Source organism: Pseudocitrobacter sp. 2023LY-00077 (genome assembly GCF_055796175.1).
The window spans coordinates 245261-302931 of the sequence record NZ_JBSPEI010000004.1; the positions used below are offsets into that span (position 1 = coordinate 245261).

A 57671-nucleotide genomic window follows, 5' to 3' on the forward strand; every position below is an offset into this window, starting at 1 on the left:
AGCGTGCCGTCGCGCAGTTTGACCACCCGCTTGTTGGCGTCGCCAGGCTGAAGACTTTCCGCGCCGTCCATCCAGTACGCGTGCTCTTTTTCCATCTGTGGCAGATAGGTTTTCAGCGCATCGCTGTCATGTTTTGCCAGTAACTCAACCATCAGCGAGAAAAATGGCGGTTGCGAACGGCTTAAGTAGTAGCTGCGGTTGCCATTAGGGATATGCCCCCAGGTGTCGATTTCATAAGCGAAGTTCGCCACCATATCCGCCACTTTATCCCAGTGCCCGCTCTCCGCCAGGCCAAGCATGGTGAAGTAGCTATCCCAGTAATAAACCTCACGAAAGCGTCCGCCGGGCACGACATACGGTTTCGGTAGCGGCAGCAGGGAGCTCCACTTTTCCGCCGTTTCGCTGGTGCGGGTCAGCACCGGCCACAGGCCATCAATATGCTGGCGCAGCGTTTGCCCTTTGGGCGGCACATAGGTTTCGCCCGCCTGCGGTAGCGCAAAGTTCATCTCTACAAAGTGGCGCAGGTCAAAGCTGGTCTGACTCTTCTGCATGCGGTAATCCGCGAGGATCATCAACGGGTCGCTTTTAGGCACCGCGTCGGCGAAGGTTTTTTGATCGGGAAAGAGTGTCGCGCTTTGCACATCATTAAACAGCGGCCCAAGCAGAATATCAGGGGAGGCCGGGTACTCCTCCTGCGCCTGTGCGGCAAAGGCCAGCAGCAGGGCGCTTAACGTCAGGGTGTGGCGCGCAACAGGATGCGCAGCAATGTTCTTCATCGGTTTTCTCCATTTCGGCAAACAGCAGGAGTGCTGCAATCAACCTGATGAAAACCTTAGTTGAAATTCCTCTTCACCGTGGCGATTTGCGTGATTAATTGCTGTTTTTTCAGCGCGGATCGCATTGCGTCAGGTTAAAAAAAGAAAGCGGGTTATTCATTGGAATATCTTTTCGCTGTCTTGCTGGTCATTATTTTTACTGATGATTATTTGCACAGTTATCGCTCATGCATGTTCTGAAAGGGTGCAGTTAATTCTTATAAATAATAAGGGTGATAAGTTAATTTGTTTTAAAACAGTAGGTTAATTATTTGGCATGCCGGTTGCTATATGAATTCCATCTTGTATACCAACAGGAATTCCAACATGGCAGTGATGACCGGAAAAACACTTGGCGAATGGCAACAGGCCATTGCGCGTAATAGTGACAACGTATTTGCCTTATTAAATGACCATCTTCAGTCTCTGACTGCGCAGGATAATGCGTGGATCGTGCTTGCCAGCGAAACGCAGCTTCGCGAGCAAATAGACGCTCTGTTACCGCAATACCAACAGCAGCCAGAACGTTATCCGCTGTTTGGTATTCCCTTTGCGATTAAAGACAACGTTGATGCCGCTGGCTGGCCAACGACCGCAGCCTGCCCGGCGATTGCCCAGATCGCAGAACGCGATGCCACTGCGGTGGCGAAACTGAAAGCGGCGGGCGCGATCCTTATCGGTAAAACTAACCTGGACCAGTTTGCGACCGGGCTGGTGGGCACGCGATCTCCATACGGTGCCGTCGCGAATGCGTTTAATCCGGCTTATGTGAGCGGCGGTTCCAGCTCTGGCTCTGCGTCGGTGGTAGCGCGCGGGCTGGTGCCGTTTTCATTAGGCACCGACACTGCCGGTTCAGGCCGCGTGCCCGCCGGGTTCAACAATATTGTCGGGCTGAAGCCGACCAAAGGCTGGCTCTCAGCGACCGGTGTTTTCCCGGCCTGCCGTCTGAACGACACGCTTTCGGTGTTTGCCCTCACGGTGGATGACGCCTGGCAGGTTGCCACGCTCGCCGGAGGGTTCGACTCCGGGGATGCCTATTCCAGAATCAACCCGGCCGCTGCGCCTGCGACTTTTTCGCAAAACCCGGTACTCGCCATTCCGGATGCGCTGGTTTTCTTTGACGATAGTGCGGCAGAGCAGGCCTGGCAGGCGGCGCTCGGTGCGCTGCGCGAAAGCGGCGTGACCTTAAAGCCCATCGATTTCTCGGCGTTCTATCAACTGGCGGAACAGCTTTACCAGGGCCCGTGGGTGGCCGAGCGCACCGTGGCGGTGGGTGACACGCTGAATCACCCGGAGCAGATGGACCCTACGGTGCATACCATCATCGCCGCAGGCCTGAACTACAGCGCCGTTGAGGCTTTTAAAGCCGAATATCTGCGGGCAGAGCTGGCACGCAAGATTCAGACCGCCCTCGCCGAGGTTGATGCGCTGGTGGTGCCGACGTCACCGACCATACACACCCTGGCTGATATGGCGCGCGAGCCCATTCGCTTTAATTCGCAGTTTGGCACCTACACCAATTTCACCAACCTTGCCGATCTCAGCGCCCTTGCGCTGCCTGCCCCGTTCCGTGCGGATGGCTTACCTGCTGGCATTACGCTGCTCGCCCCGGCCTGGCATGACCGCGCGCTGGCCGATTTTGGCCGCCGCTGGCAGCAACAGCTGGCCCTGCCGCTCGGTGCGACCGGGCATGCCTTCCCGGCCATCTCTCCAACGTTGCCGCCTTCCGCGCATCACGTTCGCGTCGCCGTGGTCGGCGCACATCTGCGCGGCATGCCGCTCAACTTCCAGCTGATTCAGCGCGATGCGGTGTTTGTTGAAGCGACAGAAACCGCTCCCTGCTATCGGCTTTTTGCACTGGCGAACACGCAGCCGCCGAAACCAGGTATTGCGCGTGACGCCGATGGCGCAGCCATCCAGGTGGAACTGTGGGATATCCCGCTGGCGCGCTTTGGCGAGTTTGTCGCTGAAATTCCCGCCCCGCTGGGGATTGGCTCGCTGGAACTGGCTGACGGGCGCTGGGTGAAAGGCTTTATCTGCGAACCGGCGGCGTTGAATGACGCCACCGATATCACTGAATTCAAAGGCTGGCGCCACTGGGTTGGCCGCAAGGAGACGCATCATGTTTAATACTGTCCTGATCGCCAACCGAGGGGAAATTGCCTGCCGTGCGATTCGCACGTTAAAGCGCCTTGGCATCACCAGCGTCGCGGTCTATTCCGACGCGGATAAAAACGCGGAACACGTTAAACAGGCGGATATCGCGCTGGCGCTGGGCGGAGAGAAAGCCAGCGACTGCTATCTGCGCATCGACAAAATCATTGCCGCCGCGCAGGAAAGCGGGGCGCAGGCCATCTGGCCGGGCTACGGTTTTCTCTCTGAAAGCCTGGCGTTTGCCGATGCCTGCGAGCAGGCGGGTATCGCGTTTGTCGGCCCCACGGCGCAGCAGATTGGCGAGTTCGGGTTAAAGCACCGGGCGCGCGAACTGGCGGCGCAGGCGGGCGTGCCGATGACGCCGGGAACCGGGCTGCTGGACACCGTTGAAGAGGCGCTAAACGCGGCGCAGAACATTGGCTATCCGGTGATGCTTAAAAGTACGGCGGGTGGCGGCGGTATCGGCCTGACACGCTGCGCCGACCAGGAGGCGCTGGTGCAGGCGTGGGAGAGCGTGCGTCGTCTCGGCGAACAGTTCTTTAGCGATGCCGGCGTCTTTATCGAACGCTGTATCGATCGTGCCCGTCACATCGAAGTGCAGATCTTTGGTGATGGCAACGGCAATGTTGTTGCCCTGGGCGAGCGCGACTGCTCTCTTCAGCGGCGCAATCAGAAGGTCGTTGAAGAGACGCCCGCGCCGAATCTGCCGCAAGCCACGCGCGAAGCACTACTGAATGCCGCCGTTGAGCTGGGCAAGCTGGTGAATTACCGCAGCGCAGGTACGGTGGAATTTATCTATGACCCCGAACAGGACGCGTTCTACTTCCTCGAAGTGAACACCCGTTTGCAGGTGGAGCATCCGGTAACCGAGTGCGTCACCGGGCTTGATTTGGTGGAGTGTATGCTGCGCGTCGCCGCAGGCGAAAGCATCGACTGGGCGCGTCTGGCGCAAGCCCCGCAGGGTGCGGCGATGGAAGTGCGCATCTATGCGGAAAATCCGCTGAAGACCTTCCAGCCGAGCCCCGGCGTGCTAACGGAAGTCACTTTCCCGGATGGTGTGCGCATTGACAGCGGCGTGACGACAGGCAGCGAAGTCTCTGCATTTTACGACCCGATGATCGCCAAGCTGATCGTGCATGCGGATACCCGCGAGGCGGCGCTGGAGAAACTGGCGCTGGCGCTGAATGCCACGCGGTTGCACGGTATTACCACCAATCTCGATTATCTGCGCCAGATAACCTCAAGCGTGGCGTTCACGGAAGGCCGCGTCTGGACGCGCTGGCTCGATAGCGTGGAAGCAGAATCTCCGGTAATTGAAGTGCTGCAACCGGGCACCTGGAGCAGCATTCAGGATTATCCGGGGCGCCTTGGTTACTGGGATATCGGCGTACCGCCGTCCGGGCCGATGGATGATTACGCCTTTCGGCTGGCGAACCGCATTGTCGGCAATCACCATACCGCCGCCGGGCTGGAATTTACGCTTCAGGGGCCAGTGCTGCGCTTTCACACGGATGCGGTCATTGCCCTCACCGGGGCTGATTGTCAGGCGCTGCTGGATGAAACCCGCGTGCCGCTCTGGCAGCCGGTCACGGTTAAGCGTGGGCAAACCCTCAGCCTTGGGCGCGCCAAAGCGGGGTGTCGCGCTTATCTCGCCGTACGTAACGGTTTTGATGTGCCGGAGTATCTCGGAAGCCGTTCCACCTTTGCGCTGGGGCAGTTTGGCGGCCATGCCGGACGTACGCTGAAAGTGGCCGATCTGCTGCCCGTTTCGCGCCCGGAACTGAATGCCTGCACCACGCCTGCACCGGTGAGCGAACCGCAGGCGCTGGCGGCGTCGCTGGTGCCAGAGTATGGCGATAGCTGGCGTATCGGCGTGCTGTATGGCCCGCACGGCGCGCCGGATTTCTTCAGCCAAAAATCGATTGATGACTTTTTCGCCAGCGAATGGCAGGTGCATTACAACTCAAATCGTCTGGGCGTGCGACTGGTTGGCCCAAAACCTGAGTGGACTCGCCCGGACGGCGGCGAAGCCGGATTGCACCCCTCCAACGTGCATGACTGCGAATACGCCATTGGCGCGATTAATTTTACCGGCGACTTCCCGGTGATCCTCACGCGCGATGGGCCAAGCCTGGGGGGATTTGTCTGCCCGGTCACCATTGCCAAAGCGGAGCTGTGGAAAGTGGGGCAGGTGAAGCCCGGCGACACGATTCGCTTCTACCCAATAAGCGTGGCCGATGCCGTCGCACGGGAAAAGGCGATGGATCGCACGATCGATACGCTCCAGTCCAGCCATCTGGCGACATTTGCCGTGCCATCGCTGGCCGCGCGTGATGGCGTCTCGGCGGCGGCGCTGGTGTCGTTACCGGCCAGCGCGACAACGCCTGCCATCGTCTATCGCCAGGCGGGGGATAATTACATCCTGATTGAATACGGTGACAACGTTCTCGATCTGGCACTGCGCCTGCGTGTGCATCTGCTGATGGCGCGGCTGAACGATTTATCGCATCCGGGCATTAAAGAACTTTCGCCGGGCGTGCGCTCGTTACAGGTGCGCTACGACAGCCGGGAAATCAGCCAGCAGGCGCTGGTGGCGATTCTGCTGGAGCAGGAGTCGCACATGGGCGATGTCAGCGATATGAAAGTCCCGTCGCGCATCGTCTGGCTGCCGATGGCTTTTGAAGATACCGCCACGCTGGACGCCGTCAGCCGCTATCAGGATACGGTTCGCGCCCGCGCGCCGTGGCTGCCAAATAACGTTGATTTCATTCAACGCATCAATGGGCTGGCGAGCCGCGAGGCGGTGCGTGACACGATTTTCGATGCCAGCTATCTGATCCTCGGGCTGGGCGATGTTTACCTCGGCGCACCCTGCGCTGTACCGATTGACCCGCGCCACCGCCTGCTGAGTTCGAAATACAACCCGGCGCGTACCTTTACCGCCGAAGGCACGGTCGGCATTGGCGGCATGTATATGTGTATCTACGGCATGGACTCCCCCGGCGGTTATCAACTGGTGGGGCGCACGCTGCCTATCTGGAACAAATTCCTCAAAAACCGTCAGTTCGAAGCGGGCGAGCCCTGGCTGCTGCGCTTCTTTGACCAGGTGCGCTTCTATCCGGTCAGTGAAAGCGAACTCAATCAACTGCGTGATGATTTCCGCGAAGGCCGCGCCGCCGTGCGCATCGAAGAGAGCGAGTTCGATTTTGCTGAGCATCTGCACTTCCTTGAGGCCAACGCCGAGGAGATCCGAGACTTCCGTGAGAAGCAGGCGCTGGCCTTCGAAAGCGAAGTGGCGCGCTGGCAGCAGGATGAACAAGCCGTCGACGCGGAATGCCCACGCCAGCCCGTCATCGAGGAAGCCGACGATGATGCGTTTGCCGTGACCGGCGATATGAACGGCAATATCTGGAAGGTACTGGTGAAACCGGGCGATGAGGTGACCGAAGGGCAGCCGCTGATCATCGTCGAAGCGATGAAAATGGAACTGGCGATCCACGCACCTCAGGCGGGAACCGTGAAACGCATCGGCTGTCAGCCGGGCCACCCGGTGAGCCCCGGCGATGCGCTGCTGTGGCTGGCGTAAGGAGGCGTAATGGAAAGTAGCAAGCGTAGCCCCGGCCTTGGCGAGCGAATTTATCACGCGCTGAAAAACGACATCTTCGATTTTCGCCTGATGCCCGGTGAGCATTTCAGCGAAAGCGAGATTTCAGAGCGAATGGCCGCCAGCCGTACCCCGGTGCGCCAGGCCCTGTTTCGTCTCGAACAGGAGGGCTACGTGCAGGTGTACAGCCGGAGCGGCTGGCAGGTGAAGCCGTTTGATTTCGCGTGGTTCGAAGCGCTGTACGACTTTCGCATCGTACTGGAGTGTGAAGCAGTTAAGCGCCTGTGCGACATGCCGCTCGCGATGTGCCAGGACCACCTCGCGCCGCTGGTGGAATTCTGGATAGACGCGCCGCGCATGGCACCCGGGAAAACCCTTTCTCGCCATGACGAGGCTTTCCACACCACGCTGGTTCGTGCCAGCGGCAACGAAGAAATGGTGCGCGTGCATATCGAGCTGACGGAAAAGATTCGCATTATTCGCCATCTCGACTTCACCCGCGAGGACCGCGTGGATGCCACCTATCAGGAGCACGCGCGCATTTTGCAGGCGGTGCTGCGTCAGCAAAGGGAAGAAGCGCAGCGCCTGCTGACGGAACACATTTCACAGAGTAAAGCCGAGGTCAGGAAAATTACCCTGCATCGGCCCCAGCAGGCCAGGTTGTAAGACGTTCCCGCTCCGCATGTGCGGAGACATTAATCAATATTATTTAGGGGTTTAGTGATGAAACGACGTTCTTTACTGAAAGCTTTTGCCCTCTCCGCGACTTTTTTGAGCATGGGCTTCTCGTTACAGGCATACGCAGCAGACACCATTAAAGTCGGCATCATGCACTCGCTCTCCGGCACGATGGCGATTTCAGAAACGCCGCTGAAGGATATGGCGCTGATGACCATTGATGAAATCAACGCCAAAGGCGGCGTACTGGGTAAAAAGCTGGAACCGGTAGTGGTTGACCCGGCATCGAACTGGCCGCTGTTCGCGGAGAAAGCGCGCCAGCTGCTGAGCCAGGATAAAGCCGCCGTGGTGTTTGGCTGCTGGACGTCAGTGTCGCGCAAATCGGTGCTGCCGGTATTTGAAGAACTGAACGGCCTGCTGTTCTATCCGGTGCAGTACGAAGGCGAAGAGATGTCGCCAAATGTGTTCTACACCGGGGCGGCGCCGAATCAGCAGGCAATCCCGGCAGTCGAGTACATGATGAGCGAAGACGGTGGCGGGGCGAAGCGCTTCTTCCTGCTGGGCACTGACTACGTTTATCCGCGCACCACCAATAAAATTCTGCGCGCTTTCCTGCATTCAAAAGGCATTCAGGATAAAGACATTGAAGAGGTGTATACGCCGTTTGGTTACAGCGACTATCAAACCATTGTCTCCAGTATCAAAAAATTCTCCGCAGGCGGTAAAACGGCGGTGATCTCCACCATCAACGGCGACTCCAACGTCCCGTTCTACAAAGAGCTGGCGAATCAGGGCATTAAATCCACCGATGTGCCGGTGGTGGCGTTCTCCGTCGGCGAAGAGGAACTGCGCGGCATCGACACCAAACCGCTGGTGGGCCACCTGGCCGCGTGGAACTACTTTGAATCGGTCAGCAACCCGGTGAACACCAAATTCGTGGCGGATTATCGCGCCTATGCCAAAGCGCATAAGTTGCCGAACGCCGATACCGTGGTGACCAACGACCCGATGGAGGCGACCTATGTCGGCATTCATATGTGGGCGCAGGCGGTGGAAAAAGCGGGCACCACGGATGTCGATAAAGTGCGTGAAGCGATGGCGAATCAATCGTTTGCTGCGCCGAGCGGTTTCACCCTCACCATGGATGCCACTAACCACCACCTGCATAAACCGGTGATGATTGGCGAAATCGAGGATAACGGGCAGTTCAACGTGGTGTGGCAGACCGAACAACCGGTGCGCGCGCAGCCGTGGAGCCCGTACATTCCGGGCAATGACAAAAAATCGGAAAGTCCGGTGAAGACGGGCGGTAAATAATCGCAGCGGCGGGGGCGGATGACGCCTCTGCCAACGGTTGGCTGGCCCGGCGTTGTCGGGCCACAAAAGAAGACACCGACACGATGAAAATTTTAAGCTCTCTTTTTATTAGCTGCCTGTTGATGGCAACCTCGGCGCTGGCCGGTCCCGCCGAAGATTACGGCAAGGCGAACCGCAGCCAGCAGGCGCAGTTGCTGCAACAGTGGGCGCAAACGCCGGACGCTTCCCGTCTGACGCTGTTACAGGCGTTGAGCCGTGAAACGGTGGTGATGGACACCCAGGGTCAGCTTTTTTCACAGCGACAGGGCAAACTCACGCCGCTGGAGGGCGACGCTGTGCCCGCAGGCGCGACGAAAAAAGTGTTTATGAATAACCGTCTGCGTGGGCTGGTCGCCAGTGCGCTGTCGGCGCATCAACTGGTGAGCCCGGATGACGCCGTACGGTTGCAGGCGGCGCAGGCGTTGCAGACCAGCGCGCAGGCAGATCAGTTACCGTTCCTCAGCCAGCGTCTGGCCGCTGAGAAAAATGACGCCGTACATCAGGCTCTGGGTATCGCGGTCGCCGGGTTGCAGTTAACCGATAGCCGTCCGGCCCAGCGCCTGCAGGCGGTGAAATTACTGGGCGAGGCCAGCGACCCGCAGGTACAGGCGAGTCTGAACCGTCTCACGCAGCCAGAAAACGAACCGGATGCGGCAGTGCGCGACGCGGCGGCCGATAGCCTGAAACAGATCCAGCAGCGCCTGAAATGGGGTGAGTGGCTGGGGCTGGCGTTTAGCGGCTTATCGCTGGGCTCGATTCTGCTGCTGGCGGCGCTGGGCCTTGCCATTACTTACGGCCTGCTGGGCGTCATCAATATGGCGCACGGAGAAATGCTGATGCTGGGCGCATACGCGACCTGGCTGGTACAGGACGTCTTTGCCCGTTACGCGCCGGACTGGCTGGCGCTTTATCCTCTGGCGGCGCTGCCGGTGGCTTTCGCCATCACTGCCGTGATGGGGATGCTGCTGGAACGCGCCATTATTCGCCATTTGTATGGGCGACCGCTGGAAACGCTGCTGGCGACGTGGGGGATCAGCCTGATGCTGATTCAACTGGTGCGCGTGATATTTGGTACGCAAAACCTGGAGGTGGCGAACCCGGCGTGGTTATCGGGCGGCTGGAACGCGCTGCCGAATCTGGTGCTGCCGTACAACCGGATTGCGGTGATCGTTTTCGTGGCGGGCGTGCTGGCGCTGACCTGGCTGCTGCTCAATAAAACCCGTCTCGGAATGAACGTGCGGGCGGTCACACAGAATCGCCGGATGGCGGACTGCTGCGGCGTGCCGACCGGGCGCGTGGATATGCTGGCGTTTGGGCTGGGTTCCGGCATCGCCGGGCTGGGCGGCGTGGCGTTATCCCAGTTGGGCAACGTGGGGCCGGAGCTGGGGCAGGGGTACATCATCGACTCCTTCCTGGTGGTAGTGACCGGCGGCGTCGGGCAACTGGCGGGAACCGTGGTGGCCGCGCTGGGTCTGGGTGTGCTGAATAAGTTTCTCGAACCGCAGCTTGGTGCGGTGCTGGGGAAAATCGCCATCCTGGTGATGATTGTGCTGTTTATCCAGAAACGGCCGCAGGGGCTGTTTGCCTTCAAAGGGAGGGTGATTGACTGATGAGCCAGCCACTGACACTGACTTTAGCCCGCCGCGCGCCGCGTGTGTCGGGCGCACTCGGCGCGTTGATTTTCATCGTGCTGCTGATTCTGCCCTTTCTGGCGCTGTTGCCTGCGGCGCATCCGCTGGCGGTTTCAACCTACACGCTTACCCTGATGGGCAAAATCCTGTGCTATGCGATTGTCGCCGTGGCTCTGGATCTGGTGTGGGGCTACGCCGGTCTGCTTTCGCTCGGCCACGGGTTGTTCTTCGCCCTGGGCGGCTACGCGATGGGCATGTACCTGATGCGCCAGGCCTCCGGCGACGATTTACCGGCGTTTATGTCATTTCTCTCGTGGACGGAACTGCCATGGTTCTGGGCCGGTACCCAGCACTTTGCCTGGGCGCTGTGCCTGATCGTTCTGGTTCCTGGCCTGCTGGCGCTGCTGTTTGGCTACTTCGCTTTCCGCTCGCGCATCAAAGATGTCTACTTCTCGATCATGACCCAGGCGCTGACCTACGCCGGTATGTTGCTGTTTTTCCGTAACGAAACCGGTTTTGGCGGCAACAACGGCTTTACGGGATTCACCACGATTTTAGGCTTTCCGGTGTCGGCGACGGGCACGCGCATCGCGCTGTTTATCGCCACCGTGTTGCTGCTGGTGGCGGCGCTGGCGATCGGCGTGGCGATCACCCGCAGCAAGTTTGGCCGGGTGCTGACTGGCGTGCGCGATGCGGAGAATCGCCTGATGTTTTGCGGTTACGATCCGCGCGGATTCAAGCTGTTCGTCTGGACGCTGTCAGCGGTGCTGTGTGGGCTGGCGGGGGCGCTGTATGTGCCGCAGGTGGGCATTATCAACCCCAGCGAAATGTCGCCCACTAACTCTATCGAAGCGGCGATTTGGGTGGCGCTCGGCGGCCGCGGATCGCTGATTGGCCCGGTGCTGGGCGCGGGCATTGTGAACGGTGCGAAAAGCTGGTTTACCGTCGCGTTCCCTGACTACTGGCTCTTTTTCCTTGGCCTGATGTTTATTCTGGTGACACTGTTTTTACCGCGCGGCGTGATTGGCCTGCTCAAACGGAGGAAGCATGACTGATTCCCTTTTTACCCAGCCGCTGCCACAGGATCGCTATCGCGAAAAAACCGACCCGGTGCTGCAACTGGAAAAGATCAACGTCACCTTTGACGGCTTTCGTGCATTAACCGATCTCTCGTTGTCCATCGGCGTGGGGGAACTGCGCTGCGTGATTGGCCCTAACGGTGCGGGCAAAACCACGCTAATGGATGTGATTACCGGGAAAACCCAGCCAGATAATGGACGGATTTTTTACGATCAGACTATCGACCTGCGCACCTTATCGCCCGTTGAGATTGCCCGGGCGGGGATTGGCCGCAAGTTTCAGAAACCCACCGTTTTTGAAGCGCTGACGGTGCTGGAAAACCTCGAAATCGCGCAGAAAAATGATAAATCGGTGTGGCATAGCCTGCGCGCTAAACTCAGCGGCGAGCAGCGGGATCGCATCCACGAGGTGCTGCATCTGCTGCGTCTTCTCGACTCCAGCCAGCGCGCCGCGGGGTTGTTATCCCACGGGCAAAAACAGTTTCTGGAAATTGGCATGCTGCTGGTGCAGGAGCCACATCTGTTACTGCTGGATGAACCCGCCGCCGGGCTGACGGATGCGGAAACGGAATACATTGCCGAACTGTTTCGGACGCTGGCAGGAAAGCACTCATTGATGGTGGTTGAGCACGATATGGGATTTGTCGAAAGTATCGCCGACCACGTGACGGTGCTTCATCAGGGACAGGTACTGGCGGAGGGCTCGCTGCGCGACGTACAGGCCAACGAGCAGGTTATTGACGTTTATCTGGGGCGCTAATATGTTGCAGGTTCAGGATCTTAATCAATATTACGGCGGCAGCCACATTCTGCGTGGCTTGTCGTTCGACACCACGCCGGGAGAAATCACCTGTCTGTTAGGGCGCAACGGCGTGGGCAAAACTACACTGCTGAAATGTCTGATGGGCGTTATTCCGGCGAAATCTGGCGAAATCCGCTGGAAAGGGAAGGTGATTAACGGGATGAGGCCGCATCAGCGCGTGCAGCAGGGGATTGCGTATGTGCCGCAGGGGCGCGAAATATTCCCGCGTCTGACGGTGGAAGAAAACTTGTTGATGGGGCTGGCGCGTTTCTCCGGGCGTGACGCAAACGCGGTGCCGCAAGAGATCTATGAACTCTTCCCGGTGCTGCGTGAAATGAAACAGCGACGCGGCGGCGATCTCTCCGGCGGGCAACAGCAGCAACTGGCGATTGGTCGCGCGCTCGCCTGTCGGCCTGAACTGCTGATTCTTGATGAACCCACGGAAGGTATTCAGCCGTCGGTAATCAAAGAGATTGGCGCAGTGATCAGAAGTCTCGCCAGTCGCGGTGACATGGCGATTCTGCTGGTGGAGCAGTTTTATGACTTTGCCGCCGAGCTTGCGGATAACTATCTGGTGATGTCGCGCGGAGCGATTATCCAGCGCGGGCGCGGTGATGAAATGGAGGCGCAGGGCGTGCGCGGGCTGGTGGCGATTTAGCGCGCCTGTTCCTCTTTCAGTCGTCGCCAGAAGGTGGTGCGGCTGACCCCCAGATAACGCGCGGCGGCGCTGCGATCGCCGCCACACTGTGCCAGCGCATCGAGGGCTGACGGCGCAAATGTGAGCGTATTTTCCGCGTCATACAGTTCTGGCAGAAGTGCAGGGAGGTCCCGCTCATCGCCGATCATGTCGCTACTGAGCAGCAGCGCCAGCCGCTCGCAGAGGTTGCGAAGTTCGCGAATGTTGCCCGGCCAGGCGTAGCGCAACAACGGCGGCAGGCAGAGTGCGATGCGTCGATGGAGGGCGTCGCTCAGCGGCGAATCCAGCGCCGCCAGCGATTGCGTCAGGTAGCGTCGCGCCAGCAGGGCGATATCATCGCCACGCTCGCGCAGGGCGGGAACGCGCAGACGCAGAGCGCTGAGGCGGAAAAAGAGATCGGCGCGAAAACGCCCCTCGGCGACGGCTTGCTGCAGGTCGCAATGCGTCGCGCTGATGACACGAAACTCAACGTTCAGCGGCTGCTGACCCCCAACACGTGTCACGCGCTTTTCCTCCAGCACGCGCAGCAGGCGCGTTTGCAGATGCAGCGGCATTTCGCCGATTTCATCAAGGAACAGCGTGCCACCGTTGGCGGTTTCCAGCAAGCCGCTGCGTCCGCCGCGCCGCGAGCCGGTGAATGCGCCTTCTTCATAACCAAACAACTCGGCTTCCAGCAACGACTCCGCAATCGCCCCGCAGTTGATCGCCACAAAGGGCGGCGAGCCACGGCCCGCGCGCGGGCGATGGCGGGCAAAATACTCCTGATGCAGTGCCTGCGCCGCCAGCTCTTTCCCGGTGCCGGTTTCGCCTTCAATTAACACCGCCGCCGGGGATCGCGCATAGAGCAGAATCGTTCGGCGAACCTGTTCCATTATCGCCGATTCCCCCACCAGATCGCCCAGGCCGTAGCGGGTTCGCAGCGTATCGCGTTGGGCGCTGCTGCGGACTGTGCCGGAAAAACGGGTCATATCCAGTGCATCGCTGAACGCCTGGCGCACCGTGGCGGCTGAATAGAGAAAAACTGCCGCCAGCCCGGCCTCTTCGGCGAGTTCGGTCACTAACCCCGCGCCGACCACCACGCGGATCCCGGAGGCTTTTAATTCGGTTATCTGGCTACGGGCATCCTCTTCGGTGACGTAGCTGCGCTGTTCAAGCGGCAACTGGAAGCTTTTCTGAAACTCCTGCAGGGCAGGCAGCGGCGCTTTGTAGGTAATGACGCCGATCCGGTCGGCTACGCGGCGTGCTTTGCCCAGCGCCTGTAACAGATCAAACCCGCCCGGACGGATCAGGATAACCGGCACCGAGAGGCGACTCTTCAGATACGCTCCGTTTGAACCGGCGGCAATAATCGCGTCGCAATGTTCAGTGGCCAGTTTCTGGCGGATGTACTGCACCGCTTTCTCAAAACCGAGCTGAATCGGCGTAATGGTCGCCAGATGGTCGAACTCAAGGCTGATATCGCGGAACAGATCAAACAGGCGCGTCACTGAGACGGTCCAGATAACCGGTTTCGCAGCTGGCGTGATGTTATCGGTCATGACAACGCACTCAAATGAGGGAGACCTGATCTGTTGTAGTTGTGTTTCATGGATGTTTCAAAAACAGAGGGTGAAACAATCTCTGAAACGTTAGCTGAAGCGCTTTACCCTCATGTTTGAGCGATATGGTGAGAAAGAATATATTCAACATCATGATTTTATTATCAATATTTTACTGTTTTCATTTTTGTGAACTGACGCGGCCGTTCTGGCACATCGCTTGCTCTTTTGTTGTTACGAAAAATAACATTCAAACAACAAAGAGGTGTGCATGAGCACTCAATCACCGGGTCAGGCGTTCCGTCAGGCGCTGAGCAAAGAATCCCCGCTACAAATTGCAGGCACCATCAACGCTAACCACGCACTGCTGGCGCAGCGGGCCGGGTTTCAGGCGATTTATCTCTCCGGCGGCGGCGTGGCGGCGGGATCGCTTGGCCTGCCCGATTTAGGCATCACCGGGCTGGACGATGTGCTGACCGATATCCGGCGTATTACGGATGTTTGCTCGCTGCCGCTGCTGGTGGACGTCGACAGCGGGTTTGGCGCCTCGGCGTTTAATGTGGCGCGCACGGTGAAATCGGTGAGTAAAGCCGGTGCGGCAGGACTGCACATTGAAGATCAGGTTGGGGCGAAACGCTGCGGCCATCGCCCGAATAAAGAGATTGTCTCAACCGAAGAGATGGTCGATCGCATTAAAGCCGCCGTGGATGCCCGTACCGACCCGGACTTTGTGATTATGGCGCGCACTGACGCGCTGGCGGTGGAGGGGCTGGAGGCGGCCATAGAACGCGCCCGCGCGTATATCGAAGCCGGGGCCGACATGCTGTTCCCGGAAGCCATCACTGAGCTTTCGATGTATCGCCAGTTTGCCGATGCGGTGCAGGTGCCGATCCTTGCCAACATCACCGAATTCGGTGCGACGCCGCTGTTCACCACCGACGAACTGCGCAGCGCGCACGTGGCGATGGCGCTTTATCCGCTGTCGGCGTTTCGCGCCATGAACCGCGCCGCGGAACAGGTCTACAACGTACTGCGTCAGGAAGGCACGCAGAAGAGCGTTATCGACATCATGCAGACCCGCAGCGAACTCTACGAAAGCATCAACTACTACCAGTTTGAAGAGAAACTCGACGCCCTGTTTGCCAGCAAACGCGGCAAGTAATCGGTTTTACCCTACACATCCATAATAAGACGAGGCCAGTATGAGCGAAGCGACCATTTTGCAAAACACGACTGCCACAAAACCGAAAAAATCCGTGGCGCTCTCCGGTGTGCCTGCCGGGAATACCGCACTCTGTTCCGTGGGCAAGAGCGGCAACGATCTGCACTATCGCGGCTATGACATTCTCGACCTCGCGAAGCACTGCGAGTTTGAAGAGGTGGCGTATCTGCTGATTCACGGCAAACTGCCCAATCGCGATGAGTTGCACGCGTATAAGACGCGGCTGAAAGCGCTGCGCGGCTTGCCCGCCAACGTGCGCATCGTGCTGGAATCGCTGCCGGCGGCGTCGCACCCCATGGATGTGCTGCGCACCGGCGTCTCTGCGCTGGGCTGTACATTGCCAGAGAAAGAGGAACACTCGGTTTCCGGGGCGCGCGATATCGCGGACAAGCTGCTGGCGTCTCTCGGCTCCATTCTTCTCTACTGGTATCACTACAGCCACAACGGCGAGCGTATTCAGCCGGAAACCGATGACGACTCCATCGGCGGCCATTTTTTGCACCTGCTGCACGGCCATAAACCGCCGCAAAGCCAGGTGAAGGCGATGCACGCGTCGCTGATTCTCTACGCCGAACATGAGTTTAATGCCTCAACGTTCGCCTCGCGGGTGATTGCCGGAACCGGTTCGGATATCTATTCCGCCATTATCGGCGGGATTGGCGCGCTGCGCGGGCCGAAGCATGGCGGGGCCAATGAAGTCTCGCTCGATATTCAGCAACGCTATGAAACGCCGGATGAAGCCGAGCAGGATATTCGCCGCCGTATCGACAACAAAGAAGTGGTTATCGGCTTTGGCCACCCGGTGTATACGATTTCCGACCCGCGCCATCAGGTGATCAAAACCATCGCCCATCAGCTTTCCCGTGAAGCGGGTTCCATGAAGATGTATGACATCGCCGACCGCCTCGAAACGGTGATGTGGGAAACCAAGAAGATGTTCCCCAACCTCGACTGGTTCTCGGCGGTCTCCTACAACATGATGGGCGTCCCCACCGCAATGTTCACGCCGCTGTTTGTGATGGCGCGCGTGACGGGCTGGTCGGCCCATGTCATTGAACAGCGCCAGGACAATAAAATCATCCGCCCGTCCGCCAACTATACCGGGCCGGAAGATAAACCTTTTGTCGCGCTGGAAAATCGCCAGTAATTTATCTGCTTACCTCTGACAATAACGAAAACAGGAACACAAACATGTCTCAGCTGATTACCAATCTTCGTGCGGAATTCGATCAGGAAATCGTCGATATCGTGGATTACGTGATGAATTACCAGATTGATTCCACCGTGGCGTGGAACACTGCGCATTATTGCCTGCTCGATACGTTGGGCTGCGGGCTGGAAGCGCTGGAATATCCGGCGTGTAAAAAACTGATGGGGCCGATTGTGCCGGGAACGGTCGTGCCCAACGGCGCAAAAGTGCCGGGTACGCAGTTCCAGCTCGACCCGGTGCAGGCGGCATTCAATATTGGCGCGATGATCCGCTGGCTGGATTTCAACGATACCTGGCTGGCGGCAGAGTGGGGGCATCCGTCCGACAACCTTGGCGGTATTCTGGCGGTGGCCGACTGGCTGTCGCGCAATGCGGTGGCGGCGGGTAAAGCGCCGCTCACCATGCAGGCCGTGTTGGCAGGCATGATTAAAGCACATGAAATTCAGGGCTGCATCGCGCTGGAAAACGCCTTCAATAAAGTCGGGTTAGACCATGTGCTACTGGTGAAAGTGGCCTCGACGGCGGTGGTGGCTGAAATGCTCGGCCTGAGTCGCGACGAAATTCTCAATGCCGTTTCTTTGGCGTGGGTTGACGGGCAGTCGCTGCGAACCTATCGCCATGCCCCCAATACCGGCACACGTAAATCCTGGGCTGCGGGTGACGCCACATCGCGCGCGGTGCGGCTGGCACTGATGGCGCAGACCGGTGAAATGGGCTATCCCTCAGCGTTAACCGCCAAAACCTGGGGCTTCTACGATGTCTCTTTCAGGGGCGAGGCGTTCCGCTTCCAGCGCCCGTATGGCAGCTATGTGATGGAGAACGTGCTGTTTAAAATCTCCTTCCCGGCGGAATTCCACTCGCAGACGGCGGTTGAAGCCGCGATGACGTTACATCAAAAAATGGTCACTGCGGGGAAAACGGCGGCGGATATTGAGCGCGTGAGTATCCGCACGCATGAAGCCTGTATTCGCATTATCGACAAAAAAGGGCCGCTCACCAACCCGGCCGACCGCGATCACTGCATTCAGTATATGGTCGCCATCCCGCTGCTATTTGGCCGCCTGACGGCAGCAGACTATGAAGAGAATATCGCCTGCGACCCGCGCATTGATATTCTGCGCGCCAAAACTCATTGCCATGAAGACCCGGCATTTACCCGCGATTATCACGACCCGCAAAAACGCTCAATTGCCAATGCCTTAACCGTCGAATTTTCGGACGGTAGCCGCTTTGAGGAAGTGGTGGTGGAGTACCCGATTGGTCATGCCCGTCGCCGCGAAGAAGGGATCCCGCTGCTGATTGAGAAATTTAAAACCAACCTGGCGCGCCAGTTCCCGGCGCGTCAGCAGCACCGCATTCTTGAGGCCTCGCTGGACAGACAGCGCCTGGAGCAGATGCCGGTAAACGCGTTCCTTGATCTGTTCGTCATCTGATCCGTTCAGAAGGAGACTTCTATGTCTTATGAGACGTTTTATCAGCGGTCGATTAACGACCCGGAGGCATTCTGGGCCGAGCAGGCCCGGCGTATCGACTGGCAGACGCCGTTTACGCGCACGCTCAACTATGACAATCCGCCGTTTGCCCGCTGGTTTTGCGGCGGCACGACCAACTTATGCCATAACGCGATCGATCGCTGGCTACCTTCGCAGCCGGAAGCGCTGGCGCTGATTGCCGTGTCGGCGGAAACCGGCGAGGAGCGAACATTTACCTTTCGCGAACTGCACGCCGAGGTGAATCGCACGGCGGCGATGCTGCAAACGCTTGGCGTCTCGCGCGGCGACCGGGTGCTGGTGTATATGCCGATGATCGCCGAAGCGCATATTACGCTGCTGGCCTGCGCCCGCATTGGCGCGATCCACTCGGTGGTGTTTGGCGGTTTCGCCTCGCACAGCCTGGCGGCGCGGATTGATGATGCGCGCCCGGTGCTGATTGTCTCTGCGGATGGCGGATCGCGCGCAGGGAAAGTGATCCCCTACAAAAAGCTGCTTGATGATGCGATTTCTCTTTCCGAACATCCGCCGCAACGGGTGCTGCTGGTTGACCGTGGGCTGGCGCCGATGCAGCGCGTGGCTGAACGTGATGCCGATTACGCGACGCTGCGTGAGCAGCATCTTGATGCCCAGGTGCCGGTTGTCTGGCTGGAGGCGAGTGAAACCTCCTGCATTCTTTATACCTCTGGCACGACGGGTAAACCGAAAGGCGTTCAGCGCGATGTCGGCGGTTATGCCGTGGCGCTGGCGACGACGAAGGCGACGATTTTTGGCGGTAAAGCGGGCGGTGTGTTCTTCTGCACTTCCGATATCGGCTGGGTGGTGGGACATTCGTATATCGTCTATGCGCCGCTGCTGGCAGGCATGGCGACGGTGGTTTTTGAAGGTACGCCAACCTGGCCGGATTGCAGCGTCTGGTGGAAGATCGTTGAAAAATATCAGGTTAGCCGGATGTTCTCCGCGCCGACCGCCATTCGCGTGCTGAAGAAATTCCCCACTGCGCAAATACGCAATCATGATATTTCATCGCTGGAAGTACTGTATCTCGCCGGAGAACCGCTGGATGAACCGACCGCCAGTTGGGTGACAGAAACGCTGGGCATCCCGGTCATCGATAACTACTGGCAGACTGAATCCGGCTGGCCGATTATGGCTATCGCCCGCGCGTTGAGCGATCGCCCGACACGCCTCGGCAGCCCTGGCGTGCCGATGTTTGGCTATCACGTCAAACTGCTCAATGAACATACCGGTCAGGAATGCGGGGCGAATGAAAAGGGCATGGTGGTGATTGAAGGGCCGCTACCGCCGGGCTGCATTCAGACCATCTGGGGCAATGATGAGCGTTTCGTCAATACCTACTGGTCTCTGTTCGACCGCCCGGTCTACGCGACCTTTGACTGGGGCATTCGGGATGACGACGGCTATTACTTTATCCTTGGGCGCACGGACGACGTGATCAACATCGCCGGGCATCGACTAGGCACGCGCGAGATTGAAGAGAGCATCTCCGGCTACGGTAACGTCGCGGAAGTGGCGGTGGTCGGCGTGAAGGATGCGGTGAAAGGGCAGGTAGCCGTGGCGTTTGTTATCCCCAAACAGGGCGACAGCCTGCTGCTGCGTGATGTGGCGCAGGAAGAAGAGCAGGCTATCCAGCACCGGGTGGATGACCAGATTGGTCACTTCGGGCGACCGGTGCGGATTTACTTTGTCTCACAACTGCCGAAAACGCGTTCCGGCAAAATGCTCAGGCGCGCGATGCAGGCGATTTGTGAGGGGAGAGATCCGGGGGATTTAACGACGATTGAGGACCCGAATGCGCTGGTGGAGATCAGGCGGGCGCTGGGGGAGTAGAACCGCTTGCTGACACTCTGTGCTTTGTTCATGCCGGATGCGGCGTAAACGCCTTATCCGGCCTACAAAATCGTGCAAATTCAATATATTGCATAAATTATGTAGGCCTGATAAGCGTAGCGCATCAGGCAATGCGCTCATTAGACCAACAGGTCTGACAAAGCACCTTATACGTTAAACAAGAAGTTCATCACATCGCCATCTTTCACGATGTAATCTTTCCCTTCTGCACGCATTTTACCGGCTTCTTTCGCGCCTTGTTCACCCTTGTAGGTGATGAAGTCTTCAAACGCGATAGTCTGGGCGCGGATGAAGCCTTTTTCGAAGTCGGTGTGGATTTTACCGGCGGCCTGCGGTGCGGTCGCGCCGACAGGGATGGTCCATGCGCGTACTTCTTTCACGCCCGCGGTGAAGTAGGTTTGCAGATTCAGCAGAGAATAACCCGCGCGGATCACGCGGTTCAGTCCCGGTTCTTCGAGGCCCAGTTCCTGCATGAATTCGTCACGCTCTTCGTCGTCGAGTTCAGCGATATCAGATTCAACGGCAGCGCACACCGGAACCACTACAGAACCTTCGGCAGCGGCGATTTCGCGCACTTTGTCCAGGTATGGGTTGTTCTCGAAACCGTCTTCATTGACGTTAGCGATATACATGGTTGGCTTCAGGGTCAGGAAGCTCAGGTAGCGGATGGCGGCCTTGTCTTCTTCAGAGAGATCCAGTGCGCGCAGCATACCGGCGTTTTCCAGCTGCGGCAGGCATTTTTCCAGTGCAGCCAGTTCCGCTTTCGCGTCTTTATCACCGCCTTTGGCTTTCTTCTGCACGCGGTGGATAGCGCGTTCGCAGGTATCAAGGTCAGAGAGCGCCAGTTCGGTGTTGATGACGTCGATATCTTCTGCCGGATCAACTTTGCCAGAAACGTGGATGATATTGTCGTTTTCGAAGCAGCGAACGACGTGGCCAATGGCTTCGGTTTCGCGGATGTTGGTCAGGAACTGGTTACCCAGACCTTCACCTTTGGACGCGCCTTTTACCAGGCCTGCGATGTCCACGAATTCCATGGTTGTTGGCAGGATGCGCTGCGGTTTAACGATTTCAGCCAGCTGGTCCAGACGCGGGTCGGGCATGGGTACAACACCGGTGTTCGGCTCAATGGTACAGAACGGGAAGTTCGCCGCTTCAATACCTGCTTTCGTGAGCGCATTGAACAGGGTGGATTTGCCCACGTTAGGCAAACCAACGATACCGCATTTAAATCCCATGTTTAAATCACCTTAATCTTTTGATAATCAACCTGTTAGCGATAACAGGTATCAGAAAAGTAAATAACTCTGCCTATTATACACGGCATGCGGCAAAAATGCCGCAGTTCAACGGTTATTGCGCCTTAAAGGCGTGCAAACGGTTGGTGGCTTTGGTTAAGCCATCCTTCAGCCAGATCTCCGTACAGCGCACCGCTTCGTCTACCGCATCGTCGATCAGCTTCTGTTCAGATGCCTGCGGTTTGCCGAGAACAAAACCGACAACTTTGTTTTTATCGCCCGGATGACCGATTCCGATGCGTAAGCGATGAAAATTGGGGTTATTGCCCAGTTTGCTGATGATGTCTTTCAGCCCGTTATGGCCGCCATGACCACCGCCAAGCTTAAACTTTGCGACACCTGGTGGTAAGTCGAGCTCATCGTGCGCCACCAGAATTTCATCCGGATTAATACGATAGAACGTCGCCAGCGCGGCAACCGCTTTACCACTCAGGTTCATGAAAGTGGTTGGCACCAACAGGCGCACATCCTCACCCGCCAGATTAATGCGCGAGGTGTAGCCAAAAAATTTACTTTCTTCTTTCAGCGGCGCACGGGCGCGCTCCGCCAGCAAATCGACATACCAGGCACCCGCGTTATGGCGCGTCGCAGCATACTCTGCGCCGGGGTTAGCCAGGCCGACAATCAGTTTAATCGTCACGTTATTATTCCTGAACAGGTCGTATTTCTGGCGCGTAGTTTACGTGGTGATCGCGCGCTTGACAAAAATAAGCGCCCAAAGGGGCAAAAACCGAATAGTTCATTCGGGTGACCATTCGGACTTGATGTAATTCAGTAACTTAAATGTAAAGTTTTGTTGCGTTAATGTTCGTAATTGCGATCGCCATCGCACTAATTGCCAAAAGTGGTGTCTATACTTTACACACAAGGAGAAGGGATATTTCCCTTAAGCCCAAAAGCTCGGAGGTGACATATGAAACGTAAAAACGCTTCGTTACTCGGTAATGTGCTCATGGGTCTGGGCCTGGTCGTAATGGTGGTCGGTGTCGGCTATTCTATTTTAAACCAGTTGCCACAGTTCAATTTGCCACAGTTTTTCGCGCACGGTGCGGTGTTAAGCATCTTTATCGGCGCAATCCTCTGGCTTGCCGGGGCGCGTGTCGGCGGACACGAACAGGTCTGCGACAGATACTGGTGGGTACGCCACTATGATAAACGTTGTCGCCGCGACAAACGCACCAGTCACTGATATCTGATGAAAAAAATGGCTCCCGAAGGAGCCATTTTGCTATTTGATATCGGCCAGCGCCGCTTCTTTATTCGGGAAGAAGGTCAGGCGACCAGGAATTGGTTTGATTCCGGCGCGTGCCATCGTACGCAGCGGCTGGAATTCCATGTTCGACACCCGCAGTTCGCATCCTTCCGGTAGCTTACGCACAAAGCGCTGGAACGCATCCAGCCCGCCTGCATCCAGCACCGGCACCGCATCCCACTTCAGCACGATGATACGCTTGCCCTCGATACGTGACTCAAGGTCAGTGAACAAATTTTCGGCAGCGGCAAAGAACAGCGGGCCAATCACGCGCAGCACCAGCACGTCATCCGGTACATTAACATTGACCGGCGACAGGCGCGTCATCTGCGCGATACGGCGCATAAACAGCAGCGATGCGAGCACAATCCCCACGCTGATAGCGATAACCATGTCGAACAGCACCGTCAGCGACATACAGATGAGCATCACGATGATGTCATCTTTCGGCGCGCGGCGAAGCAGGTTAACCACTTTATGCGCTTCACTCATGTTCCATGCCACCATCAGCAGCAGGGCGGCCATCGCCGAAAGCGGCAGCCAGGAGAGCAGCGGCGCGAGGATTAGCAGCGCCAGAATAACCAGGATCGCGTGGATCACCGCAGAAACCGGTGAGGTCGCCCCGGCACGCACGTTGGCGGCGGAACGGGCGATGGCAGCGGTCGCGGTGATGCCGCCAAAGAACGGCGCGGCAATATTCCCCAGCCCCTGACCAATCAGCTCACTGTTGGCTTTGTGTTTGGTGCCGGTCATGCCGTCCAGCACCACGGCGCAGAGCAGCGACTCAATCGCCCCCAGCATTGCCATCGAGAACGCGGCGGGTAGCAGGGCGCGCACCGATGCCCAGCTCAGCGTGAAGTCGGAACCTGGCATATCCCACGGTAACACCAGTTGTGGCAGCAGCTGCGGGATACCGTTGCCCTGAGAGCCATCCGCCAGCACGTAGTGGAACTGGGAACCAATGGTGGCGACGTGACCGCCCAGCATATTGACGATAAACATCACCACGCAGCCTGCAATCAGCGCGGGCAGGTGGCCCGGCAGGCGAATACCGAGGCGAGGCCAGAAAATAAGCGTGCCGAGGGTGACGATACCAATCGCAGCATCGCCCATATTGATGGTCGGCAGCGCCATCACCAGCGCCCCGACTTTTTGCAGATAATGTTCCGGCACGTGCGTCAGTTGCAGGCCAAGGAAGTCTTTAATCTGCATCGTCCCGATGGTGATACCAATACCGGAGGTAAAGCCCAGCGTGACGGAGAGGGGAATGTATTCAATTAAGCGGCCAAAACGCGCAAGGCCAAAAAGAATCAAAAATACCCCGGACATCAACGTGGCGACCAGCAACCCGGCAAGGCCAAACTGTTGTGATACAGGGTAAAGAATGACGACAAAGGCGGCCGTCGGCCCGGAGACGCTAAAGCGTGAGCCTCCGGTCAGGGCAATAACAATCCCCGCAACGGCAGACGTATACAGACCATACTGCGGAGCGACGCCGCTGCCGATCGCCAGCGCCATCGCCAGCGGGATAGCAATAATACCGACAGTGATCCCGGCGATAACATCTCGAGTAAAGCGGGATACGGTGTACTTCTCTTTCCAGCACGCATCGATGAGAGCGCGGAAAGGCATCACCTGTGAGGAGAAGATTTTATTCACAATAATGTTTCATCCGTGAGCGCATCATCTGTCATGTGAATGGCAGGTGAAGGAGGCATAGGTCATACAAATAGTTACTATAGACAAAAAAACCCGCCGCAGCGGGTTTTTTAACCAGGTCCGATTAATGCTCGAACATGGCAGAAATGGATTCTTCGTTGCTGATACGACGAATCGCTTCGGCCAACATCCCGGACAGCGTCAGTGTACGAACGTTAGGCAGCGCTTTGATTTCATCCGACAGCGGGATGGTATCGCAGACGACGACTTCGTCGATAACTGAGTTGCGCAGGTTGTTTACCGCATTGCCAGAGAAGATCGGGTGGGTTGCGTAAGCGAATACGCGTTTTGCACCACGTTCTTTCAGGGCTTCAGCTGCTTTGCACAGAGTGCCGCCGGTATCGATCATGTCGTCAACCAGAACGCAGTCACGGCCAGCAACGTCACCGATGATGTGCATCACCTGAGAAACGTTCGCACGCGGGCGACGTTTGTCGATGATAGCCATGTCGGTATCGTTAAGCAGTTTTGCGATGGCACGAGCACGAACAACGCCGCCGATATCCGGGGAAACCACAATCGGGTTGTCCAGATTCAGTTGCAGCATATCTTCGAGCAGGATTGGGCTACCGAATACGTTATCTACCGGTACGTCGAAGAAGCCCTGAATCTGTTCAGCATGCAGGTCAACGGTCAGTACGCGGTCAACGCCGACGCTGGACAGGAAGTCAGCGACAACTTTTGCCGTGATTGGTACACGCGCGGAACGCACGCGGCGGTCCTGACGGGCATAGCCAAAGTAAGGGATAACGGCTGTGATACGGCCTGCGGAAGCACGACGCAGAGCATCAACCATAACAACCAATTCCATCAGGTTGTCGTTGGTGGGAGCACAAGTGGACTGGATGATGAAAATATCACCACCGCGTACATTTTCGTTAATTTGTACGCTGACTTCACCATCGCTAAAACGACCGACAGCGGCGTCGCCAAGAGAAGTGTACAGGCGGTTGGCAATACGTTGTGCTAGTTCCGGGGTGGCGTTACCAGCAAAAAGCTTCATATCAGGCACGAGAAGAACCTCAGGCATGCGTCCATTGGTGGAAAGAATCAGCCAAAAACTGTGCGGGCCAGGCTATATTCTTCCCAGGCGGTGTATTAAAGAGCGCGATGCAACGTCTGGAACAGGGTGACGTTGTCACCGAAACTCAGCTTGCCCGGCTAAAGCATGGATTGATGGAGTGGAGAAAGGTTGACACCCTTAGCCACAAAGCCATTAAACCATTCCGGGGCTTGCTCCAGCACCTGACGAGCAGCGAGTTCTGTGTCAAATTCAGCAAAAACACAGGCCCCTGTTCCAGTCAGGCGCGACGGCGCGTATTCTAACAGCCAGGAAAGCACCTCATCAACCTCGCGAAAACGTTTTCTTGCGATAACCTCGCAATCATTGCCAAATTCACATTTTAATAACGTGTCTATTGACCTTTTTGGCGTATTCCGGGGCAATTCTGGATCGTTAAAAATCATCGGCGTGGGAATGCTAACGCCAGGATGAACAACCAGGTACCATTTTTCAGCTACATCAATCGGCGTGAGCTGCTCGCCAACACCTTCGGCAAAGGCGGCGTGGCCGCGAACGAAGACCGGCACATCGGCGCCCAGCGTTAAGCCAATCGCGGCCAGCTCATCTTCCGATAAACCACACTGCCAGAGATGATTCAACGCCACCAGCACCGTGGCGGCGTTAGAAGAACCACCGCCGAGACCACCGCCCATCGGCAGCCGCTTTTCGATACTGATATCGGCACCGCTGCCTTCTGCCAGACGGTGCGTTTGCGCCGCGGTTTTCATCAGCAGACGCGCAGCACGTACGATCAAATTCTCTTCGTCCGGCACGCCCTTAAGCGGCGTTAGCAGGCGTAGTTGCCCATCCTGACGCGGTTCGATGGTTAAGGTATCGCCGTAGTCGAGAAACTGAAACAACGTCTGCAACTCATGATAACCGTCGGCACGTTGCCCGGTGATATATAAGAACAGGTTCAGCTTTGCGGGAGAGGGCCAACGGGTCATCATTTCACGATCCAGTTATCCATTTTCAGCTTGATACGCTGGGAACCTTCGGTCAGTTCCATATTCGCAGGTAGCGCCGGTTTCTGGTCGTTATAGCCGCCGTACACCACTTTCCAGGTTTTGCCGTTTTGCGTGTAATTCACTTCGCGCAGACGGTATTGATCGTCGAGTTTGTAATCGGTCGCGTCGCCTGGCAGGCCTAAAATCCACTGACGCAGGCTGTTAAGCGGAATCGGCATACCGGTGAGCTTGCCAATCATCTCTTCGCCGTCCACGTCGGTGTAGGTTTTACCCTGATTATCGACTAACTGCGCCGAGCCTGGCTGCGCGGTGAGCGACAGTTCGGTACTGCCCAGCGGGTTAGTCAGCAGCAGTCGGTAATGATCCTGACCGGTCTGCTGCCAGAAGAAGCGTGCATAAACTTTTTGTTCATCAGAGAGATATGCGAATGCGCCGCGGGTTTGATACTGGTTCAGCTTGCGGATTTCCTGCTGATGCTCACGCCACTGTGGCGAGTCCGGGCTTTTCCCCGGCCCTTGCGGTGGCGTGGTCACACAGGCGGTTAGAACGAGGCTTGCCAGCGGCAGCAGACGAATCAGGCGAAAGTCAGACAGGGTCATGATAATGACAATCCTTGCGATAGGTAGCAGTTATAACCCTTAATGCTAGCGTCGCGGCGAAGCAGCGTCTACGCTCAAGTTGTCTTAAATCATTAAATTATCTTGGCTATCCGTTTGTACACAAGGTGAGCGACGGCACTACCCCAAAAGGGGAGCGTCTCTTTTATTGATCTCGCGCATCCTGTATGATGCGCTCAGACTAACCTTATCAACGCTGGTACTACTCCCGCAACATGACCCTTTTAGCTCTTGGCATCAACCACAAAACAGCCCCGGTAGCGCTGCGAGAACGCGTTTCGTTTTCGCCGGATACGCTTGACCAGGCGCTGCAGAGCCTGCTGGCTCAGCCAATGGTGCAGGGGGGCGTGGTGTTGTCGACCTGTAACCGCACCGAGCTATACCTGAGTGTGGAAGAACAGGACAACCTTCACGACGCCATCGTGCGCTGGTTATGCGACTACCATCAGTTGAACGAAACCGAGCTGCGTGAAAGCCTGTACTGGCATCAGGATAACGATGCTGTCAGCCACCTTATGCGCGTGGCCAGCGGCCTCGATTCGCTGGTGCTGGGCGAGCCGCAAATTCTCGGACAGGTTAAGAAAGCCTTCGCGGATTCCGCGCAGGGGCATCTGCATGCCAGCGAACTGGAGCGCATGTTCCAGAAATCGTTCTCGGTCGCCAAACGTGTGCGCACCGAAACCGATATCGGCGCCAGCGCGGTGTCTGTGGCGTTTGCGGCCTGTACGCTGGCGCGACAAATTTTCGAATCACTTTCCACCGTTACCGTGCTGCTGGTCGGCGCAGGCGAAACCATTGAACTGGTGGCGCGTCATCTGCGTGAGCATCACGTCAAGAAAATGCTGATTGCCAACCGTACCCGCGAACGTGCGCAGGTGCTGGCGCAGGAAGTGGGTGCGGAAGTGATTGCCTTAAGCGATGTGGATGAGCGCTTAAAAGAAGCGGATATCATCATCAGTTCTACCGCCAGCCCGCTGCCGATTATCGGTAAAGGGATGGTCGAACGCGCGTTAAAAGCCCGCCGTAATCAGCCGATGCTGCTGGTGGATATCGCCGTACCGCGTGACGTCGAGCCCGAAGTGGGCAAACTGGCGAACGCCTATCTGTACAGCGTGGATGATTTGCAAAACATCATTCAGCACAACCTTGCCCAGCGCAAAGCCGCTGCGGTGCAGGCTGAAACCATTGTTGAGCAGGAAACCAGCGAATTCATGGCCTGGCTGCGCGCGCAAAGCGCCAGCGATGTCATTCGCGAATACCGTTCACAGGCCGAAATGGCGCGTGAAGAGCTCACCGCAAAAGCGCTTGCCGCGCTGGAGCAGGGCGGCGACGCCCAGGCAATTTTGCAGGACCTGTCGCGTAAGCTGACCAACCGCCTGATCCACGCCCCAACCAAATCTCTTCAGCAGGCCGCCCGTGACGGGGATGACGAACGCCTGCATATTCTGCGCAACAGCCTCGGGCTGGAGTAGCACAACTCTTTCTATTACAAGGTGCATTTACGCCAATGAAGCCTTCTATTGTTGCCAAACTGGAAGCTCTGTATGAGCGCCATGAAGAAGTTCAGGCGCTGCTGGGCGATGCGGAGACCATCGCCGATCAGGAGCGATTCCGGGCGCTGTCGCGCGAGTACGCGCAGCTGAGCGACGTTTCACGCTGTTACACTGACTGGCGTCAGGTTCAGGACGATATCGAAACTGCCCAGATGATGCTGGACGACCCGGAAATGCGCGAAATGGCGCAGGAAGAATTACAGGACGCCAAAGCGCGGGAAGAAGAGCTGGAACAACAGCTTCAGGTTCTGTTGTTGCCGCGCGACCCGGATGACGAGCGTAACGCCTATGTTGAAGTACGCGCCGGTACTGGCGGCGACGAAGCTGCGCTGTTTGCGGGTGATCTCTTCCGGATGTACAGCCGCTATGCAGAAGCGCGCCGCTGGCGTGTGGAAATCATGAGCGCCAACGAAGGCGAGCATGGCGGGTTCAAAGAAGTGATCGCCAAAATCAGCGGTGAAGGCGTGTATGGCCGTCTGAAATTTGAATCCGGCGGGCACCGCGTGCAGCGCGTTCCGGCAACGGAATCGCAGGGGCGTATCCATACTTCGGCGTGTACCGTTGCGGTGATGCCGGAGCTACCGGAAGCCGAGCTGCCCGATATCAACCCGTCAGAGTTGCGTATCGATACTTTCCGTTCCTCAGGCGCGGGCGGTCAGCACGTTAACACCACCGACTCGGCAATCCGTATTACCCACTTGCCAACCGGTATTGTGGTGGAGTGTCAGGACGAACGTTCGCAGCACAAAAACAAAGCCAAAGCGCTGTCCGTGCTGGGTTCGCGTATTCGTGCCGCTGAAATGGCCAAACGCCAGCAGGTGGAAGCGTCCACGCGTCGCAACCTGCTGGGTACGGGCGATCGTAGCGACCGTAACCGTACCTATAACTTCCCCCAGGGGCGCGTGACCGATCACCGCATCAACCTGACGCTCTACCGTCTGGATGAAGTGATGGAAGGTAAGCTGGATATGCTGATCGAACCTATCGTTCAGGAATATCAGGCCGACCAGCTCGCGGCACTGTCTGACCAGGAATGATGACTTACCAACAGTGGCTGAAACAGGCAATTGAACGGCTGCGGGAGAGCGAAAGCCCGCGCCGTGATGCCGAGATCCTGCTCGGGCACGTCATCGGCAAAACGCGAACGTTTATCATGGCGTTTGACGAAACGGTATTAACGCCCGCCGAACTGGCGCCCCTTGATACGCTGCTGACGCGCCGCGAGCGCGGTGAACCGATAGCGCATCTAGTGGGCATGCGCGAATTCTGGTCGCTGCCGCTGACGGTGTCTCCCGTCACCCTGATCCCTCGCCCGGACACCGAATGTCTGGTCGAACAGGCATTAGCACGCTTGTCCGCACAACCCTGCGAGATCCTCGATTTAGGCACCGGTACCGGCGCGATAGCCCTGGCCATCGCCAGCGAAAGACCGGATTGCCGCGTGACGGCTGTCGATTTTATCGCGGATGCCGTCGCGCTGGCGCAGCAGAACGCGCAAACGCTGGGCATAGACAACGTTACCCTTTTGCAAAGTGATTGGTTCAGCGCGCTGGCCGGACGGAAGTTCGCGATGATCGTCAGTAATCCTCCTTATATTGATGAACAGGATCCGCATCTCTCTCTGGGTGACGTCCGCTTCGAGCCAAAAACGGCGCTGGTTGCTGCCGATGAAGGGCTTGCCGATCTCGCGCATATTATCCGTGAAGGCCGACAGGCGTTGTTGCCGGGCGGCGTCATGCTGCTGGAACACGGCTGGACGCAGGGGGACGCGGTTCGTCAGCTGTTTACCGGCGCGGGCTATGTTCAGGCGCAAACCTGCAAAGATTACGGCGGCAACGATCGTCTGACGCTCGCTATCTGGCCGGGAGCTGCACAATGAGCCTGTTTAGCGTCATTCTGCCGGTACACGTTGCCAGTGCTATTTTTTCGGTCTCCCTTTTTGCGCTACGCTACTGGTGGACGTGGAATAATGATTCACGTCTGAAATTGCGTTGGGTGCGTGTATTACCGCACACTATAGATAGCGTGCTGCTGCTTAGCGGTATCACGCTGATGGTAATCGCTCATGTTTATCCATTCACCCCACAAGGTACGTGGCTGACGGAGAAACTGTTTGGCGTTATCATCTACATCGTTTTGGGTTTTGTTGCGCTCGGACGTCGCTGTCCGCGCAGTCAGCAGCGAGGCTTTATTGCCTTTCTACTGGGGCTGGTGGTGTTGTGCATCATCGTTAAACTCGCCATCACTAAAGTTCCGTTGTTGGGGTAAGGTATGAAGTCATTGGCTGATTTTGAATTTAATAAAGCGCCGCTGTGCGAAGGCATGGTCCTGGTGTCAGAGTTAATCCGTGATGATTTCCCGACACAGCGCGTAAATGAACAACTGGAGTGCCTGCTGGCGCTGGCGCAGGAGGAGATCAGCCCCTCCTGGACGCTGACCCGGCAGATGGAACGCCTGATTGAACTCTTCTACCACGAATGGCATTTCAGCGATTCAAAAGGCGTTTACCGTCTTTCGGACGCGCTATGGCTGGATCAGGTACTGAAAAATCGCCAGGGCAGCGCCGTGTCGCTTGGCGCGATTATGCTTTGGCTCGCCGAACGTCTTTCGATTCCCGTGGTGCCGGTGATTTTCCCGACGCAGTTGCTGTTGCGTGCGGATGTCGACAACGAAGAGTTGTGGCTTATCAATCCGTTTAATGGCGATACGCTGGATGAACACACGCTGGAAGTGTGGCTGAAAGGCAATATCAGCCCGATGGCGGAGCTGTTTAATGAAGATCTCGACGAAGCGGATAACGCAGAAGTGATCCGCAAACTGCTCGATACCCTGAAATCGGCATTAATGGAAGAACAGCAGATGGAACTGGCGCTGCGTACCAGTGAAGCGCTGTTACAGTTTAACCCGGAAGATCCGTATGAAATTCGCGATCGCGGGCTTATCTATGCTCAGCTTGAATGCGAGCATATTGCATTGAATGACCTGAGTTATTTTGTCGAACAGTGCCCGGAAGATCCGATTAGCGAGATGATTCGCGCGCAGATAAACACTATCGCGCAGAAACAAATTACCCTTCACTAAAATCCAGGGATTCCGGTTATACTCGCGGGCAATTATGTGACGTCATTATTGGCAGGACTGCCTGGACGCATCCCGAGATAACTGGAGTATTTACCCTAATAAGGCGATCTTATGAAACAGAAAGTGGTCAGTATTGGTGATATCAACGTAGCAAACGACCTGCCGTTCGTGCTGTTTGGCGGCATGAACGTGCTGGAATCGCGCGACCTGGCAATGCGCATCTGTGAACACTACGTTACCGTTACCCAGAAACTGGGTATCCCTTACGTCTTCAAAGCGTCGTTTGATAAAGCTAACCGTTCCTCCATTCACTCTTACCGTGGCCCGGGCCTGGAAGAGGGGATGAAAATCTTCCAGGAACTGAAACAGACCTTCGGCGTAAAAATCATTACCGACGTGCACGAAGCCAGCCAGGCGCAGCCGGTTGCCGACGTGGTGGATGTGATTCAGCTGCCTGCATTCCTCGCTCGCCAGACCGATCTGGTGGAAGCGATGGCGAAAACGGGTGCGGTCATCAACGTCAAAAAACCGCAGTTCGTAAGCCCTGGCCAGATGGGCAACATCGTCGATAAGTTCATCGAAGGCGGTAACGACAAAGTGATCCTCTGCGATCGCGGCGCGAACTTCGGTTACGACAACCTGGTCGTCGATATGCTGGGCTTTGGCGTGATGAAAAAAGCGTCCAATAACTCTCCGGTTATTTTCGACGTTACCCATGCGCTGCAGTGCCGCGACCCGTTTGGCGCAGCCTCTGGCGGTCGCCGTGCGCAGGTTGCTGAACTGGCGCGCGCCGGTATGGCGGTCGGTATCGCCGGTCTGTTTATCGAAGCGCATCCGGATCCGGACCACGCTCGCTGCGACGGCCCGTCCGCGCTGCCGCTGGATAAACTGGAACCTTTCCTGAAGCAGATGAAAGCGATCGACGACCTGGTGAAAGGGTTCGACGAGCTGGATACCAGCAAGTAATCACGCTGAACTGCCTTTTTATCGAAGCCTTACCGTTGTGCGGTAAGGCTTTTTTGTTTCTGGAGAGTCCAAAATAGGCCGCAGGCTCTTACCCCTGCGGCCTGTTTCGGGCGCATGTTGTCATCACGACAGCCAGACGCCCGCCTTCACGTTACTTCCTGTTACGCCACCAGCCGACAATCGCTGCGGTGATAATACCCGCAAGGATTGGGGCTGCCAGGTCGTGCCAGAACATCACGCTAAACTGCACGAGCGTCATATAGCCGCCTATTGTCATGACAACGTTTCGCGGCTATTCTTGAATTGCTTAGGTTCAAGGTAGCCCCCGTTATGTTGTCAGGTTTATGCCTTACAACGTGCGGGGGTTTTCTCTTTCCAGCAACCAACGCCGCCGGGGATCAAGCCCCCGCAACATTGCGCCTCACCGGAAGATTCCGGCTTGGTGCGGATTCTACGTTTTCGGCCTTATTCATTTCATTCACAGAATGCGGGTGATGCGGGATGCTTTCCCGTCTTTCATCGTTTATTGCATTCGCTTCATCCTTTTTTCATACGTGCTCGCAATTTTCATTGTACTCAGACGGTTATACCTATGCTTATCGGGTGCCGAATTCCAGGCACAAAAAAGGCCGCAGGCTGTTACCCCTGCGGCCTGTTTCGGGCGCATGTTGTCATCACGACAGCCTGACGCCCGCCTTCACGTTACTTCCTGTTACACCACCAGCCGACAATCGCTGCGGTGATAATACCCGCAAGAATTGGCGCTGCCAGGTCGTGCCAGAGCATCACGCTAAACTGCACAAGCGTCATATAGCCGCCTATTGTCATGACAACGTTTCGCGGCTATTCTTGAATTGTTGTGGTTCAAGAATGGCCCCCGTAATGTTGTCAGGTTTACGCCTTACAACGTGCGGGGGTTTTCTCTTTCCAGCAACCAACGCCGCCGGGGATCAAGCCCCCGCAACATTGCGCCTCACCGGAAGACTCCGGCTTGGTGCGGATTCTACGTCGTCTGCTTTGTGCACTTCACTGGCGAAATATGTACGCTGCGTGACATCTTCCGACCTTTCGTTATCTATTGCAGCCGTTTCGGTCGCATTCTCGCTGATGCTCACAATTACGGCTGCCGACACGATTATCAGGCGAATATGGTCATCAGATAGGCGGCAAACAGCGCCAGATGCGCGGCTCCGTTCAGCACATTGGTGCGTCCGGTGGAGAACGAGATCTGGCACAGTACTAATGACGCAACCATCACAATCATTTCCGGCGCGCCGAGACCAAACATCAGCTCATTACCGGTCATCCAGGCAATCAGCGTCACGACCGGAACGGTCAGTGAAATGGTGGCCAGCACGGAACCAAAGAACAGGTTCATCGCTCGCTGCACCTGATTATTCAGTACAGCTTTCAGTGCTCCCAGGCCTTCAGGCGACAGAATTAACAGCGCCACCAGGAAACCGGTGAATGCGACAGGTGCATTCAGGGTGGTGAGCAGCGTCTCCAGCGGGTTAGCGTTCATCTTGGTGACGGCAATGACGGCAATCAGATGCACAATCAGCCAGGCGGCGTGCCAGGCGTTGCTGTGGGCGGACGGTTTACCGTGATGCGGGTCATCGTCGTCGCCATCGTCTTCATGTTCGTAAACAAACAGGCTCTGGTGCGTTTTGGTCTGAATCAGCAGGAATACGCCGTACATTGCGGCAGAAATCAGCGCCACCAGCAGAGATTGACCGATAGTGAAGTTCGCTTCAGGCAGCGCCATCGGGAATACCAGTACGATAATCGCCAGCGGGAAGAGGGCAATCAGATACTGTTTGATGCCGAACAGATTGACGTACTGCGTCGCAAATTTGCGCCCGCCCAGCAAGAGTGAGAAGCCCACCAGGCCGCCGGTCACAATCATAATGATGGAGTAGAGCGTGTCGCGCATCAGCGTTGGGGCTGCATCGCCCGTCGCCATCAGTGCGGAAATCAGGCTCACTTCCAGAATAACCACGGAAAGACTTAAGATAAGCGAACCGTAGGGTTCGCCGAGGCGGTGCGCCAGCACGTCGGCGTGGCGAACAACGCTGAATGCGCTGCTGAGAATACCGATAAGCGCGAGGATATTAATCCCGACAACGACTGGCAATGATTGACTACTTCCCCAGAAGAACAATATTGCCAGCGCAATAACCGGGAAAATGAGAGAAGTCTCCTTATGGCGGGTTTTTACCGCCTCTTGTACATGCGTCATGTCCATCTCCGTTAGTGCAGGTGTTTATAATTATATACTTAGAATATTTCTAATCGTCACAGCGTAAGTCTATAAATTAACAGATCGTGTCTTATATATAACGCTTTTTTACTAAAATTTACCCTGATTGATAACTTTTGTTTAGAGTTGTTGAAAATGATGGTTATGTAAATTAAGTCTTTAATTAACAATGCCATATGTTGTTATGGTGAGTAATAATCTGAATTCAATTTCATCTGCGGCGCAGTGAGTCATACTTATCCTGAAGCCACTAACAGGAGGACTTATGCCCTATAACAGCAAATCTGATTTACCCGATAGCGTGCAACATGTTTTGCCAGCTCACGCACAGGAGATCTACAAAGAAGCGTTTAACAGCGCGTGGCAACAATACAAAGATAAATCAGACCGTCGGGACGATGCCACCCGCGAGGAGACCGCGCATCGCGTGGCCTGGGCCGCAGTGAAGCATGAGTATGAAAAAGGGGACGATGACAAATGGCATAAAAAGAAATAGGCCAATAGCACGATTATCCTATAGCCCTTTGTCACGGTTTAATACTCTTGCCGTCAGATGCGCAATTGCATATTGTTTAATAAAGCTGGATAATATTTAAGCAATAAAAACTCAGGGAAAGGCAAATGCAAATGAGAATTTGCCTGGTTCGCTATTAGCCAAAACCAGAGGTCTGAATAATACGCACGGACGTGATGTAGTGGCGGAGGTTGAGAGTGATTACACGTGATTTCTTAATGAAGGCGGATTGTACAACAGCGTTTGGCGCTATTGAGGAATCGCTGCTCTGGTCTCCAGAGCAACGCGCGGCATCCCTGGCCGCTACGCTGGCGTGTCGGCCAGATGACGGGCCGGTGTGGATTTTCGGCTACGGCTCCCTGATGTGGAATCCGGCGCTGGAATTTACCGACTCCTGCACCGGTACGCTTGTCGGCTGGCACCGGGCATTTTGTTTGCGCCTGACCGCCGGTCGCGGGACGGCCTGCCAGCCAGGCCGCATGCTGGCGCTGAAAGAGGGTGGGCGCACCACCGGCATCGCTTACCAGTTGCCACGGGCGACGGTTGAAGATGAGCTTTCGCTGCTGTGGAAACGCGAGATGATCACCGGCTGCTATTTGCCCACCTGGTGCAAGCTGGAACTTGACGACGGGCGCACGGTTAACGCGCTGGTCTTTATTATGGATCCGCGCCACCCGCAGTACGAAGCAGACACCAGCGTACAGGTGATAGCCCCGTTAATTGCGGCAGCGAGCGGCCCGCTGGGCACCAATGCGCAGTATCTTTTCTCGCTGGATGAAGAGTTACAGAAACTCGGGATGCCTGATGAAGGGCTGAATGAATTGATTAAATACGTTCGCGGTTTGCTGGGGATCCACCCACAACCGGGGCTGGCATAAAAAACGCCCGGAAGTTTTCGGCTTCCGGGCGCTTAATCAGGCTGCAACATAGCTGATTGAGTGTTCAAGCGACTGGCTGTGGCTGTCAATCAACACATTCCAGGTACCGCTGTAAGGCACCGTAAGATAGGCGCTCTCTCTGTTTTGTACGCTCAGAATATCGCTGTTGCTGCTTTTGGCGCTCATTAAATGAATATGGCAGCGCTCTGAGCAACGTACCACGACCGTATCCCCACCAAATAACGTCAAACTTGCCTTAACCATCGCCATCTCAACCCCGAATCTTTCTGTGAATGCACTCCCTGCGACGGATATCCTGCATGTGATGTTGTTCACAAATCACTCATTGATAACACCAAATAGGGAGGGGGAAGATGATGATTTCGATCAACAAATCTGAGAACGATTCAACAAAAGTGAGAATTCTCCTGAAACCATTCAGCCTGGCGCGTGATTGACCAGATAACGCGCGCCAGCCGGGAATAATCTGCGGCAATCGCCGGTAATTTCAGTAAAGTCGACTAAATGAACCCTTAAAACGTCAACACCTTGTCAGCGGCCAGCGTCCATTGGGCCAGTTCGACCAGCGTACCAATTTCCACCCCATCAATCAGCGGCAGCGCGGTAATGCCCCGGCCATCGGTGCAGGTTTTACACAGTTTTACGGGGACGTTTTGCGCGGTGAGGATCTCCAGCATCTGCTGAATATTGTAGCCTTCCGCGGGTTTTTGCCCACGTAACCCGGCGGTGACCGCATCAGACATTAAAAACAGTTTCAGGTCGAGGTCACCCTGCTGTTCGCGCAGGGCAATGGCAAGGCGCAGGCTGTTGAACAGGGATTCACTGCCGTAGGCGGCACCGTTAGCGACGATCACAATATGTTGCATCTCTACTCCTTCAAAAAGGCACGTTTATTGCTTTGGTTAATAAAAGAGACGTTACCGGGAGGGAGCATGATCAATCGTGCTGACACGACACCCGGCGCAATCGAGTGGTTTCGTTATGCGCGCCAGGTTCAGAAAGGTAAGCTTCAACAGCTGGCGCAGCAGGGCCAACTGGTAAGCCAGTTGAGCCATCTGGTACACATGTTACAGTGCGAACGCGGCGCTTCCAACATCTGGTTATGCTCGGGTGGACGTTTATATGAACCTGAACGCCGGGCGAGTGCGGCATTGGTGGATGAGCGGGTGCGCGAATTCTTGCAACTGCTTGACCCGCAGGCGGTACCTGCCGCATCCGGGCTGTGCCAGCGCATCGCCAGCGCCGTCTGGTCTCTGGAGCAGTTGCCCGATTTGCGCCATGCCATTAATACCCAACGTGTGGATGCCGGGACCGCTACTGCTCGTTATAGTCGGGTGATACGTCATCTGCTGAGTATTATTCCCCAACTTAATGACACCATCGACAACCCTGCGCTGGTCGGGCGACTCGTGGCACTTTACAGCTTTATGCAAGGCAAAGAGCTGGTGGGGCAGGAACGTGCGCTGGGGGCGCTGGGCTTTACGCTCGGGCAGTTTAGCGACGATCTTCGCCAGCAGTTGGTAGACAGAATTGATGGTCAGCAGCCCTGCTTTGAAGGGTTTTTAAGCCTGGCAAGCCAGACATTGAGAACGTTGTTCAATGAACACGGGCAGGCGGGAATCGCGATTGAACAGTTACGTCGCATTGCCTGCACGCGCCAACCTGCCCCGGACGGCGGCGAGGCGGCGCTGCGCTGGTTTAGCCTACAAACTCAGCGTCTGGAGCAACTGCGCAGCCTCGAGGAATCGCTGATAAGCGATCTGATTGCAGAGGTCGTGGAACTGCTGCGCGACGATGATGCGCAGACGCAACACACAGCGCCGTTCGACGATCCTGCCAGCGATAACCTGCTGTTCCCCCTGGACCGGCAACTGCTACCGTTGGTACGCCAGCAGGCGCGAGAGCTGGAACAGCTCACCGGGCAACTGGCGTCGTTAAAAGAGATGCTTGAAGAGCGCAAAGTGATCGATAAAGCGAAAAGCGTGTTGATGGCGCATCAGCAAATGAATGAAGAGCAGGCATGGCACTGTCTGCGCAAAATGGCGATGGATAAAAATCAGCGCATGGTGGAAGTGGCACGCGCGCTGTTAACGGTCAGTGCACTCTGGCAGCGCGATCTTTCTGCCTGATTGCACTCTTCGCGAGCAGAGCGTGCCTGCTGAAAGTGCATTGAAGGCAGTCGCTCAGTCACGTCAGGCCGATTTCACGGTCATTTACGACCTGGCATCTGAATTGCATTATCACCTGTAAATCATCGGTAGCGGGCCAACGGCGGCCTCAAACCATCAGGATAACGGCGTCCCGCAGTGCGTAAGCACTGCCGGGCGCTTTTTTTTTACATGTGGGAGCAGCTATGGGCGATGCATTTTCACTCTCTCGACGGCGTTTATTGCAGGCCGGGGCGGCATTGGGGGGCGCGATGTTGCTGCCGGGTTTGATGCATTCGGCGTGGGCGGCGGGCTCGGACAAACCTGAACAGGAGACGGTAAGAGTGGGATTTATCCCGCTAACCGATTGCGCTCCGCTGGCAATTGCCTCGCTGAAAGGCTTTGACAAAAAGTACGGTATTACGCTGGTTCCCAGCAAAGAAGCGAGCTGGGCGGCAGTACGCGACAAACTGGTCAATGGCGAGCTGGATGCGGCGCATGTGCTTTATGGGCTGCTTTACGGGCTGGAACTGGGAATCGCCAGTAAGCCGCAGGCGATGGCAAACCTGATGACCCTCAACCGCAACGGGCAGGCCATTACGCTTTCTGCTGAGTTGCAGGAGAAAGGGGGGACTGATCTTCCTGCGCTGAAAAAGCTGATCGGTCAGAGCGCGCCGGGCGCTTATACCTTCGCCCACACCTTCCCGACCGGCACCCACGCCATGTGGCTCTATTACTGGCTGGCGAGCGGCGGTATTCATCCCTTTGACGATGTGCGCACCGTAGTGGTCCCGCCGCCGCAGATGGTGATGAACATGCGTATTGGCAACATGGTGGGCTTTTGTGTCGGCGAGCCGTGGAATGCGCGGGCGATTAATGACCGTATCGGCTTCACGGCGGCCACCACGCAGGATATCTGGCCGGAGCACCCGGAGAAAGTGCTCGGCACGCGTCGCGAGTGGGTGGAGCAAAACCCCAATACCAGTCGCGCGTTGGTCGCGGCGCTCATTGACGCCGCCCGCTGGATTGAAGCGTCAGCGGAAAACAAACGTGAAACCGCGCAGATCCTCTCGCGTCGCGGCTGGCTGAACACCAAGGAACAGTACCTCACAGGCCGCATGCTGGGTGAATACGATAACGGCATCGGTCGTCGCTGGCAGGATGCGCATCCGATGCGTTTTTACGCCGAGGGCGAAGTGACCTTCCCGTGGATCTCAGACGGGATGTGGTTCTTAACCCAATTTCGCCGCTGGGGACTCCTCAAAACGGAGCCCGATTATCGGGCCATCGCGCAACGCATTAATCGCACGGATATCTGGAAAGACGCGGCACAGGCGGTCGGCGGCATTACGCCGCCTTCCAGCCTGTTACGCAGCAGCACACTGATGGACGGAACGGTGTGGAACGGAAGCGACCCGGAAGGGTATGCCCGCAGCTTTGCCATTCAACGTAGAGGAGCCTGAGATGAAACAGACGCAAAATGTCAAACCGGCTGCCGCACCGGCTGTTCCGGGTGAAGTGATTACGCTGCCGCCGGTACAGGTGCGCCGACGCGCACCTGCTGCGGGGCGCGTGCTGCGCAATATCGCCGAACGTACCATTCCTGCGGTGTTGGGGCTGGGGTTGTTGGTGCTGGCCTGGCAACTTGCCGCCATTAACAGCAAAGGTTTCCCGACGCCGCTCAGCACGCTGGATTCCGCGCTGACGCTGTTTGCTGACCCGTTCTATAACAATGGACCAAACGATGTGGGCGTGGGCTGGAATGTGCTGGCCTCTCTTCAGCGCGTGGCGGTGGGATTTGGCCTCGCGGCGCTGGTGGGTATTCCTCTTGGCTTCCTGATTGGGCGCTTTGTCTTTTTCTCCCGCATGTTTTCGCCACTGATTGCGCTGCTGCGCCCGGTAAGTCCGCTTGCCTGGCTGCCGATTGGCCTCCTTCTGTTCCAGAAAGCGGAGCCTGCGTCCAGCTGGACCATTTTTATCTGTTCGATCTGGCCGATGGTTATTAATACCGCGGAAGGCGTGCGTCGTATTCCGCAGGACTACCTCAACGTCGCGCGCGTGTTACAGCTCTCAGAATGGACGGTAATGCGCAAGATCCTGTTCCCGGCGGTGCTGCCAGCGGTACTAACCGGCGTGCGTCTCTCCATCGGTATTGCCTGGCTGGTGATCGTCGCCGCCGAAATGCTCACCGGTGGGCTGGGGATCGGTTTCTGGATCTGGAATGAGTGGAACAACCTCAACGTCGAAAACATTCTCATTGCCATCGTCATTATTGGCGTGGTTGGGCTGGTGCTGGAGCAGGGGTTGATGCTCATCGCCCGCCGTTTCAGCTGGCAGGATAAATAAGGAGCGCATGATGAAACCCTTAATTCAGGTTCAGGCCGTCAGCCAACGATTCCATACCGCCAGCGGTGAGTTTCTGGCGCTGCAAAACGTGTCATTCGATATCCACGAAGGTGAAACGGTAAGCCTTATCGGTCACTCCGGCTGCGGTAAATCGACGCTGCTTAATCTGATTGCCGGAATAACGCTCCCGACAGAAGGCGGCCTGATTTGCGACAACCGTGAAATTGCGGGCCCGGGCCCGGAGCGCGCCGTCGTTTTCCAGAACCACTCACTGCTGCCGTGGTTAACCTGCTTCGACAACGTGGCGCTGGCGGTGGATCACGTGTTTCACAAAAGCATGAGCAAAGCCGAACGCCGCGACTGGATCGTACACAACCTTGAGCGGGTGCAGATGGGCCATGCGCTGCATAAACGTCCGGGAGAAATCTCGGGCGGGATGAAGCAGCGCGTCGGCATTGCCCGTGCGCTGGCGATGAAGCCGAAAGTGCTGTTGATGGATGAGCCGTTTGGCGCACTGGACGCGCTGACCCGCGCACATCTCCAGGACTCGGTAATGCAGATTCAGCAGGCGCTGAATACCACTATTGTGCTGATTACCCACGACGTCGATGAAGCGGTGCTGCTTTCTGACCGGGTGTTGATGATGACGAATGGCCCGGCGGCAACGGTCGGGGAGATTCTTGACGTCAATCTTCCGCGCCCACGCAACCGCGTACAGCTGGCCGATGACTCTCGTTACCACCATTTGCGCCAGCAAATTCTCCATTTCCTTTACGAAAAACAGCCCAAAGCGGCGTAAGGGGACGCGCGATGCGAAAACTGGTGATGATTGGCAACGGCATGGCGGCAACCCGGCTGGCTGAGCGGTTGGTGAAGGTCGCGCCCGGGGTGTTTGCCATCACCATAATCGGTGATGAACCCTGTCAGGCCTATAACCGCATCCAGCTTTCACCCGTGCTGAGCGGCGAAAAAGCCTTCAGCCAGACGCTGCTGCAATCGCCTGCCTGGTATGCGGAGCACGATGTTCACGTGCGGCAGGGCGAGACGGCGCTGCAGGTCTGCACACAAACGCGGCGTGTTGTTACCACTCATGGTGAGTTGCCGTGGGATGAGCTGGTTTTCACCTGTGGTTCGCTGCCGTTTATGCCGCCGTTTCCGGGCATTGCTTTGCCGCATGTCCACACTTTTCGCACGCTGGCGGATGTGCAGGCCATGCTGGCGACACCCGGTGATACCGTGGTCATCGGCGGCGGTGTGCTGGGCGTGGAAGCGGCGGCGGCACTGGCGTTGAGAGGTGACAACGTCACGTTAGTGCATCGTGGTGACAAATTAATGGAACAGCAGCTCGACAGTCAGGCGAGTCAGTTACTGGTGCAAAACCTGCAAGCGCGAAGGATCCGTTGCGAGCTCAACGCGAACGTGCGCGCGATTCGCGAGCAGTTTGTTGAACTTAATGATGGCCGTTGTCTGCCCGCTGTGCGCGTCGTTATTGCAGCCGGTGTGCGCCCGAATATTGCCCTGGCAGCACGAAGCGGGCTCCATTGCCAGCGTGGGATTGTGGTCAATCGCCAACTGGCAACGGCGGTGCCGGGCGTGAGCGCTATCGGTGAATGTTGCGAAATCGACGGGCAAACCTGGGGGCTGGTTGCGCCTTGTTTGCAGCAGGCCGAGGTGCTCAGTGCGCGTCTGGCGGGCACTGAGCATGCGGATTTTCACTGGCAGGATAACGGCACTCGCCTGAAAGTGACCGGTATCGATCTCTTTAGCGCCGGCCCGGTAGAGCCAGCTGAAAATGACGATGTCTGGTCTTCATTCGACCCACAAAGCGGCCATTATCGCCGCCTGCTGCTGCGCGATGGCAGGCTTCGCGGCGTATTGCTGATGGGCGATTGCACCGCTGCCGCCACGTTAACCGATCTTATCCAATCTCCCCAACCCGCACAGCCGGGCTGGATCTTCGACCAATTCACAGCGCAGCCAACGGCTGAAGGAAGACAAATAATGATCAAACCAACGCTTGCGGTAGTAGGGCACGGCATGGTCGGCCACCATTTTCTACAACAATGTGTGCAGCAAAATCTTCATCAGCGCTATCAGATTGTGGTTTTCGGCGCTGAGCGTTATGCCGCCTATGACCGCGTACATCTCTCGGAATACTTCTCCGGGCGCGATGCGGCTTCATTGTCGCTGGTGGAAGACGATTTTTTCACCGTAAACGGTATTGAATTACGCCTTTCGCAGGCGGTGACGGCCATCGACCCGCAAACACACCTGATTAGCGATGCGCAGGGGCATGAGCTGCACTGGGACAAACTGGTGCTGGCGACCGGCTCCTGGCCATTTGTTCCGCCGATCCCCGGCAATGATTTGCCGGGCTGCTTTGTCTATCGCACGCTGGACGACCTGGACGCGATTGCTGCGCACGCAAAAACAGCGACGCGGGGAGTGGTGATTGGCGGCGGGTTGCTGGGGCTGGAGGCCGCCAATGCGCTGCGTCAGTTAGGGCTGGAAACGCACGTGGTCGAGTTCGCGCCTAATCTGATGGCGGTACAGCTCGATAACGGCGGCGCGGCGATGCTGCGCGAGAAAATCAGCGAACTCGGCGTGGGCGTCCACACCAGTAAGACGACGACCGCGATTGAACACACAGCGGAGGGCCTGACCCTGCGTTTTGCCGACGGCGAAACGCTGCTGACCGACATGGTGGTTTTTTCGGCGGGCATTCGCCCACAGGATACGCTGGCCCGCAGCGCGAACCTGAGCGTGGGAGAGCGCGGGGGCATTATCGTGGATAACCACTGCCGCACCTCGGACGCTGATATGTTTGCCATTGGTGAATGCGCGCTGTGGGAGAACAAAATCTTCGGCCTGGTCGCGCCCGGTTACCAGATGGCGCGCACCGTGGCGGCGGCGCTTGCCGGTACAGAACTGCCGTTTACTGGCGCGGATATGAGTACCAAACTGAAGCTGTTAGGCGTGGATGTGGCCTCATTTGGCGACGCTCAGGGGCGCACAACGGGTTGCCAAAGCTATCAATGGGTAGATGGCCCAGCGCAGGTGTACAAGAAAATCGTGGTGAGCGCCGATGGTAAAACGCTGCTTGGCGGTGTGCTGGTGGGCGACGCCAGCGATTACCCTACGCTGCTGCAAATGATGCTTAATGCGATTGCCCTCCCGGCGCAACCCGCATCGCTGATTTTACCGGCGCAGGAAGGCAGTGCGCCGAAAGCGTTGGGTGTAGCGGCATTACCGGATAGCGCGCAAATATGCTCCTGTCATAACGTCAGTAAAGGTGATATCTGCCATGCGGTCGTGGCGGGCGCAACGGAGATGGGGGCCATCAAAAGCTGCACTAAAGCGGCAACGGGCTGCGGCGGATGCAGCACACTGGTGAAACAGGTGATGGAATTTCAGCTTGCACAGCAGGGTGTTGAGGTTAAAAAAGATGTTTGTGAGCACTTTGCGTATTCACGACAGGAGATTTATCACCTGGTACGGGTTAACCGTATCCATACCTTTGAGCAACTGATTACCCGCTACGGTCATGGCGACGGTTGTGAAATCTGTAAACCGCTGGTGGCCTCTGTTCTCGCCTCTTGCTGGAATGACTATTTGCTGAAACCGGCACACTTACCGTTGCAGGATACCAACGATCGTTACTTCGCAAATATCCAGAAAGACGGCACCTATTCCATTGTGCCGCGTATGGCGGCGGGCGAAGTCACGCCGGATGGCCTTATCGCTATCGGAGAGGTGGCTAAACGTTATCAGCTGTACAGCAAAATTACCGGCGGCCAGCGCATTGACCTTTTCGGCGCACGGCTTGAACAGTTGCCCGCCATCTGGCGCGAACTGATTGATGCCGGATTCGAAACCGGTCACGCCTACGGGAAATCCTTACGCACGGTGAAATCATGTGTGGGCTCGACCTGGTGTCGCTACGGCGTGCAGGACTCAACTGCGCTCGCCGTGACGCTGGAGCATCGCTATAAGGGGCTTCGCGCGCCACATAAGATCAAAATGGCGGTGTCGGGATGCACCCGGGAATGCGCGGAAGCACAGGGTAAAGATGTGGGCGTGATTGCTACCGAAAAAGGCTGGAATCTCTATTTGTGCGGCAATGGCGGCATGAAACCCCGTCATGCCGATCTCTTCGCCAGCGACCTCGATGACGCCACGCTGCTGCGCACCATCGACCGTTTTCTGATGTTCTATATTCGCACCGCCGACCGTTTGCAACGTACCAGCACCTGGATGGATAACCTGGAAGGCGGAATTGACTATCTGCGCGAGGTCATTCTTAACGATAGCCTCGGTATTGCCGACGATCTGGAACGGGAAATGGCGCGCGTCATCGACAGTTATCAGTGTGAATGGCGTACCACGCTGAACGACCCGCAGCGGCTGGCGTTGTTCCGCTCATACGTTAACAGCGAGATGCCGGATGAGGTCGTGCAGCGCCATGATGTGCGTGGGCAGTTACAGCCGGTGGAGATGCCGGTTATGCCGGCGCTTAATGTCAGCACAAAACCGTGGCAGGCGATTTGCGCTCTGACCGCAATCCCGGCTCAGGCCGGGATTGGCGCGCGCCTTGGCGAGATGCAAATTGCGTTGTTCCGCTTTGGCGAAAACGTCTATGCCCTTGATAATCTTGAGCCGGGTAGCCAGGCTAACGTCCTGTCACGCGGCCTGCTGGGTGATGCGGCGGGCGAACCCATTGTTATTTCGCCGCTCTACAAACGGCGTATTTGTCTGCGTGATGGCCGACAGTGCGATAGCGGCGAAGCCGTGGTGCGCGCCTGGCCGGTGAAAGTGGAGAACGGCACCGTGTGGGTCAGTAATCAGCCGTTACTGCTGCGTGCGGAGGCCTCATGACTGAAACCCGAACCACATGTCCCTACTGCGGTGTAGGCTGCGGGGTGATTGCTAGTGAAGAGGATGGTGCGGTCAGCGTGCGCGGCGATGACGCGCATCCAGCCAATTTTGGTCGCCTGTGTGTGAAGGGGGCGGCGCTTGGTGAAACGACGGATCTTGCGGGAAGGTTGTTGCACCCGGAGGTGGCAGGGCAGCGCGTCAGTTGGCAGCACGCGATCGACGTGGCGGGGGGGCGCCTGCGGGCGATTATTGATGAACACGGGCCACAGGCGGTGGCGTTTTATGCCTCCGGACAACTGCTGACGGAGGATTATTACGCGGCGAACAAGCTGATGAAGGGATTTATCGGCGCGGCCAATATCGATACCAACTCCCGCCTGTGTATGTCTTCGGCGGTAACGGGCTACAAACGTGCTTTCGGCGCGGATGTGGTGCCGTGTAGCTATGACGATGTTGAAAACAGTGACCTGGTGGTACTGGTCGGTTCAAATGCTGCGTGGTCGCATCCGGTGCTGTATCAGCGTCTGGCGAAAGCAAAGCTGGGGAATCCGCAGATGCGGGTGGTGGTTATCGACCCACGACGTACCGCGACCTGTGATATCGCGGACAGGCATCTGGCGATTGCGCCCGGTAGCGACGCCGGGCTGTTTGTGGGTTTGCTGCGCGAAATTGCGCAGCGGGGGGCATTCGCCCGACACTATGCGGATGCGCAGGCGGCAAGAGATTCCGCCGAACCCTGGACCGTGGCGCGGGTTGCGGCATTTTGCGGCCTGACGGAGCAGGAAGTTAACGATTTTTATACGGCGTTTATCACCGCACCGCGCGCCGTTACGCTCTACACGATGGGTATTAATCAGTCCGCCAGCGGCAGCGATAAATGCAATGCAATTATCAATGTTCACCTGGCCTGCGGGAAATTCGCTCGCCCCGGATGTGGGCCGTTTTCGCTGACCGGGCAGCCGAATGCGATGGGCGGTCGGGAGGTTGGCGGCCTGGCGACGATGCTGGCGGCGCACATGAACTTTGAGCCCGACGATCTGGCGCGTGTTGCCCGCTTCTGGGGAACGGAGCGGCTGGCGCAAACGCCGGGGTTGATGGCGGTCGATCTGTATGCCGCGATTGGGCGCGGTGACGTCAAGGCCGTGTGGATTATGGGGACTAACCCGGCCGTTTCGTTACCCGATAGCCATGCGGTCTGTCAGGCGCTGGCGGCGTGTCCGCTGGTCATCGTTTCTGAGGTGGCCGCCGATACCGACACCTCGCGTTATGCGCATATTCGTTTTCCGGCCCTGAGCTGGGGCGAGAAAAACGGCACGGTGACCAATTCAGAACGACGCATTTCGCGCCAGCGCGCGTTTCTTCCTGCTCCCGGCGAGGCAAAAGCCGACTGGTGGATTATCGCCCAAATGGCGCGCGCGCTGGGCTATGGCGATGCGTTCCGTTGGCAGCATTCCCACGCGGTATTTTGTGAGCACGCCACACTTTCAGGATTCGAAAACCATGGCAAGCGCGCGTTTGATATTAGCGGTCTGGCAAACCTTACCCGCGCCGAGTGGGACGCACTGGCCCCCGTGTGCTGGCCTGTGCGTGCCTCCGGTGATGCGCTGGATCTCCAGCAGGGCTGGCGGGCGGATAAGCGGCTGCGAATGGTGCCCGTGGAACCGCAAACGACCCGGGCGCGCGTCGGGCCGCTTTATCCTCTGTTGCTCAATAGCGGTCGTATTCGCGACCAGTGGCACACCATGACCCGCACAGGCACCGTGCCGCGTTTGATGCAGCATATCGCGCAGCCGACGGTCGATGTTTCTGTGCAGGATGCGGAACATTTTCAGCTTCGCGAAGGCGGTTTCGCCCGAATCACTTCGCGACAGGGGGTCATGGTAGCCAAAGTGTCGATTCAGGCAGGACAGCGGCCGGGCGCGCTGTTTGTGCCAATGCACTGGAATGCCTGCTTCGCGCGTCAGGGAAAAGTGAATGCGCTGGTTGAAGCGGTGACCGATCCGCACTCCGGGCAACCAGAAAGCAAACAGGTTGCGGTACGCATTGCGCCCTGGCAACCGGTGTGGCAAGGGGAATTGATTTCCCGTGAGCCGGTTCCGTTACCGAATCACGTGCAGTGGTGGCGTAAGGCGATCGACGGCTTACATCACCTGACGCTATGCGGCGATAAGGTTATCTATGATGAGCTGCTGCTGTTTTGCCAGCAGCGCAACTGGCAGGTGCAGATCGCGCGGGCAGGAGCACTTTGTCATTTTCTGGCATGGCATGAAGGCAGATTGATGCTCGGGCTGTGGAGCGCTGAAACTTTGCCTGTTATCGAACTGGCGCTGATTACGGCGGCATTTGACAGCGCGCCACAAACGCCAGCCGATCGGCATGCGTTATTAAATGGCCGCGTCAATGGGCAACCCGCGCAGGGGCGAATTGTCTGTAGCTGCTTTAGCGTGGGGGAGACGCGAATTCGACAAGCCATCGCCGGGGGATGTACCTCTGTCGATGCATTAGGGCAAAAGCTGAAGTGTGGGACAAACTGTGGATCGTGTGTGCCGGAGTTGAGAGGGTTTATTTGTGATGGGAGCGGACACCCTCACCCCGGCCCTCTCCCTGAGGGAGAGGGAGAAAACGATGCAGATCCTAAACATAAGTGCGATCGGTCCCCTCTCCCTCAGGGAGAGGGTTAGGGTGAGGGTATAGAACCAGAATTTTCCCGAAATCCCCCTTAAAGCTGAAATGGTTAAGCAAACGCGATAAACTAAAAAAATGCTTTTAGTCTCACGTTTTCGTTCTCCATTCTGGTTGTTATTGCTACTGGCGAGTGCCAGCGGCGCTGCGCGTTCATCTTTTATCCAGCAGGCCGAAAACCCTTTCGATAATAATCGGGATAACCTTCCCGACCTCGGCATGACGAAAGAGAATAACGAGGGCGAAAAACACCTTGCCGAAATGGTGAAAGCCTTTGGTGAAGCCAGTATGGTTGATAACGGGCTGGATACCGGCGAGCAGGCGCGAATGTTTGCGCTGTCTAAAATCCGTGACCAGGTGAGCGGTGAGGTGAATCAGACGCTGGAAAACTGGCTGTCGCCGTGGGGCAATACCAGCGTCGCGCTCCAGGTGGATGATGACGGCGGGTTTACCGGTAGCCACGGCAGCTGGTTCGTGCCGTTGCAGGATCAATGGGATTACCTCACCTGGAGCCAGCTTGGGGTGGCGCAGCAGGATGAAGGATTGATCGGCAATGTGGGCCTGGGTCAGCGCTGGGTCGCCGGGAAATGGTTGCTGGGCTACAACACCTTTTATGACAACTTGCTGGATGAAAACCTCGATCGCGGCGGGTTAGGCGCGGAAGCCTGGGGCGAGTATCTGCGTTTTTCCGCGAACTACTACCAACCGCTGCGTACCTGGTCCAACACAGAAGAGACGCTACAGCAGCGCATGGCGCGCGGCTACGATGTCACCGCGCAGGCGTGGATCCCGTCTTATCATCACATCAACACCAGCCTGAGTCTGGAGCAGTATTTTGGCGATAATGTCGATCTGTTCCATAGCGGTACGGGGTATCACAACCCGGTAGCGGTTTCACTTGGGCTCAACTATACGCCGGTGCCGCTGGTCACCTTCAGCGCGCAGCATAAGCAGGGCGAAAGCGGCGTCAGCCAGAATAATTTGGGGATGAAACTCAACTATCGTTTTGGCGTGCCGCTGAAAAAACAGCTTCAGGCCGATGAAGTGGCGATGACGCGCTCCCTGCGCGGTAGCCGCTACGATAGCCCGGAACGTAATGCCTTGCCGGTGATGGAGTCGCGTCAGCGTAAAGATTTAACCGTCTACCTGGCGACACCGCCGTGGGATCTCAGCGGTGGCGAAATGGTGCAGCTTAAGCTGCAAATCCGCAGTCTGCACGGGATTAAATCACTAAGCTGGCAGGGCGATACCCAGGCGCTGAGCCTCACGCCGCCAGCCTCACGCGATAGCGCTGATGGCTGGAGTATTATCATCCCCGCGTGGGATTACAGTGAGGGCGCCAGCAACCGCTGGCATTTGAAAGTGGTGGTTGAGGATAAACACGGTCAGCGTGTGTCGTCGAATGAGATTACCTTGTCACTGACCGAGCCGCTTGTCAGCTTCCCTGAAGAGGGGAGCAGCTGGCAAGCTAATCCTTAGAAAATACGCTCCTGGTGGACCCACACGGCAGCTTCAACGCGTGACTTCAGCTTCATTTTCTTCAGCATATGCTTCACGTGCACTTTCACCGTGCTTTCCGTGATATCAAGACGGCGGGCGATCATTTTGTTGGGCAGGCCCTGCGCAATCAGTTTCAGGATATCGCGCTCGCGCGGGGTAAGCTGATTAATATCGCGGTCTGAGGTGGCGCGGTTGGCGCGCAGGCTGGCAGCCAGAACGGGCGTTAATGCTTCGCTCAGCACCATCTCACCGGCAGCGGCCTGTTGCAGCGCTTTCAGCAAGTCTTCCGGCTCCATATCTTTTAGCAGATAACCATCTGCGCCGCGTTTCAGGGCGGTGACCACATCTTCTTCATGGTTTGAGACACTGAATACCACCACGCGGCCAGAAAGGCTTTTCTCGCGCAGTTTGTCGAGTGTTTCCAGACCATTCATGCCAGGCATATTGAGATCAAGCAGGATCAGATCGGGATCGAGCGCTTCAGCCAGTTCAATACCTTGCTCGCCATTGCTGGCTTCGCCAACGACCTGAATATCCGGCGCCATACTGATGAGCTGTTTTACGCCAGTACGGAGCATCGGATGATCGTCAATTAACAGGATAGTTGCCCGTTCCTGATTACTCATGGATATCTCCTTGTTGAGTTGAGAGAGGTTTTTCAGGGATAAACGTAACCACCACTTCGGTGCCGCCGCTTTCACGGCGTCGAACCTGGCAGTCGCCGCGCAGGCTCTGCGCGCGGTCACGCATGATAATGAGTCCGTAATGGTTGCTGCGCTCGGCGTGGACCGGTACGCCGCAGCCGTTGTCCGCCACCACCAGTTTGACCTGATTATCCTGCTGCGTGACGGTAACTTTGACTTCACTGGCCTGCGAATGCTTAAGGGAATTACTCAACGCTTCGCGGGCGATTTGTAAGACGTGGATTGCCTGGTGAGACGGTACATAGCGCGGTGGCAATTGATAATCGAGCTGCACCGGGAAACCAAAGTGCGCGCTGTACTCCTGACAGCTGGCTTCCAGCGCCGGGCGTAATCCCGGCTCGGTGAGCTGTAGCCGGAACGTGGTGAGCAGCTCACGCAATTGCGCCCAAGATGTGTTCAGTTCATTGCGGATTTGCCCCAGCAGCTCGCGGCTCTCTGGCGACAGGTCCGCGCCCTGCATTTGCAGGCAACTCACCTGCATCTTCATACAGGAGAGCGATTGGGCGATGGAGTCATGCAGTTCGCGGGCAATGGTGGCGCGCTCTTCCATCACAATCAGCTGTTGCTGGCGCTCCTGGTGTCGGTCGAGCGCCAGCGTCGCGGTCAACTGTTCCAGCAGTGTGTCAACCAGCTGTTGCTGATCGTGGCTAAGCTGACGGCCATGCGGCAGCGTCGCCAGTAAAATACCGTATTGATTATGGCTATCGGTTAAGCGCCATTTCAGCGTGCTGCCGCCATCCGGCGTCAGGAGATCGTCACGCGGACACAGATAGCAGCCTTTATCATCGCAGGCCATGCCGGAATGGCAGCTGAATTCCTGATGATTCTCTTCATCTTCAATATCATAAACCCGTACTTCGATTTCGCGCAGCGGCGTCAGGCCCTGCAAACCATTCAACACGGGAGAAATGCGTTCACAAAGTGGGGCATTGGCGTGCAGACGGCGATTGGCCTGCCACAGGAACGCGAGAATGGCATTTTTCTGTTCCAGCCCGGCGGTTTTTTCCTGTACCCGGCGTTCCAGCGATGCGTAACTTTCCGCCAGCTCTTCCGACATATTGTTCAGCGCCATGCCGAGCGTCGCCATTTCATTGCGGCCGCTGATTTGCGCGCGCTGGGTAAAATCGCGATGACTTACCGCGCGCGCCATGCTCAGCAGTTGCTGCCACGGACGCAGCAGGCGGGCGCGCAGCCAGATGACGGTAAACAGCAGCAACAGCGCCATGATCGCCGCCATCGCGCGGTGAACCCAAACCACGTGGTGAATACGTTTTTCAGTGGTGTGGTCAAACGCCGTCACCAGTTGGTCGATACGGCCAACAAAATTCGCCACTTCTCCCGCCACGACATCCTGGCTTTGCGCCTGGCGAATCCCCGGGGCGAGGCTGGATTGCCAGTATTGCTGCAGCGCGATCAATTGCTCCTGTTGACCATCGCGGCGGGCGGCCTCTATCAGTTCCGGGCTAAATACGGTGGTGCGCATTTCATCAAACAGCGCGTTGTCATTCTCATTAATGGGAATTGCAGCAAGCAGGCGATAGCTCTGCATACGCAGCGAGCCAGCTTTATTAATGGCGTGCGCGCTGCCCTGGACGCCGTCAACCAGGCGGCCAGAAGTGATCATGCCCGCTACGCCAATGGCGGTAGAAAGCAGGACGATGAGCGCCAGTTGATTAACCAGCGTCAGTGGTGTAAACAGACGTTTAAACATATACAGCAGGATCCCTGACGGGGTGGCTCCCCGGTAGTGGCGTTATTTTCGGCTATCGCCTGGAGTATACCCATACCCCTAAAGGATTACCCCTTAATTGCCATGATAGTAGAGATGTTCGCAAGGGAGGAGTATATCCCTTTCAGCCATGTGAAATATCAGGTCTTTTTACGCAGTATCATCTACTCATAAAGGGTCATGATAGATTTTTGCGCAGAATAATGACGACTTTTCCTTTGATTTATATCAACTTACCTCACGGTGTAAACCCTATTGTGCCAAGGGTTGATATTAATAATCAGAGGTGTCTATGAGTCACTCAACTACCCCGGAACGGGCAAGCGGCGCTGTTATTACTGAATGGCGCCCGGAAGATCCCGAATTTTGGCAGTCGCGCGGTCACCGCGTCGCCAGCCGAAATTTATGGATTTCCGTCCCGTGCTTGCTGTTGGCGTTCTGTGTGTGGATGTTGTTTAGTGCCGTGGCGGTGAATTTACCGAAAGTCGGCTTCCAGTTTACTACCGATCAATTGTTTATGCTGACGGCGCTACCCTCGGTGTCGGGCGCGCTGCTGCGTGTGCCTTACTCCTTTATGGTGCCGCTGGTGGGCGGTCGCCGCTGGACGGCGTTCAGTACCGGGATCCTGATAATCCCTTGCGTGTGGTTAGGTTTTGCGGTGCAGGATACCTCTACGCCGTTTAGTACCTTTATCATTATCTCTCTGCTGTGTGGTTTTTCCGGAGCGAACTTCGCTTCCAGCATGGCGAACATCAGCTTCTTCTTCCCTAAAGAGAAACAGGGCGGGGCGCTGGGCATTAACGGCGGCCTGGGCAACATGGGCGTGAGCGTCATGCAGCTGGTTGCACCGCTGGCGATTTCCCTCTCTATCTTTGCGGCGTTTGGTAGCCAGGGCGTTGAACAGCCGGATGGCACTCAGCTTTATCTGGCGAATGCGGCGTGGATTTGGGTGCCATTCCTGGCCATCTTTACCCTCGCAGCCTGGTTTGGCATGAACGAGCTGGCGGCGTCGAAAGCGTCTCTGCGTGAGCAGTTACCGGTTCTGAAACGCGGCCACCTGTGGATCATGAGCCTGCTGTATCTGGCAACCTTCGGCTCGTTTATCGGTTTCTCTGCCGGTTTCGCGATGCTGTCGAAAACCCAGTTCCCGGAAGTGCAGATCCTGCATTACGCCTTCTTCGGTCCGTTTATCGGCGCGCTGGCACGTTCTGCGGGCGGGGCGATTTCCGACCGTCTGGGCGGGACGCGCGTGACGCTGGTTAACTTTATCCTGATGGCGGTCTTCAGTGCGCTGCTGTTTATGACCCTGCCTGCGGATGGCGTGGGCGGTAACTTCACCGCATTCTTCGCCGTCTTCCTCGTGCTGTTCCTGACCGCCGGGCTGGGTAGCGGTTCCACCTTCCAGATGATCTCCGTTATCTTCCGTAAGCTGACGATGGATCGCGTTAAAGCGGAAGGTGGTTCTGAAGAGAAAGCGATGCGTGAAGCCGCAACCGATACGGCGGCTGCGCTGGGCTTTATTTCCGCGATTGGCGCAATCGGCGGCTTCTTTATTCCAAAAGCTTTCGGTACGTCTCTGGAATTAACCGGTTCACCTGCCGGTGCAATGAAAATTTTCCTCGTGTTCTATATTGCCTGTGTGGTTATCACCTGGGCGGTATACGGGCGTAAAATAAAAAAATAAGTATGACTTTTTGATTATCAGGCGCGAGGAATCGCGCCTTTTTTTTGACCAGATAAAAGGCGGTATGCCGACGGATAAAAATCATCTACCCCTTAATACCATTAACATCTCCACATGGGATGTTAAATCGCAAAATAACCATAAAAACCCTTATATAACAGTAAGTTAAAATACAAAAAATACTACCACCAAGGTGGTATATGTAAAATTCCGTGTGATTACTAAGCCGATTCATCTTGATCCCTATCAATTCCCTTCTTCTTTCAGAGCGTTAATTTCGCTGCAAATTCAGCAATGTCGATTTATCAGAGAGCCGACAGGCTCCAAACAGGAGAGACCCGATGAGTAAATTCCTGGACCGGTTTCGCTACTTCAAACAGAAGGGTGAAACTTTTGCCGATGGGCACGGACAGATTCTGAATACCAACCGGGATTGGGAAGATGGATACAGAAGCCGCTGGCAGCATGACAAAGTCGTACGTTCTACCCATGGGGTGAACTGTACAGGGTCGTGCAGCTGGAAAATCTACGTAAAAAATGGCCTCGTGACCTGGGAAACCCAACAAACCGACTACCCGCGCACTCGCCCGGATTTGCCTAACCACGAGCCACGCGGCTGCCCTCGCGGCGCCAGCTACTCCTGGTACCTCTACAGCGCCAACCGCCTGAAATATCCGCTGATGCGTAAACGCCTGATGAAAATGTGGCGTGAAGCGAAAGTGCAGCACAGCGATCCGGTTGATGCATGGGCGTCCATCATCGAAGATTCTGATAAAGCCAAAAGCTTCAAACAGGCGCGTGGTCGCGGCGGTTTCGTGCGCTCCTCCTGGCAGGAAGTGAATGAGCTGATTGCGGCGTCTAACGTCTATACCGTCAAAACCTACGGCCCTGACCGCGTAGCAGGCTTCTCGCCGATCCCGGCGATGTCGATGGTCTCTTACGCCTCCGGCGCGCGTTATCTGTCGCTGATTGGCGGTACCTGCCTGAGCTTCTACGACTGGTACTGTGACTTACCGCCAGCCTCGCCGCAGACCTGGGGCGAGCAGACGGACGTACCGGAATCGGCTGACTGGTATAACTCTAACTACATCATCGCCTGGGGCTCTAACGTGCCGCAGACGCGTACCCCGGATGCGCACTTCTTCACTGAAGTGCGTTACAAAGGGACCAAAACCGTTGCCATTACTCCGGACTACGCTGAAATCGCCAAACTGTGCGATCTGTGGCTTGCACCGAAGCAGGGTACCGACGCCGCGATGGCGCTGGCAATGGGTCACGTGATGCTGCGTGAATTCCACCTCGACAAACCGAGCCAGTACTTTACCGACTACGTTCGCCGTTACACCGACATGCCAATGCTGGTGATGCTGGAAGAGCGTGACGGTTACTACGCGGCGGGTCGTATGTTGCGTGCAGCCGATCTGGTCGATGCGCTGGGTCAGGAAAAGAATCCGGAATGGAAAACCGTCGCCTATGACGAACAGGGTGACATGACCGCGCCGAACGGCTCTATCGGTTTCCGCTGGGGCGATAAAGGTAAATGGAACCTTGAACAGCGTGACGGGAAAACCGGTGAAGACGTTCAACTGCGTCTGAGCCTGCTGGGTAGCCACGATGACATCGCGCAGGTCGGTTTCCCGTACTTTGGCGGCGAAGGCACCGAGCACTTCCAGAGCGTTGAGCTGGAAAATATCCTGCTGCATAAACTGCCGGTAAAACGTGTTCAACTGGCCGATGGCAGCACCGCGCTGGTGACCACTGTTTATGACCTGACGCTGGCGAACTATGGACTGGAACGCGGTCTGAACGATGAAAACTGCGCCGCCAGCTACGACGACATGAAGGCCTACACCCCGGCCTGGGCTGAAAAAGTGACGGGCGTTTCCCGCGCGCACATCATCCGCGTCGCGCGTGAGTTTGCGGATAACGCCGATAAGACCCATGGCCGTTCGATGATCATCGTCGGTGCCGGTCTGAACCACTGGTATCACCTGGACATGAACTACCGTGGTCTGATCAACATGCTGATCTTCTGCGGATGCGTCGGTCAGAGCGGCGGCGGCTGGGCACACTATGTGGGCCAGGAAAAACTGCGTCCGCAAACCGGCTGGCAACCGCTGGCGTTTGCCCTCGACTGGCAGCGTCCGGCGCGTCACATGAACAGCACCTCGTACTTCTATAACCACTCCAGCCAGTGGCGTTACGAAACCGTCACGGCGGAAGAGTTGCTGTCACCGCTGGCGGACAAATCCCGCTATACCGGCCACATGATTGACTTCAACGTGCGCGCCGAACGTATGGGTTGGCTGCCGTCTGCGCCGCAGTTAGGTACTAACCCACTGCGTATCGCAGAAGAAGCGGAAAAAGCGGGCATGAATCCGGTGGATTACACCGTGAAGTCCCTGAAAGAGGGCTCTATTCGCTTTGCGGCTGAACAGCCGGAAAACGGTAAAAACCACCCGCGTAACATGTTCATCTGGCGTTCTAACCTGCTGGGCTCCTCCGGTAAAGGTCATGAGTTCATGCTGAAATATCTGCTGGGTACCGAGCACGGTATTCAGGGGAAAGATCTCGGCAAACAGGGCGGCGTGAAACCGGAAGAAGTGGAATGGCAGGACAACGGCCTCGACGGCAAACTGGATCTGGTGGTCACGCTGGACTTCCGTCTGTCGAGCACCTGCCTCTACTCTGACATCGTGCTGCCAACCGCGACCTGGTATGAAAAAGACGACATGAATACCTCGGATATGCATCCGTTTATTCATCCGCTGTCTGCCGCGGTTGACCCGGCCTGGGAATCGAAAAGCGACTGGGAAATCTACAAAGGTATCGCGAAGAAATTCTCAGAAGTGTGTGTCGGTCATTTAGGCAAAGAAACCGACGTGGTGACGCTGCCAATTCAGCACGACTCCGCCGCCGAACTGGCGCAGCCGCTGGATGTGAAAGACTGGAAAAAAGGCGAGTGTGACCTGATCCCAGGCAAAACCGCCCCGCACATTCTGACCGTTGAGCGTGACTACCCGGCAACTTACGAGCGCTTCACCTCTATCGGCCCGCTGATGGAGAAAATCGGTAACGGCGGTAAAGGTATCGCATGGAACACCCAGAGCGAGATGGACCTGCTGCGTAAGCTCAACTACACCAAAGCGGATGGCCCGGCGAAAGGCCAGCCGATGCTGAATACGGCGATTGATGCGGCAGAGATGATCCTGACGCTGGCGCCGGAAACCAACGGCCAGGTTGCTGTGAAGGCGTGGGCCGCACTGGGTGAGTTTACCGGTCGTGACCATAAGCATCTGGCGCTGAATAAAGAAGACGAGAAGATTCGCTTCCGCGATATTCAGGCGCAACCGCGCAAAATCATCTCCAGCCCGACCTGGTCAGGCCTTGAAGATGAGCACGTTTCTTATAACGCCGGTTACACCAACGTTCACGAGCTGATCCCGTGGCGTACGCTCTCTGGCCGTCAGCAGCTGTATCAGGATCACCAGTGGATGCGTGATTTCGGTGAGAGCCTGCTGGTTTACCGTCCGCCGATCGACACCCGTTCGGTAAAAGAAGTGATGGGCCAGAAATCCAACGGCAATCCGGAAAAAGCGCTTAACTTCCTGACGCCGCACCAGAAGTGGGGGATCCACTCCACCTACAGTGACAACCTGCTGATGC

45 protein-coding genes (2 of these 45 running past the window's edge) are annotated in these 57671 nt (G+C 56.8%); 30 read left to right on the plus strand and 15 right to left on the minus strand.

What is annotated here, in order from left to right:
• Window positions 1-776, minus strand: the beginning of a protein-coding gene (locus ACWWFX_RS07525) for an alpha,alpha-trehalase (protein ID WP_473223513.1). Its footprint begins 862 nt before the window's first position; 776 of the gene's 1638 nt are visible here — the first part of the coding sequence; the start codon lies at window positions 774-776; its stop codon lies beyond the left edge, outside the window.
• A 366-nt stretch (window positions 777-1142) separates the two neighbouring features.
• Between ACWWFX_RS07525 and atzF the strand changes: the two genes are divergently transcribed.
• The 8 genes from atzF (at window position 1143) to urtE (ending at window position 12777) form a co-directional block, all read left to right on the plus strand.
• Complete coding sequence (gene atzF / locus ACWWFX_RS07530) at window positions 1143-2945, plus strand: allophanate hydrolase (protein ID WP_473223514.1); 1803 nt, start codon at window positions 1143-1145, stop codon at window positions 2943-2945.
• The gene (gene uca / locus ACWWFX_RS07535; protein ID WP_473223515.1) at window positions 2938-6555 is read left to right on the plus strand and encodes an urea carboxylase; all 3618 of its coding nucleotides are present in this window, start codon (window positions 2938-2940) and stop codon (window positions 6553-6555) included. Before atzF ends, uca begins: the two co-directional genes overlap by 8 nt.
• A gap of 9 nt (window positions 6556-6564) precedes the next feature.
• A complete protein-coding gene (locus ACWWFX_RS07540; RefSeq protein ID WP_473223516.1) occupies window positions 6565-7239 on the plus strand; it encodes a GntR family transcriptional regulator in 675 nt (224 codons plus the stop codon).
• A gap of 57 nt (window positions 7240-7296) precedes the next feature.
• Entirely contained in the window at window positions 7297-8568 is a 1272-nt protein-coding gene (gene urtA, locus ACWWFX_RS07545; protein ID WP_276219959.1) for an urea ABC transporter substrate-binding protein, read from the plus strand.
• Between the two features lie 83 nt (window positions 8569-8651).
• Window positions 8652-10217 carry an urea ABC transporter permease subunit UrtB gene (urtB, locus tag ACWWFX_RS07550; protein WP_473223517.1) on the plus strand — a complete coding sequence of 522 codons (1566 nt, stop codon included), beginning with the start codon at window positions 8652-8654 and terminating at the stop codon, window positions 10215-10217.
• On the plus strand, window positions 10217-11293 hold the full coding sequence (gene urtC / locus ACWWFX_RS07555) for an urea ABC transporter permease subunit UrtC (protein WP_473223518.1): 1077 nt from the start codon (window positions 10217-10219) through the stop codon (window positions 11291-11293). The genes urtB and urtC overlap by 1 nt, the downstream gene beginning before the upstream one ends.
• Window positions 11286-12077 (plus strand): urea ABC transporter ATP-binding protein UrtD, encoded by a 792-nt coding sequence (gene urtD, locus ACWWFX_RS07560; RefSeq protein ID WP_276219962.1) that lies wholly within the window; start codon window positions 11286-11288, stop codon window positions 12075-12077. Before urtC ends, urtD begins: the two co-directional genes overlap by 8 nt.
• A 1-nt stretch (window position 12078) precedes the next feature.
• Window positions 12079-12777, plus strand: a complete 699-nt coding sequence (urtE, locus tag ACWWFX_RS07565) for an urea ABC transporter ATP-binding subunit UrtE (RefSeq protein WP_276219963.1) — start codon at window positions 12079-12081, stop codon at window positions 12775-12777.
• Here urtE and prpR read toward each other — a convergent pair.
• Window positions 12774-14354 (minus strand): propionate catabolism operon regulatory protein PrpR, encoded by a 1581-nt coding sequence (gene prpR / locus ACWWFX_RS07570; protein ID WP_473223519.1) that lies wholly within the window; start codon window positions 14352-14354, stop codon window positions 12774-12776. The genes urtE and prpR overlap by 4 nt on opposite strands.
• A gap of 271 nt (window positions 14355-14625) precedes the next feature.
• Between prpR and prpB the strand changes: the two genes are divergently transcribed.
• Genes prpB through prpE form a run of 4 tightly spaced genes read left to right on the plus strand, consistent with a single transcriptional unit; the run spans window position 14626 to window position 20127 of the window.
• Window positions 14626-15516 (plus strand): methylisocitrate lyase, encoded by an 891-nt coding sequence (gene prpB / locus ACWWFX_RS07575; protein WP_108475370.1) that lies wholly within the window; start codon window positions 14626-14628, stop codon window positions 15514-15516.
• A 40-nt stretch (window positions 15517-15556) separates the two neighbouring features.
• Window positions 15557-16723 carry a bifunctional 2-methylcitrate synthase/citrate synthase gene (gene prpC, locus ACWWFX_RS07580; RefSeq protein ID WP_113857046.1) on the plus strand — a complete coding sequence of 389 codons (1167 nt, stop codon included), beginning with the start codon at window positions 15557-15559 and terminating at the stop codon, window positions 16721-16723.
• Between the two features lie 44 nt (window positions 16724-16767).
• Complete coding sequence (locus ACWWFX_RS07585) at window positions 16768-18219, plus strand: bifunctional 2-methylcitrate dehydratase/aconitate hydratase (RefSeq protein ID WP_473223520.1); 1452 nt, start codon at window positions 16768-16770, stop codon at window positions 18217-18219.
• Window positions 18220-18240: 21 nt separating this feature from the next.
• Window positions 18241-20127, plus strand: a complete 1887-nt coding sequence (prpE, locus tag ACWWFX_RS07590) for a propionate--CoA ligase (protein ID WP_473223521.1) — start codon at window positions 18241-18243, stop codon at window positions 20125-20127.
• A 167-nt stretch (window positions 20128-20294) separates the two neighbouring features.
• On the opposite strand, the gene ychF is transcribed toward prpE, so the two are convergent.
• Window positions 20295-21386 (minus strand): redox-regulated ATPase YchF, encoded by a 1092-nt coding sequence (gene ychF, locus ACWWFX_RS07595; protein ID WP_276219969.1) that lies wholly within the window; start codon window positions 21384-21386, stop codon window positions 20295-20297.
• A gap of 115 nt (window positions 21387-21501) precedes the next feature.
• Window positions 21502-22086: an aminoacyl-tRNA hydrolase gene (gene pth / locus ACWWFX_RS07600; RefSeq protein ID WP_473223522.1), complete on the minus strand. Its 585-nt coding sequence runs from the start codon at window positions 22084-22086 to the stop codon at window positions 21502-21504.
• Between the two features lie 273 nt (window positions 22087-22359).
• Here pth and ychH point away from each other — a divergent pair, with 273 nt between their 5' ends.
• A complete protein-coding gene (ychH, locus tag ACWWFX_RS07605; RefSeq protein WP_015964122.1) occupies window positions 22360-22635 on the plus strand; it encodes a stress-induced protein YchH in 276 nt (91 codons plus the stop codon).
• Between the two features lie 39 nt (window positions 22636-22674).
• Here ychH and dauA read toward each other — a convergent pair whose 3' ends face one another.
• From dauA to lolB, 4 genes are all read right to left on the minus strand, one after another.
• Window positions 22675-24357 (minus strand): C4-dicarboxylic acid transporter DauA, encoded by a 1683-nt coding sequence (gene dauA / locus ACWWFX_RS07610; protein ID WP_473223523.1) that lies wholly within the window; start codon window positions 24355-24357, stop codon window positions 22675-22677.
• Between the two features lie 124 nt (window positions 24358-24481).
• Window positions 24482-25429 (minus strand): ribose-phosphate diphosphokinase, encoded by a 948-nt coding sequence (gene prs, locus ACWWFX_RS07615; RefSeq protein ID WP_003856663.1) that lies wholly within the window; start codon window positions 25427-25429, stop codon window positions 24482-24484.
• A 149-nt stretch (window positions 25430-25578) separates the two neighbouring features.
• Complete coding sequence (gene ispE / locus ACWWFX_RS07620) at window positions 25579-26430, minus strand: 4-(cytidine 5'-diphospho)-2-C-methyl-D-erythritol kinase (RefSeq protein ID WP_473223524.1); 852 nt, start codon at window positions 26428-26430, stop codon at window positions 25579-25581.
• Window positions 26427-27047 carry a lipoprotein insertase outer membrane protein LolB gene (gene lolB / locus ACWWFX_RS07625; protein WP_015964125.1) on the minus strand — a complete coding sequence of 207 codons (621 nt, stop codon included), beginning with the start codon at window positions 27045-27047 and terminating at the stop codon, window positions 26427-26429. The genes ispE and lolB overlap by 4 nt, the downstream gene beginning before the upstream one ends.
• Window positions 27048-27280: 233 nt before the next feature.
• On the opposite strand from lolB, the gene hemA reads away from it, so the two are divergent.
• The 6 genes from hemA to kdsA all read left to right on the plus strand — a co-directional run bounded on the left by hemA (window position 27281) and on the right by kdsA (window position 32665).
• Window positions 27281-28537 (plus strand): glutamyl-tRNA reductase, encoded by a 1257-nt coding sequence (gene hemA, locus ACWWFX_RS07630; protein WP_015964126.1) that lies wholly within the window; start codon window positions 27281-27283, stop codon window positions 28535-28537.
• Window positions 28538-28572: 35 nt separating this feature from the next.
• Window positions 28573-29655, plus strand: coding sequence for a peptide chain release factor 1 (gene prfA, locus ACWWFX_RS07635; protein ID WP_473223525.1), 1083 nt, complete (start codon window positions 28573-28575; stop codon window positions 29653-29655).
• Window positions 29655-30497, plus strand: coding sequence for a peptide chain release factor N(5)-glutamine methyltransferase (prmC, locus tag ACWWFX_RS07640; protein ID WP_473223548.1), 843 nt, complete (start codon window positions 29655-29657; stop codon window positions 30495-30497). The genes prfA and prmC overlap by 1 nt, the downstream gene beginning before the upstream one ends.
• Entirely contained in the window at window positions 30494-30886 is a 393-nt protein-coding gene (locus ACWWFX_RS07645) for a SirB2 family protein (protein WP_276219974.1), read from the plus strand. Before prmC ends, ACWWFX_RS07645 begins: the two co-directional genes overlap by 4 nt.
• Window positions 30887-30889: 3 nt before the next feature.
• Window positions 30890-31699: an invasion regulator SirB1 gene (gene sirB1, locus ACWWFX_RS07650; protein WP_015964130.1), complete on the plus strand. Its 810-nt coding sequence runs from the start codon at window positions 30890-30892 to the stop codon at window positions 31697-31699.
• Between the two features lie 111 nt (window positions 31700-31810).
• Window positions 31811-32665 (plus strand): 3-deoxy-8-phosphooctulonate synthase, encoded by an 855-nt coding sequence (kdsA, locus tag ACWWFX_RS07655; protein WP_015964131.1) that lies wholly within the window; start codon window positions 31811-31813, stop codon window positions 32663-32665.
• A gap of 151 nt (window positions 32666-32816) precedes the next feature.
• Here the strand turns inward: kdsA and ACWWFX_RS07660 are convergent, their stop codons facing one another.
• From ACWWFX_RS07660 to chaA, 3 genes are all read right to left on the minus strand, one after another.
• The gene (locus ACWWFX_RS07660) at window positions 32817-32924 is read right to left on the minus strand and encodes a type I toxin-antitoxin system toxin Ldr family protein (protein WP_041686436.1); all 108 of its coding nucleotides are present in this window, start codon (window positions 32922-32924) and stop codon (window positions 32817-32819) included.
• A 443-nt stretch (window positions 32925-33367) separates the two neighbouring features.
• Window positions 33368-33475 (minus strand): type I toxin-antitoxin system toxin Ldr family protein, encoded by a 108-nt coding sequence (locus tag ACWWFX_RS07665; RefSeq protein ID WP_473223526.1) that lies wholly within the window; start codon window positions 33473-33475, stop codon window positions 33368-33370.
• A gap of 328 nt (window positions 33476-33803) precedes the next feature.
• Window positions 33804-34904 (minus strand): sodium-potassium/proton antiporter ChaA, encoded by a 1101-nt coding sequence (gene chaA / locus ACWWFX_RS07670; RefSeq protein WP_015964133.1) that lies wholly within the window; start codon window positions 34902-34904, stop codon window positions 33804-33806.
• 286 nt (window positions 34905-35190) lie between these two features.
• Here chaA and chaB point away from each other — a divergent pair, with 286 nt between their 5' ends.
• Window positions 35191-35421 (plus strand): putative cation transport regulator ChaB, encoded by a 231-nt coding sequence (gene chaB, locus ACWWFX_RS07675; protein WP_276219979.1) that lies wholly within the window; start codon window positions 35191-35193, stop codon window positions 35419-35421.
• Window positions 35422-35636: 215 nt separating this feature from the next.
• Complete coding sequence (locus ACWWFX_RS07680) at window positions 35637-36317, plus strand: gamma-glutamylcyclotransferase (protein ID WP_473223527.1); 681 nt, start codon at window positions 35637-35639, stop codon at window positions 36315-36317.
• 36 nt (window positions 36318-36353) lie between these two features.
• Here ACWWFX_RS07680 and ACWWFX_RS07685 read toward each other — a convergent pair whose 3' ends face one another.
• The gene (locus ACWWFX_RS07685; RefSeq protein WP_041686229.1) at window positions 36354-36587 is read right to left on the minus strand and encodes a DUF1883 domain-containing protein; all 234 of its coding nucleotides are present in this window, start codon (window positions 36585-36587) and stop codon (window positions 36354-36356) included.
• 263 nt (window positions 36588-36850) lie between these two features.
• A complete protein-coding gene (locus ACWWFX_RS07690) occupies window positions 36851-37204 on the minus strand; it encodes a DsrE/DsrF/TusD sulfur relay family protein (RefSeq protein ID WP_015964137.1) in 354 nt (117 codons plus the stop codon).
• 66 nt (window positions 37205-37270) lie between these two features.
• Here ACWWFX_RS07690 and nasR point away from each other — a divergent pair, with 66 nt between their 5' ends.
• From nasR to ACWWFX_RS07725, 7 genes are all read left to right on the plus strand, one after another.
• Window positions 37271-38467, plus strand: coding sequence for a nitrate regulatory protein NasR (gene nasR / locus ACWWFX_RS07695; RefSeq protein WP_473223528.1), 1197 nt, complete (start codon window positions 37271-37273; stop codon window positions 38465-38467).
• A 224-nt stretch (window positions 38468-38691) separates the two neighbouring features.
• On the plus strand, window positions 38692-39948 hold the full coding sequence (locus tag ACWWFX_RS07700; RefSeq protein WP_473223529.1) for a CmpA/NrtA family ABC transporter substrate-binding protein: 1257 nt from the start codon (window positions 38692-38694) through the stop codon (window positions 39946-39948).
• Window position 39949: 1 nt separating this feature from the next.
• Entirely contained in the window at window positions 39950-40831 is an 882-nt protein-coding gene (gene ntrB / locus ACWWFX_RS07705) for a nitrate ABC transporter permease (RefSeq protein WP_276219982.1), read from the plus strand.
• Window positions 40832-40841: 10 nt separating this feature from the next.
• On the plus strand, window positions 40842-41630 hold the full coding sequence (locus ACWWFX_RS07710) for an ABC transporter ATP-binding protein (RefSeq protein ID WP_276220120.1): 789 nt from the start codon (window positions 40842-40844) through the stop codon (window positions 41628-41630).
• An 11-nt stretch (window positions 41631-41641) separates the two neighbouring features.
• A complete protein-coding gene (nirB, locus tag ACWWFX_RS07715; RefSeq protein ID WP_473223530.1) occupies window positions 41642-45706 on the plus strand; it encodes a nitrite reductase large subunit NirB in 4065 nt (1354 codons plus the stop codon).
• Window positions 45703-48387 carry a nitrate reductase gene (locus tag ACWWFX_RS07720; protein ID WP_473223531.1) on the plus strand — a complete coding sequence of 895 codons (2685 nt, stop codon included), beginning with the start codon at window positions 45703-45705 and terminating at the stop codon, window positions 48385-48387. Before nirB ends, ACWWFX_RS07720 begins: the two co-directional genes overlap by 4 nt.
• A 79-nt stretch (window positions 48388-48466) precedes the next feature.
• Entirely contained in the window at window positions 48467-49867 is a 1401-nt protein-coding gene (locus ACWWFX_RS07725) for a YchO/YchP family invasin (protein WP_473223532.1), read from the plus strand.
• On the opposite strand, the gene narL is transcribed toward ACWWFX_RS07725, so the two are convergent.
• Both narL and narX read right to left on the minus strand, forming a co-directional pair.
• The gene (gene narL / locus ACWWFX_RS07730; RefSeq protein ID WP_108477100.1) at window positions 49864-50514 is read right to left on the minus strand and encodes a two-component system response regulator NarL; all 651 of its coding nucleotides are present in this window, start codon (window positions 50512-50514) and stop codon (window positions 49864-49866) included. The genes ACWWFX_RS07725 and narL overlap by 4 nt on opposite strands.
• Window positions 50507-52303 carry a nitrate/nitrite two-component system sensor histidine kinase NarX gene (gene narX / locus ACWWFX_RS07735; RefSeq protein ID WP_470392265.1) on the minus strand — a complete coding sequence of 599 codons (1797 nt, stop codon included), beginning with the start codon at window positions 52301-52303 and terminating at the stop codon, window positions 50507-50509. Before narX ends, narL begins: the two co-directional genes overlap by 8 nt.
• A gap of 310 nt (window positions 52304-52613) precedes the next feature.
• Here narX and ACWWFX_RS07740 point away from each other — a divergent pair, with 310 nt between their 5' ends.
• Together ACWWFX_RS07740 and ACWWFX_RS07745 are read left to right on the plus strand one after the other, a co-directional pair.
• Complete coding sequence (locus ACWWFX_RS07740; RefSeq protein ID WP_473223533.1) at window positions 52614-54005, plus strand: NarK family nitrate/nitrite MFS transporter; 1392 nt, start codon at window positions 52614-52616, stop codon at window positions 54003-54005.
• A 341-nt stretch (window positions 54006-54346) separates the two neighbouring features.
• A protein-coding gene (locus ACWWFX_RS07745) for a nitrate reductase subunit alpha (RefSeq protein ID WP_473223534.1) crosses the window boundary here: on the plus strand, window positions 54347-57671 show its 5' portion. Its footprint extends 419 nt past the window's final position; 3325 of the gene's 3744 nt are visible here — the first part of the coding sequence; its start codon is at window positions 54347-54349; the stop codon falls past the right edge of the window.

Coding starts and splice junctions, on each gene's coding strand:
- atzF (WP_473223514.1), top strand. CDS start 1,143: ATGGCAGTGATGACCGGAAAAACACTTGGCGAATGGCAACAGGCCATT.
- uca (WP_473223515.1), top strand. CDS start 2,938: ATGTTTAATACTGTCCTGATCGCCAACCGAGGGGAAATTGCCTGCCGT.
- ACWWFX_RS07540 (WP_473223516.1), top strand. CDS start 6,565: ATGGAAAGTAGCAAGCGTAGCCCCGGCCTTGGCGAGCGAATTTATCAC.
- urtA (WP_276219959.1), top strand. CDS start 7,297: ATGAAACGACGTTCTTTACTGAAAGCTTTTGCCCTCTCCGCGACTTTT.
- urtB (WP_473223517.1), top strand. CDS start 8,652: ATGAAAATTTTAAGCTCTCTTTTTATTAGCTGCCTGTTGATGGCAACC.
- urtC (WP_473223518.1), top strand. CDS start 10,217: ATGAGCCAGCCACTGACACTGACTTTAGCCCGCCGCGCGCCGCGTGTG.
- urtD (WP_276219962.1), top strand. CDS start 11,286: ATGACTGATTCCCTTTTTACCCAGCCGCTGCCACAGGATCGCTATCGC.
- urtE (WP_276219963.1), top strand. CDS start 12,079: ATGTTGCAGGTTCAGGATCTTAATCAATATTACGGCGGCAGCCACATT.
- prpR (WP_473223519.1), bottom strand. CDS start 14,354: ATGACCGATAACATCACGCCAGCTGCGAAACCGGTTATCTGGACCGTC.
- prpB (WP_108475370.1), top strand. CDS start 14,626: ATGAGCACTCAATCACCGGGTCAGGCGTTCCGTCAGGCGCTGAGCAAA.
- prpC (WP_113857046.1), top strand. CDS start 15,557: ATGAGCGAAGCGACCATTTTGCAAAACACGACTGCCACAAAACCGAAA.
- ACWWFX_RS07585 (WP_473223520.1), top strand. CDS start 16,768: ATGTCTCAGCTGATTACCAATCTTCGTGCGGAATTCGATCAGGAAATC.
- prpE (WP_473223521.1), top strand. CDS start 18,241: ATGTCTTATGAGACGTTTTATCAGCGGTCGATTAACGACCCGGAGGCA.
- ychF (WP_276219969.1), bottom strand. CDS start 21,386: ATGGGATTTAAATGCGGTATCGTTGGTTTGCCTAACGTGGGCAAATCC.
- ychH (WP_015964122.1), top strand. CDS start 22,360: ATGAAACGTAAAAACGCTTCGTTACTCGGTAATGTGCTCATGGGTCTG.
- ispE (WP_473223524.1), bottom strand. CDS start 26,430: ATGATGACCCGTTGGCCCTCTCCCGCAAAGCTGAACCTGTTCTTATAT.
- lolB (WP_015964125.1), bottom strand. CDS start 27,047: ATGACCCTGTCTGACTTTCGCCTGATTCGTCTGCTGCCGCTGGCAAGC.
- hemA (WP_015964126.1), top strand. CDS start 27,281: ATGACCCTTTTAGCTCTTGGCATCAACCACAAAACAGCCCCGGTAGCG.
- prfA (WP_473223525.1), top strand. CDS start 28,573: ATGAAGCCTTCTATTGTTGCCAAACTGGAAGCTCTGTATGAGCGCCAT.
- prmC (WP_473223548.1), top strand. CDS start 29,655: ATGACTTACCAACAGTGGCTGAAACAGGCAATTGAACGGCTGCGGGAG.
- ACWWFX_RS07645 (WP_276219974.1), top strand. CDS start 30,494: ATGAGCCTGTTTAGCGTCATTCTGCCGGTACACGTTGCCAGTGCTATT.
- sirB1 (WP_015964130.1), top strand. CDS start 30,890: ATGAAGTCATTGGCTGATTTTGAATTTAATAAAGCGCCGCTGTGCGAA.
- kdsA (WP_015964131.1), top strand. CDS start 31,811: ATGAAACAGAAAGTGGTCAGTATTGGTGATATCAACGTAGCAAACGAC.
- ACWWFX_RS07660 (WP_041686436.1), bottom strand. CDS start 32,924: ATGACGCTCGTGCAGTTTAGCGTGATGTTCTGGCACGACCTGGCAGCC.
- ACWWFX_RS07665 (WP_473223526.1), bottom strand. CDS start 33,475: ATGACGCTTGTGCAGTTTAGCGTGATGCTCTGGCACGACCTGGCAGCG.
- chaA (WP_015964133.1), bottom strand. CDS start 34,904: ATGACGCATGTACAAGAGGCGGTAAAAACCCGCCATAAGGAGACTTCT.
- chaB (WP_276219979.1), top strand. CDS start 35,191: ATGCCCTATAACAGCAAATCTGATTTACCCGATAGCGTGCAACATGTT.
- ACWWFX_RS07685 (WP_041686229.1), bottom strand. CDS start 36,587: ATGGCGATGGTTAAGGCAAGTTTGACGTTATTTGGTGGGGATACGGTC.
- ACWWFX_RS07690 (WP_015964137.1), bottom strand. CDS start 37,204: ATGCAACATATTGTGATCGTCGCTAACGGTGCCGCCTACGGCAGTGAA.
- nasR (WP_473223528.1), top strand. CDS start 37,271: ATGATCAATCGTGCTGACACGACACCCGGCGCAATCGAGTGGTTTCGT.
- ACWWFX_RS07700 (WP_473223529.1), top strand. CDS start 38,692: ATGGGCGATGCATTTTCACTCTCTCGACGGCGTTTATTGCAGGCCGGG.
- ntrB (WP_276219982.1), top strand. CDS start 39,950: ATGAAACAGACGCAAAATGTCAAACCGGCTGCCGCACCGGCTGTTCCG.
- ACWWFX_RS07710 (WP_276220120.1), top strand. CDS start 40,842: ATGAAACCCTTAATTCAGGTTCAGGCCGTCAGCCAACGATTCCATACC.
- nirB (WP_473223530.1), top strand. CDS start 41,642: ATGCGAAAACTGGTGATGATTGGCAACGGCATGGCGGCAACCCGGCTG.
- ACWWFX_RS07720 (WP_473223531.1), top strand. CDS start 45,703: ATGACTGAAACCCGAACCACATGTCCCTACTGCGGTGTAGGCTGCGGG.
- ACWWFX_RS07725 (WP_473223532.1), top strand. CDS start 48,467: ATGCTTTTAGTCTCACGTTTTCGTTCTCCATTCTGGTTGTTATTGCTA.
- narL (WP_108477100.1), bottom strand. CDS start 50,514: ATGAGTAATCAGGAACGGGCAACTATCCTGTTAATTGACGATCATCCG.
- narX (WP_470392265.1), bottom strand. CDS start 52,303: ATGTTTAAACGTCTGTTTACACCACTGACGCTGGTTAATCAACTGGCG.
- ACWWFX_RS07740 (WP_473223533.1), top strand. CDS start 52,614: ATGAGTCACTCAACTACCCCGGAACGGGCAAGCGGCGCTGTTATTACT.